This window comes from Bacillus sp. EB600, assembly GCF_024494385.1.
GTDB lineage: Bacteria > Bacillota > Bacilli > Bacillales > Cytobacillaceae > JAEVLT01.
Window position 1 is genome coordinate 115,343 of sequence record NZ_JAEVLT010000010.1, and the last position, 45,365, is coordinate 160,707.

Sequence of the window (45,365 nt, forward strand, 5' to 3'; positions counted from 1 at the left end):
AATCGAGCAACGTTACCAGTTTCTTAGCAAACCCATTATCCAATACAGCTACCACAACGCGGGCCTCTTTCCCAATTGCTTTCCCAAGAAGATAGCGGTCTTCCACAACTTTATATGGAACTTGGTACGAATGACATTTATCCGTAATTTTTTTGGTTGTATTGGCAGATGCATCTGCCGATAATAAAATGAGTTTTGCTTTTCCGCTCCGGATCTCCTTCACGGCCAGCTCCTCACCTGATATAAGTTTCCGCGCTCGATTGGCCAAGCCAAGCAATGACATCCATTGATTTGATTTCATCTGGATTGTCAGCTCTCCTTCTCTATAAGCTCTAGGAGCTCATTATATATCTTGTCATCGATCGTAGCTTCTAAATGGTTAGCTAAGGTGTTTTTTTTCTTGGCTAAGAGAATTGCTTCTCTGTCTCTAGATAAGTACGCACCTCTGCCCGATTTCTTTCCTGTTAGATCAATCGATACGTCGCCTTCCTTAGTGCGAACGATGCGAACGAGTTCTTTTTTCGGCTTCATTTCACCGGTTGCCACACATTTGCGCATAGGAACTTTTTTAGGTTTGTTCACGATCATTCACCCCATTTATTAATCGATTTCTTCTTCTTCTAATTCATGATCAAACACAACATCATCTTCGAAAAGCTTGATCGTTTCCTCACGCGGATAAATACCAAGTTCACGCGCGTCCGTTTCTGACTTAATGTCGATCTTCCAGCCTGTTAATTTGGCAGCTAAACGAGCATTTTGGCCTCTTTTACCAATTGCTAATGACAGCTGGTAGTCCGGAACAATAACAGTTGTGGCCTTGTCATTTTCATTGACAATCACGTCTAAAACCTTTGAAGGGCTCAGAGAATTGGCGACAAAAACAACTGGGTCATCAGACCATTTAACAATATCAATTTTTTCTCCCTTTAATTCGTTCACAACTGCCTGTACCCTTGAACCTTTTGGACCTACACAGGCACCAACCGGATCAACCTCAAGCTTGTCGGAATGAACGGAAATCTTTGAACGGTCGCCTGCTTCACGGGCAACTGATTTTATTTCCACAGTGCCATCATAAATCTCAGGAACTTCAATTTCAAACAATCTCTTTAAAAGTCCAGGATGTGTTCTTGACACAAAAATTTGTGGACCCTTCGTTGTTTTTTCTACCTTTGTAATAAACACTTTAATTCGATCATGAGGTTTATAGCGCTCATTAGGCATTTGCTCATTTACCGGTAAAAGGGCTTCAATTTTCCCAAGGCTGACATAAATAAATTTGGAATCAAGCCTCTGAACAATACCTGTCATAATGTCTTCTTCACGGTCAATGAATTCAGAATAAATAATGCCTCGTTCTGCTTCTCTTACACGCTGGGTGACAACTTGTTTTGCTGTCTGCGCAGCAATCCGTCCGAAATTCTTTGGCGTTACTTCCAGCTCAACAACATCTTCTACCTGGTAATTTGGATTGATCTGCTTTGCATCTTCAATTGAAATCTCCAATCTTGGATCAAAAACTTGATCAACTACTTCTTTTCGAGCAAAAACCCGCATCGAACCTTTATCTAGATTCAAATCAATACGTACATTTTGGGCTTGATTAAAATTACGTCGATAGGCCGAGACAAGGGCTGCTTCCATTGCATCAACTAATACATCTCTGGAAATTCCTTTTTCTCTTTCTAGTACATTTAGAGCATCTAATAATTCGCTGCTCATCTGATCATATCCCCCTTAACTTTTAATATAAAAGCGGTGTGAGCAAAGCCGGGCCTTACTGCATACTAGCCGTAAAATGTTGATATCCCTCAATATTCAATATTGGATAAACCGATACTTTTGAGCACTCCGCCCCTTTTCCTTTATGAAAAACTTACTGCCAGCCGTGCGCTTGCCACTTTTTCATATGGTATTTCAACCATTTTCTTTCGTGTTTTTATTTTCGCTTCGATTGAAACCATGTTGCCATCAAAGCTTGTTAAAATTCCTTCGAAAGTTTTTTCGCCATCAATTGGCTCATATGTTTTGACAAAAACGTTTTTGCCAATAACTTTCTCAAAATCCTTTTCCTTTTTCAACGGTCTTTCGGCACCAGGAGAGGATACTTCAAGAAAATAATTATGGGGAATCGGATCAATTTCATCTAGTTTTTCGCTAAGCTTTTCACTTACAAGCCCACATTCTTCAATATCAACGCCATTGTCCTTGTCGATATAAACACGCAAAAACCAATTTTTTCCTTCTTTTACATATTCAACTTCAACCAGTTCTAACCCAAGCTCGCTGGTGATTGGCGCAGCTAGTTCTTCTACTATTTCTGTGACTTTGCTCATGCTTAACCCCCTTTTTCAAAATTTTTCACCCTTATTTTACGTATTAAACGGGAAGTTCTTTCAATTTACCATGCAGCTTTTTTAAGCAATCGGTTTTAATTTTCCGTTTTTTTCTATACACAAGACAAAAGAGCGGGTTGCCCCACTCTTGATCACACGAGAGTATATCTTAGTATTTCCAATAAAACTATACCATAACCAAATAATAGTTGCAAACCATAAAAGCGGAAACGCCCGTTTTGCGGGCTTAAGTCAGCCCCGTTTTAAAATAGTGACAATTGGTTTTGATCCGGCAAATCAGCAAGGCAGCCTTGGTTATCCAAGTATTCAATTATCGTTTTGGATACTTTTCCACGCTGCTGCAAATCTTCTTTTGATAAGAACTCACCTTTTTCCCTTGCTTTAACAATATTAAGGGCAACGTTTGTCCCAAGACCTGGAATGGCATTAAATGGAGGAATCAACGTATTTCCCTCAATTGTAAAATCAGTGGCAGCTGATTTATATAAATTGATTTTCTGGAAGGAGTAGCCTCTTTCCGTCATTTCAAGTGCAAGTTCTAAAACGGTTAATAAGCTCTTCTCTTTATTAGAAGCATCAAGGCCTTTCGCATTGATTTCGATAATCTTTGCACGGATCGCTTCAGAGCCATTTGCCATTGCTTCAACATCGAAATCCTCCGCACGAACTGTAAAGTAGGCGGTATAGTAAAGCAGCGGATGATGGACTTTAAAGTAGGCTATCCGAATCGCCATTAAAACATAAGCAGCGGCGTGGGCTTTTGGGAACATATACTTGATTTTTTTACAGGAATCAATGTACCATTCCGGTACTTCATTTTTCCGCATTTCCGCTTCCATTTCGTCTGTTAAACCTTTCCCTTTACGGACAGATTCCATAATTTTAAATGCAAACGACGGGTCAAGCCCTTGGTAAATAAGGTAAACCATAATATCGTCACGGCAGCCAATAACCTCGCTCAGAATACAAGTGCCATTTTGAATTAACTCCTGGGCATTGCCGAGCCAAACGTCTGTCCCGTGTGAAAGCCCTGAAATCTGAACTAATTCCGAAAATGTCGTTGGCTTGGTCTCTTCAAGCATCTGCCGAACAAATCTTGTACCAAATTCCGGAATCCCCAGTGTCCCGGTTTTACACATAATTTGTTCCGCTGTTACCCCAAGTGACTCAGGACCGCTGAAAATTTTCATGACATCCGGGTCATCTGTTGGAATTGTTTTTGGATCAATGCCGCTTAAATCCTGCAGCATTCTGATGACGGTTGGATCATCATGTCCCAGAATATCAAGCTTTAATACATTATCATGAATGGAGTGGAAGTCAAAGTGTGTTGTCCGCCATTCGCTTGTCCGATCATCTGCAGGAAATTGTATCGGTGAAAAATCATAAATATCCATATAATCAGGGATAACAATAATACCGCCTGGATGCTGTCCAGTCGTTCTTTTTACACCCGTGCAGCCAGAGGCAAGCCGGTCAATTTCGGCACCTCGGTAATGAAGATTGTTATCCTGCTGGTACGCTTTCACGTAACCAAAAGCCGTTTTGTCAGCAACCGTACCAATGGTTCCAGCGCGGAAAACATTATCTCCGCCAAACAATACTTTGGTATAATCATGGGCAGTCGGCTGATATTCACCTGAGAAGTTCAAGTCAATATCCGGAACTTTATCTCCTTTAAAACCAAGGAAGGTTTCAAAAGGGATATCATGGCCGTCTTTCCGGTATTTTGCCCCGCAGTTTGGACAATTTTTATCAGGTAAGTCAAAACCTGAGCCGACCGAACCATCGGCAATAAATTCGGACGTTTTACAGTTTGGACATACATAGTGCGGCGGCAATGCATTTACTTCAGTGATGTCTGACATGGTTGCCACGAGTGATGAACCAACCGAACCACGTGATCCAACCAGGTAGCCATCATCAAGAGATTTTTTTACAAGTTTATGGGCAATTAAGTAAATAACCGAAAACCCATGGCCGATGATACTGTTTAATTCCTTTTCAAGCCGTGCTTCAACAATTTCCGGCAAAGAATCACCATAAATTTTTCTGGCCCTCGTATAGCTTAGCTCACGCATTTCTTCTTCGGCGCCTTCAATTTTTGGAGTATACAATTCTTCCTTTACCGGTGAAATTGCATCAATCATATCGGCAATTTTATTGGTATTTGTCACAACAATTTCTTTTGCCTTCTCTGCACCTAAAAATGAAAACTCATCCAGCATTTCATTTGTAGTCCGGAAATGGACATCCGGCAGTTTGTGGCGGTTAAGCGGATTTGCACCGCCTTGTGAGTTAATTAAAATTTTTCGGTAAATCTTATCGTTTTCATTTAAATAATGAACATTTCCTGTTGCGACGACCGGAATGCCAAGTTTATCACCAAGTTTGACGATATTTCCGATTATTTCTTCTAACGCCTTCTCATCACGAACAAGTTCCATTTCGATCAATGGTGCATAAACAGGCTTTGGCATGACTTCAAGATAGTCATAAAAACCGGCAAAAGCTTCAACTTCTTCAGGTGACTTTTGCATCATCCCTTCAAACACTTCACCCTTGTCACAGGCTGAACCGACAAGGATCCCTTCTCGATACTTTTGAAGGACCGACCTTGGGATTCTTGGAACCCGGTAAAAATATTCAAGGTGAGCAATCGACACAAGCTTAAACATGTTCTTTAGGCCAACATCATTTTGCGCTAGCAGCGTACAATGATAAGGTCTTGCACGCTGAAATGCGTTTCCTTTTCCCATGTTTTCATTTAACTGATCATGGTATTCAATTCCTTTTTCAAGGGCATCCTTTAACATTTTCAACAGTAAATAACCAGTCGCCTCGGCATCATAGATCGCACGGTGATGCTGGGTTAAATCGATATCGAATTTCTTTGCTAATGTATTTAAACGGTGATTTTTCATTTCAGGGTAGAGAAATCGCCCAAGTTCCAATGTATCGATAACAGGATTCTTTTCCTTTTCAAAGCCGATCTTTTTTAAGCTTGCATTCAAGAAGCCTATATCAAACGAGGCATTGTGCGCGACTAGAGTATCATTTCCTATCCAATCAGAGAACCTTTTGATTACCTCTTCGATATCAGGCGCAGTTTGAACCATGTCATCGGTGATGCTTGTTAAATTGATAGTTGTTGCAGATAAGCGGTGGTGCGGGTTAACAAATGATTCAAAGCGGTCAATCACTTCGCCGCCGCGTATCTTTACCGCCCCGAGTTCAATAATCGTATTATAATAAGCTGAAAGCCCTGTTGTTTCAACGTCAAAAACAACAAACGTTTCTTCAGCTAAGAGGCGATGTGCCTCATTATAGGCAATCGGTACTCCATCGTCGACTAAATTTGCTTCAATTCCAAATAGAGTCTTGATACCATTCTTTTTACCAGCACTATATGCTTCTGGAAACGATTGAGCAACAGCATGGTCTGTCACCGCAATCGCTTTATGTCCCCACTTGGCTGCCTGGGCAACAAGGGCTGCTACCGGAGTAACAGCATCCATTTGACTCATAGGAGTATGAAGATGCAGTTCGACCCGTTTTTCATTTTCCGGTGCCGTATCCTTACGGCCAGGTGCCTTTATCTCGTTAATATCATTACCAATCATAATTAAATCTCGTACAAATGTATCATTTTGAATGCTGCCTCTAACCTTCACCCACATGCCTTTTTTTACACGCTGATAAAGAACAGCATCCTCTTTATCACGTGAAAACATTTTGACAAGGATAGAGCTTGTATAGTCGGTAACTTTAAAGGTTAACAACGTCCGCCCGCTTCGAAGCTCTCTCGTTTCAGCATCAAAAATGTACCCTTCAATTGCAATTCGTCTTTCTTCATCGACAATATCGATCAAGCTGCGGAATTCAGCATCTGCTTTAATCGTAAGTCCGATCGTAAGCGGACCTTCACTCTCACCCGCATTATGATCTTTATCCGCTTCCTTCTTCTGCAATTCGACCATAGCCTGCATGGCTCGTTCTTGGTCTTCTTTTTGCTTTGCGATGAGGAATTGATTGTACTCATTATTTTTTTCTTCTATATTAACAACTGTCTCGAATGTAACAAGTGGAAAACCAAAAGCTTGATAAATAGTTGCGACCATCCCTGCATATTTACGCTTGATTGTCAGTCCCTCTGTCTCATTTCGAACGGATATTGTTACTTTATTTCCCTGAATACTAGGAATCTGTTCGTTGAGCAGCTTGAGTAACGGCGGAGCAATCCCGTCCAACTGCTGAATGGAAGCATTCCAATAATCGGCAAATAGCTCGGGTGAAAAGCTTTGGTCAGAAACTTGAATATGATATGAAATTGCTGCAATATTTGAAAAAGCCCGTTCTAATAGTGAAGTAAAACGATTATATACTCGGAAGGGTAAAATCTTTTCAAATAAAAATTGAAAATGCCATTTTCGTGCTTTTTTTTCTACTACAAGTTTTTCAATTTGTGCATTTTGAAAATGAACGACTTCAGTATCATCCGTCATTTGGATTTGCTGGAGCAAGACATTAAATCGCTCTCTATTGCTTAAAGCATGTTCGCTCATCGCTCTCTCTCCCATCTCTCAAATCTTCTCTCTGTTTAATTGTTATCAAGAAGTAATTATATCATATGACAGGATTCATTCGGGGATTTTCGACAGTTCCATTTTAAGTAAATAAGGAGGATGACCCAGTATGGATCACCCTCCTATCGTGTTATTGTGCTGTTAATAACTCATTAATTTTTTCAAAAAGTTCTGCTTTAGGCACTTCAATCATTTCACCTGTTGTGCGAACCTTCACTTCGACAATACCTTCTGCAGCTTTTTTACCAACGGTAATCCTAATTGGCAAGCCAATAAGATCCGAATCCGCAAATTTCACACCTGGTCTTTCTTGGCGATCGTCAAATAAAACTTCATATTTCTTATTTAACTCTTTATAAAGAGTTTCAGCTAGTTCAGCTTGTGAATCGTCTTTCATGTTAATAGCAATTAAGTGCAATTGATATGGAGCGATGTTTGCCGGCCAAACAAGACCGTTTTCATCATTAAATTGTTCTGCTATCGCGGCAACCGTACGTGAAACCCCGATCCCATAACACCCCATTATAAATGGCTTTGCTTTCCCATTTTCATCAAGGTAGGTCGCATTCATCGCTTCACTGTAGCGTGTTCCCAGTTTAAAGACATGGCCGACTTCGATTCCTTTGGCAAACAAAATTTTTCCTTCTCCGTCTGGTGATGGATCGCCTTCTTGAATAAAGCGTAAATCAGCGTAGGAGTTAACCTCAAAATCACGATCAGGGTTAACATTTAAATAGTGATAGTGTTCTTCGTTTGCACCGCAGACACCATTGACAATTGCTTTAACTGCATGATCAGCAACTATTTCTACATTTTTTACACCAATTGGGCCAAGGGAACCAACTGTACAAGCCAATATTTCTTCCGTTTCTGCCGGTGAAGCTAATTCGACAACGCCAGCCCCTAACAAGTTTTTAAGTTTAATATCATTAACTTCATGGTCGCCTCGAACAAGTACAAGCACATACTTATCGTCTACTTTAAACAGCAGTGATTTGATTATTCTTTCAGCTTTAATTTGCAGGAAGTCAGAGACCTGATCGATCGTTTTTTGGTTTTCTGTTAAAACTTTCTCAATTTCTTTGGCAGTTTCGTCCATTCTTTGGTATTCAATATTGACTGGAGCCATTTCGATGTTTGCTGCATAATTGGATGTATCGGAATAGGCAATCGTATCTTCTCCGATCTCCGATAAGACCATAAACTCATGTGTATCCTTACCACCCATTGCACCGGAATCGGCAATAACAGCCCGGAAATTCAACCCGCAGCGTCTGAACACATTTGAATAGGCATCAAATAAGTCTTGATAGACTTCATCTAAGCTCTCCTGATTGGAGTGGAAGGAATAAGCATCCTTCATCACAAACTCACGGCCGCGCAGCAACCCAAAGCGAGGGCGCTTTTCATCTCGAAATTTCGTCTGAATTTGGTATAAAGTTAGCGGCAATCTTTTGTAGGACTTTACTTCATCACGGACAAGACTCGTGATGACTTCCTCATGTGTTGCACCAAGGGCAAACTCACGCTCATGTCGGTCCTTTAAACGCATTAACTCGGGTCCATATGTATACCAACGGCCAGATTCCTGCCATAACTCTGCAGCTTGAAGCGCTGGCATTAACAATTCTACTGCGCCGGCATTATCCATTTCTTCGCGGACAATGGCCTCAACCTTTTGAAGAACTCTTTTGCCAAGTGGCATATAACTGTATACCCCGCTTGCATTTTGCCGAATAAAACCTGCTTTAAGAAGAAGTTGATGGCTTTTTGTATCCGCATCTGCCGGAATTTGTCTAAGTGTTGGAATAAGCGTTTTTGTTTGTCTCATTTTTTCATTGCACCTCATTTACGTTTACTTCACTTATTATAATGGCAAACCCCCGTTTTACAACAGGGGTTTATTAAAACTGTTTAGCTCAAGCGGCTTGAGTACTTCCGCTTTTTTTATTATTTCAGAAAAAATCTCTGGATGTCATTCCATGTAACTACAAGCATTAATAGCATCAGAAGGGCGAAACCAATAAAATGCACCATACCTTCCTTTTGCTTATCAATCGGTTTTCCCCTTAATCCTTCGATTGCAAAAAACATCAGCCTGCCGCCATCCAATGCTGGAATTGGTAAGAGGTTCATGATGCCAAGGTTAATGCTCAGAACTCCGGCCCATTTCATTAAGTAGTATATTCCTGATTTCGCGACGGCATCAGTAGACGCATAAATTCCAACCGGACCTGAGAGCATATTGATGGAAAATTGACCTGTCACTAATTTTTCAAGTGAAACAAAAATTTGCTTTGTCCAAAAATAAGTCTCTTGAAAGCCTGACTTAACTGCCTGGACAGGTGACTTTTCAACCGGGCTATATACACCTATCAGCCCAATTTTTTCACCTTCAACTTTTTTTTCAATTGGTGTGACCACAATTTCCATATCCTTGCCAGCTCGATTGATTGTAAAATCAAGCTTTTTATTCGGATTTTTACGAATCAATTCAACAACATCTGCCCAACTGGAAATTTCCGATCCATTGATGCTTTGAACAATATCACCTTGTTGCAAACCAGCTGCTTTTGCGGCACCATCTGGGGTAATCTCCCCAAGCTTAGGATCGTTTGTTGGCACGCCCTGCAATAAGGCAATGATAATAAATACTACAAATGCTAAGACAAAGTTCATCAAGGGTCCAGCAAAAATCGTCATTGTCCTTTGCGCCAATGTCTTGTACCCAAATTGACGGTCAACTGGTGCGATTTGGGTTTCAGCACCATTTTCAACAATGACCGCTGTTGGGAGAACTGAAAAGGTCTCCATATTGTCTGGATCATCTTCGGGGAATCCTTTTATGAATAAATCCTTTTCAATATCTGCTTGTTCTACTTCGACAATTCGGCATTTAGGATACTTTTCCTTATTATTTAAGATAAGTTTCGTGACTTTGTTTTCTTTATCAAATAGCAGGCCAATTCGATATCCTGGCTTAATTTCAACCACTTCTGGATCTTCTCCAGCCATTCGGACATAGCCGCCAATCGGCAATAACCGAATATTATACGTCGTTTCACCTTTTTTATGGGAGAATACCTTTGGTCCAAATCCAATTGCAAATTCACGGCATAATATACCTGCTCTCTTTGCAAAAAAGAAATGGCCCCATTCATGAAAGAAAACGAGTGCGCCAAAGATTACAATAAAGGCAATAACTGTACTCAAATATATAACCACCTTTTTTTATAGAAGTGAATGTACATACTGTCTCGTTTCTTTGTCAACTTCCTGTATGAGAGCAAGGCTGGGATTTTCAATTGTCTGATGGCTGATGAGTGCCTTTTCAACAAGGTCTTCAATTTGCAGGAAGCGAATTCTACCTTCCAAAAAGGCCACTGACGCTACCTCGTTGGCAGCATTTAATACAGTTGGCATTGTCCCGCCTTTTTTACCTGCTTCATAAGCAAATTTCAGACAGCGAAACCGCTCAAAATCCATCTCTTTAAAGTGTAACATGCCAACTTCGGCTAGATTTAACCGTTTTGCCGATAAAAGCGGCAAGCGATCGGGATAAGTGAGTGCCAACTGGATTGGCACCCTCATGTCAGGTGAACCTAGTTGAGCAATGATGCTGCTATCATGAAATTCAACCATGGAATGAATAATACTTTCTTTATGAAGCAGTACATCTATTTTTTCATAAGGCATATTAAACAGCCAATGTGCCTCGATTACTTCCAATCCCTTATTCATCATCGTCGCTGAATCGATCGTAATTTTTGCTCCCATCGACCAATTAGGATGATTTAAGGCTTCTTGAACTGTCACATTTTCGAGCTGATCACGGGTACGGTCACGAAAACTCCCGCCTGAGGCAGTAATAATAAGCCGTTCAATATTTTTCATTTTCTCGCCTTGCAACGCTTGAAAAATCGCCGAATGCTCGCTATCGACCGGAAGAAGCGGAACATTATTTCTTTTGGCAGCTTCGATAACAAGATGTCCTGCTGTTACCAATGTTTCTTTGTTGGCAATCGCAATTGTTTTGCCGCATTCAATGGCTTGAAGCGTCGGATTTAGACCAACACTTCCAAGAACAGCATTTACGAGGACCTCTGCTTTTTCATAAACAGCTACCTCAATCAATCCATGATCGCCATAAGTAAAATGTGTACTAGGAAATTCAGTTTTTAGTGTTTCAAACATACTCTTTTCTTGAACAGATACAAGCTCCGGCCGAAAGTCTCCAATGATTTTTCGGGTTAATTTAATGTTTTTCCCTACTGACATCGCCACTAATCTAAACTCTGCGGGATGCTCTTTAATGATATCCAATGTCTGTGTGCCAATTGATCCTGTAGCACCCAATAAACTAATTAACTTCAATATTTGTCAACTCCAATAAGAAAAGCGTAAGCTCCTGGTCAGCGAAGTACACTAGTCGCTAGGCGCTGGCCGACTAAAAGCGTTGCCGTCCTAACGGCAACGTCGGCACTAGCACTTCCTGTGCGTCGAAGCTAGACATTAAGAAAAGTGCACTGTCGTGCTTCATTAAATAATATGAAAAAAATGCAACAAAGGCCAAACAAATAATAAACTATCAAAACGGTCAAGAATCCCGCCGTGGCCAGGCAAGAGCTTACCTGAATCCTTGACATTAAAATGACGTTTCAATGCCGATTCGACCAAGTCACCAAGTTGTCCAAAAGCAGAAAGGAATAGGGTAATTCCTAATAATGACCAAAGTGTTGCATCAATATCCGTTAAGAAAACAAACAGAGCCGCAATGATCATTGCACATACAATTCCACCAATTGAGCCTTCAACCGTTTTATTGGGACTAATTTCTGGCGAAAGCTTTGTTTTCCCCATCGCTTTTCCTATAAAATACGCACCCGAATCGGTTGCCCAGATCATAAATAAAGAATAAAAAATATACACAAGACCTGCTTGGCGGGTTTCCATAAAAAAGTAAAAGCCTATTCCAACATACACTGCAGCTAAAACGGAAAAGGCAACATCATCAAATGTAAAGCGGTTTTTTGTAATGACTGTATAAGTTAACAATAATAAAACCATTGCAATACCGAGTTCCATTTTCGAATAATTTAAATAGGCCAAGACATCCTGATATTGACTTGGGAAAAGAATCACCCAAAGCAATAAATACGAAAGCAATCCTGAAACTGAAAAGAGACTTAACTTACGCATTTTTAAAAGTTCATATAAGCCAATGCTTGCAAGTAAATACGTTAATAAAACGACTGGAAGGCCGCCATAAAAAACAATTGGCAAGAATAGCGCTGCTGCTACAACTGCTGTTACGATTCTTGTCTTCACTATTATTCAACACCTTTTTTAACGTCCTTTGCAAACATCCCTATTAAGGATACATGCAAAAGAACCCAATACTCAACACCTAATCATGTTTTTAAGTTCAGCTATTAACCCCTCCAAAACGTCGCTGCCGTTTTTGGAATGCTTCCACTGCTTCGAGGAAATGCTCTTCACTAAAATCAGGCCATAATACTTCAGTAAACCAAAATTCAGTATAAGCCAACTGCCATAGCATAAAGTTGCTTAACCTGATTTCTCCGCTTGTGCGGATTAAAAGGTCTGGATCAGCTAAATTTGAAGTCATTAAGTATGATGAAAATGTATTTTCGTCTAATACACTCTCATTCATTATACCACTTTTGCAATCTTTTAAGACGTGTTTCACTGCGTCAATAATCTCTGCTCTACTTCCATAATTAAGGGCAAAGTTTAAAATAAGGCCATCATTGTTTTTTGTATCATCAATTGCCTTTTCAATGGCATGAAGTGTATGTAAAGGAAGTTGGTCTTGATAGCCCATCATTTGCACTTGAACATTTTCCGAAATTAGCTCAGGAAGAAAGGTTCCTAAAAATTCTTCAGGTAACTTCATTAAATAATCAACTTCAATTTTCGGTCTTTTCCAATTTTCCGTTGAAAAAGCATACAATGTCAGAGCATTAATCCCTAACACATTTGCCAACTTCGTTATTTTGCGAACAACCTTCATTCCCTCATGATGGCCGGCAATTCGGGGTAAAGCTCTTTTTTTTGCCCATCTGCCATTTCCATCCATAATAATCGCTACATGCTCTGGAATAGTTACCTTTTTAACTTGTTCTATCCTGTCTCGGAGTGGGGAAGAGGTATTTTGTTTCTTCCAAAGCCTTATTTTATTTAACATGACAGCGCTCCTCCAATAATGTTCATTTCTTCCTCCGAAAAAAGAGTATTGCCCAATTATAGATGTAAATGTTTTTTTACATGAGACTATCATACCAAAAAAGAAAAAAGATATCTCTATTAAATATTTTATGTATAACAAAAGGATAAAAGAATTGGGTAAAAAGAGAAAAAACCCCCTAAGAAGAGGGTCTATGCTAGACTTCCATTATTTCTTTTTCTTTATCTTTTGTAATTTGATCAATTTTAGCAATATGTTCGTCTGTTACTTTTTGGATGTCATCAGAATAGCCTCTTAATTCGTCCTCCGTAATTTCACCGTTTTTCTCAAGCTTCTTTACTTCTTCATTTCCATCACGGCGAATGTTACGAATAGCGATCTTTGCTTCTTCTGATTCTTTCTTAATAACTTTAACAAGTTCTTTACGTCGTTCCTCTGTTAGCTGAGGAATGGAAAGTCGAATAATTGAACCGTCATTTGAAGGATTTAAGCCTAAATCAGATTTAAGAATTGCTTTTTCAATGTCACCAAGAATCGTTTTATCGTAAGGCTGAATTACTAGTAAACGAGCCTCAGGTGTACTAATTCCCGCTAGTTGATTAACTGGTGTAGGTGCACCATAGTAATCAACCATTATTCTGTCAAGTAATGAGGCACTTGCCCTGCCGGCACGGATGCTCGCAAGTTCACGAGTATACGCTTGGATCGCTTTTTTCATTTTTTCCTTTGTATTGGCAATCACTTGTTTTGGCATTATTATTTCCCCCTCACAATTGTTCCAATTTTTTCACCCATAACGGCACGCTTGATATTGCCTTTCTCCATTATCGAGAAAACAATTAGTGGAATATCATTATCCATACAGAGTGACGATGCAGTCGAGTCCATTACAGCCAATCCTTCCTTGATTACATCAAGGTATGAAAGCTGGTCATATTTTGTTGCCGTATTATCAAGACGAGGGTCAGCTGAATAAACACCATCGACATTATTTTTGGCCATTAAGATGACGTCTGCTTCAATTTCAGCTGCTCTTAATGCGGCAGTAGTATCCGTTGAAAAATAAGGATTTCCTGTCCCAGCAGCAAAAATGACAACACGCTTTTTCTCAAGATGGCGGATCGCCCTCCGTCTAATATATGGTTCTGCAACTTGGCGCATCTCAATTGAGGTTTGTACTCGTGTTTCAATCCCCAATTGTTCAAGGCTGTCCTGTAGAGCTAACGAGTTCATAACCGTTGCAAGCATTCCCATATAATCTGCAGTAGCACGATCCATGCCCATTTCACTGCCAGTTTTACCACGCCAAATATTCCCGCCACCGACAACAACAGCAATTTCTACACCCAACTCGGCTATTTCTTTCACCTGACCTGCTATCGATTTAATAACAGTTGGATTAATTCCAAAGCTGGATTCTCCGGCAAGTGCTTCTCCGCTCAATTTTAATACAACGCGTTCGTATTTAGGGCCGCTCATAAGAACCTCCATATGTAAATTCGTTTAACAAAAGAATATATATCTTTGAAATTTGAGTATCTAGCTACAGCTCCCAGCGACTAGTGTACTTCGCCCACCTCCCTACGATAAGCCAAGCACGAATGCGCTTCCGCTCTTCGTGTTTCCTTTATCTTAGTCGGTGTGCTCCAGTCCTGTCGTGCGCTAAACGGGCGCTTCCGCTTTAAAAAAGGGGAACACACTGTGTTCCCTTTAGATTTATTGCAATACATTTACTTCGTTTTTTATATTATAATTATTTCTTAATTTGGTTCATAACTTCTTCTGCAAAGTTTTCTTCGCGTTTTTCTAAACCTTCGCCCACTTCATAGCGGATAAATTCACGAATCGTAGCACCCTTAGATTCAACAAATTGGCGAACCTTTTGATCAGGATTTTTCACGAATGCTTGGTCAAGTACGCATACTTCTTCAAAGAATTTTCCTAAACGGCCTTCAACCATTTTTGCAACAATCTTTTCTGGTTTGCCTTCGTTTAATGCCTGTTGAGTCAATACTTCACGTTCATGCTCAACTTCCTCTTGTGATACTTGGTCATGAGAGACGTATTTAGGGTTTAATGCAGCAATATGCATAGATACATCTTTCGCTGCAGCAGCATCAGTTGTGCCTTCAAGGACAGTTAACACACTAATACGGCCGCCTGCATGCAAGTACGCACCAAACGCATCGTTATCAGTTTTTGATACTACAGCAAAACGACGCAGCGAAAGTTTCTCACCAATTTTTGCAATAGCAGCATTAATATGATCCGCAACAGTTGCCCCATTTTCCATTGTTTGAGCTAATGCGTCTTCCACGTTCGCAGGTTTGTTAGCTAATAGATGCTGAGCTAATTCTTTTACAAGTGTTTGGAAGCCTTCATTTTTTGCAACGAAGTCTGTTTCAGCGTTTACTTCAAGAATAACAGCTTCATTTCCTTCAGTTAAGATATTTGTAATACCTTCTGCAGCAATACGATCTGATTTTTTCGCAGCTTTTGCAATTCCTTTTTCACGAAGAAGGTCAATTGCTTTATCCATATCTCCATCAGTTTCTGTAAGTGCCTTTTTGCAATCCATCATACCAGCACCTGTTTTTTCACGTAATTCTTTTACCATTTGGGCAGTAATTGCCATAATTACACATCCTCCTTTAATTTGTCCAGCTTCTGCGCCCAGCGACTAGTGTACTTCGCTAAACGAGCACTTCCGCTTTTCCCATTCCTATGTAGTCTACACCATATCTTTGCCAAATTAAGTAAATCTAAACAATCTTTAAAAAAAGGTGATAAAGGGGCTCCCTCTTATCACCTTTTTTTGTGTTTCCTAGCAGTTTATCCCTTATTGTGCAGCTACTTCTACTAATTCTTCGCCTTGCTTCGCTTCTAAAATAGCATCTGCCATTTTACCTGTTAATAATTTAACAGCACGAATTGCGTCATCGTTTGCAGGAATAACAACATCGATTTCATCTGGATCACAGTTTGTATCAACAATTCCTACGATTGGAATGTTCAATTTATGAGCTTCAGCAACAGCGATCCGCTCTTTGCGAGGATCAACAATGAAAAGAGCATCTGGAAGCTGTTTCATATTCTTAATGCCGCCCAGGAATTTTTCTAGACGTTCTTGTTCTTTACGTAATTGAACAACTTCTTTTTTAGGCAGTACATCAAAAGTACCATCTTCAGCCATTCTTTCGATGTCTTTTAGACGTCCGATACGCTTTTGAATGGTTTCAAAATTTGTTAAAGTTCCGCCTAACCAACGTTGGTTCACATAATACATACCTGAGCGAGTTGCTTCATCTCTAACAGAATCTTGGGCTTGCTTCTTTGTACCAACGAAAAGCATTGTACCACCGTTAGCAGAAAGTTCTTTCACCCAATTGTATGCTTCTTCTACCTTCTTAACAGTTTTTTGAAGGTCGATGATGTAAATGCCGTTACGCTCGGTGAAGATATATTTCTTCATCTTAGGGTTCCAGCGACGCGTTTGGTGTCCAAAGTGCACACCAGCTTCAAGCAATTGTTTCATTGAAATGACTGACATTTTGTTTCCTCCTAGGTTTGTTTTCCTCCGCCCATCTCATTTTTGACAGAAACTGTTCACCAACAGCACCAACTGTTCAAATCCATGAGCGTGTGTTTTTAACACCATCAAATACTATAGCACATAGAGCATTAACAATCAAGATAATGTTTATGACTCTAGCCAAATTTCAATAATAGCTCAATCTCTGTTTTTCCTTTATTAAGCTTTTTGGCAATTTCAGCGGTGGATAGTCCCTGGTTTTGCAATATCTTCACTTGGTTTATAAATAAATCCCGATAGATTTCTTCATTTTCCACTTCTGGTGGACGATTCTTGTTCTCAGTCTGTTTTACAGTTTCTTGCAGCTCAGCAGTCATGCTCTCGTTCCTATTTGCAATTGTCTTTTGATAGACCTTAACAGCTTCCTTTTTAAAAGCTTGACCCGTTGTTTCAACCCACTCCTTTGGTACTGATTCATCCATTTTGGCTGCCATACTGCTTGGAGGTGCAGCAGGTTTCTGTTCTCCGTTTAGCTGGTCAACTGTTAGATTAGCATTTGGATGTTTTGCTTTACTTACCTGTTGTAGTCGTTTTATAAATTCCTCATTTTCTTCCTTCATTTCAAAAAGAAAGGCTGAAATCTCATCTTCCATGCCTTTTTTGAATTGTTCCTGGGTTTTCTCAACCTCTAGTAAGCGGTTTTGTCTAGTGTATAAAATAATAATAAAATAAATAGAAATTCCATTTAACAGGAAGCTGATTGCTAATAGAAATGTAGCCATGGTATCCCTCTATCCGCTTAAGTTCTTCAAGCTCTTTTATTAGTTTGTTAAAAAATGACTTTTTCTAATGAGTGTCGGAGCTTAAAAAGGGCTTTTGAATGGATTTGTGAAATTCGTGATGTAGACAGATTTAAAATTTTACCAATTTCCGTTAACGTTAATTCCTCCTGATAAAAAAGACTAATGATTAGCTGTTCTTTTTCTGATAAACCTTCAATCGTGGCCGCAAGCTCCCCCAGCAATTCCTGCTTCACGATTACTTCCTCGGGTATTTCCGCTTTTTTATCCTTTAAAGTAAAATAATGATTGTCATGATCATCAGTGTCAAACGGCATTTCTTCCATTGATAAAATATTGGAAAAAAACTGTTCATTTATGGTCGTATATACTTCATCTTCGGTCATGCTAAGTTCATGAGCTATGTCAGAAATACTTGCTTTTCCCAACTTTTCCTGTTCCAGCTTTTCAATCGCTGCATCAACTTTTTTCGTTTTATCCCTTGTATTGCGGGGAAGCCAATCTTCTTTTCTTAACCCATCTAAGATTGCCCCTCTAATCCGAAATGACGCATAGGTATCAAATTTCAAATCTCTTGATTGGTCAAATTTCTCCAAGGCATCATAAAGCCCCAGCATTCCAAAGCTGCGTAATTCTTCTCTTGATACACTTTTTGGTAAACTGACTGAAATTCGTTGTACATGGTAGGATACAAGCGGCAAATACTTTCTAACAAGATAATCCCCTGAATCTGAATCACGGGTTTTTATCCATTTTTGCCAGTTTAAATGCTCTTCCAATGTAGCTGTCTGCGCCATAGTTTACCCCCTAACCATCCTGAAAAAATCGTATAAACGTAGCTTTCCTACTTTATAGTTTGTTTAAGACACACTCACTTGAAATGTGCTGGACTAGATTCGTTTCGTTTCTTGATGAATTGTTTTAATTGATAAAAATCCTTTATTAGGGTCAAATTCAATTGTCCTTCCGCTACTTCCACCGACATCTTCACTTACTAAATGAATCCTAAGCCGGTCTAATTCTTTTCTTACAGCTTCAACATTCCGCGGTCCAATCCTCATCATTTCACTGGCTGAAGCAAATTGAAACATTTGTGCTCCGCCGGCCATTTTCGCTTTTAATGCGGATTTTCTTGCTCCATTCGTGATCAACCGTGAAACCAGCACTTCAACTGCAGTATCTGCATATTTTGCAGGATTATAATCAGTTACTTTTGATAACGAAGATTCCGGCAGCATCACATGTGCAAGGCCTGCTATCTTTTTTTCAAGATCATAAATAACTAGTCCTACACAGGATCCTAAACCTGAAGTCCGGATATGATCGGGAGTTTTTACTAACTTCATATCGGCAATGCCAACTTTTTCTACATATGTGTCATTCGGCATTTCCGTTATCTCCCAAAATCTTAAATAGAATTTGAAAAGAATCAGGATCAGGCAGTAAAAAGAAATGGCCGCGCAAACTATTAGAAATACCGATGTCTTCTTCATTTACTGACGTATCAATGACAATCACATGGTCACTTACTTGGGAAGGCTCGATCAGTCCGAAGCTAATGATGGCTCCAACCATATCAATCCCAAGGGCCGGCACGGACGGGTGCAGCGAAAGGTTGGTGAAATCTGCTAGTGCCGTTAAATAGGAACCGCATAAAATATTGCCTAATTCTTGAAGGGCAGAAAGAGCCAGTTCATTATAGGGTGGTTCCGAAAATGTAAAATCAGGATCCCCAATCATTTTACTAATAAAATGGGCTGCATGCGGAAGGGAAAGAACAAAAAACATGCTGCCCGGTGCATCCCCTTCAATCCGTAAAAAAACACTGGCCACGACCTGTTCCGAACCGCCGGCCATTTCAACCATTTCATCAAAACTAACAATTTCTACTTTTGGAACGTTCATCTCGATTTTTTTATTAAAAAGCTGGGAAAGAGCCGTTGCTGCATGTCCTGCTCCAATATTTCCAATTTCTTTTAAAAAATCAAGATGTAAGGATGTAAATTGATCCATAAACGCCATCGTCTTTTACCCTAGTACCCTTCTACAATTTTTTCATTCAGAACTTTTTCAAGATCTAATAAAATTAACAATCGTTTTCCTAATTTAACAACACCGTTAATATACTCAACTTCCGTTCCGCTGACAATTTCTGGCGGGGGCTCAATTGAATCCTTTGAAATATCAATGACATCATTTGCTGCATCGACAATTAGGCCTACATCCAGCCCGTCGAGAACTGCAATAATGATCCTGGTATGGTCTAGATAATCGCCTTCATTTAGTCCAAAGCGATCTCTAAGATCAACAATCGGAGTCACGACACCGCGGAGATTAATCACACCTTTTATATAGGAAGCTGTACCCGGAACTCTTGTAATATGCTGAATTTTTTCAATTGAGCGTACCTGTTCAACCGGTATCGCATACTCTTTTTCTTTTAGTTGGAAGACAATGATTTTAAGCTCTGAATTCAAGGTTTCCCCCACACCGTTCACTCCTCCATACTTCTTTTCTAATCTGGATTTGAATTTTTTCTATTGTCCAGCTCCGACGCACAGGACGTGCTAGTGCCGACGTTGCCGCCAGGAAGGCGTCGCTTTTAGTCGGCCAGCACCCATCGACTAGTGTACTTCGCTAAACGGGCGATTCGCTTTTCTTATTTAATTAACGCATTACAATCAATGATTAAGGCAACTTGTCCATCTCCGAGAATGGTCGCTCCGGAAATTGCAAATACATTCGTTAAATAGTTTCCGAGTGATTTCAGCACAATTTCCTGCTGACCAATAAAGGAATCAACCACAAGTCCTGCTAGCCTGTCCCCTTTTCGAACCATGACTACCGAATAGAAACTAGCAGAATCATCGATTACAGGAACTTCGAATATATCCTTTAAGAAAAGAAGCGGGACCACTTTGCCACGGTAATCAATCACCTTTTGACTATGAGCATTTAAAATATCAACTTTTTTTACTATTGCCGTTTCTATTATAGAAGACAGTGGAATCGCGAATTTTTCTGCCTGAATTCCCACAAGCATTGCGGAAATAATCGACAATGTTAATGGCAGTTGGATGGAGAATATCGAACCCTTTCCCAAAATAGAATCAATGGTTACTGTTCCTCCAAGTGATTCAATCGTATTTTTAACGACATCCAGTCCGACTCCACGTCCAGAAATATCTGAGATTTTTTCTGCGGTGGAAAAACCTGAGGCAAAAAGCAATTCATAAACCTGCTTATCCGTTAGTCCTGCAGCAGCCTGGGCTGAAATAATTTTATTACTTATGGCTTTGGCTGCAATCTTTTCTCTATTAATACCGGCTCCATCATCTTCGATTTCAATAAAGACATGATTACCGCTATGATAGGCTTTCAGACGAACGTTCCCTTCTTCAGGTTTTCCGCATGCCTTGCGAACCTCTGGTGTTTCAATCCCATGGTCAAGAGCATTGCGAATTAAATGAACGAGTGGATCGCCAATTTCATCGATAACCGTCCGGTCCAATTCCGTTTCAGCACCAATAATCTCAATGTTAATTTTTTTATTAAGGTCTCTTGCCAATTGACGAACCATGCGTGGAAACCGATTAAATACTGTCTCCACCGGAACCATGCGCATATTTAAAATGATCGTTTGCAGGTCACCTGATATTCTTGACATTCGCTCGACTGTCTCTTGAAGCTCTTGATTGTTTAAATCTCGGGAAATTTGCTCGAGTCTTCCTCGGTCAATGACAAGCTCCTCAAATAAATTCATTAAAATATCAAGCCTCTCAATATTGACACGGATCGTTTTACTGCCGACATTTGCTTTTCCAGCAACTGGCTTCTTATCAACTTCATGTTCATCAGGCTTTTCTGCTTTTCCGCCTGTCTCTTCCACAAACTGCCCACTTTGGGATGGTTCATCCAAGACTACTTCTTCTTGATTGGGGAAAAACCGGTGAATTCTCTCAGTTAAAAGCGGTAGAGCTTCTACCCGTTCTACCTCAGATACATTCAGGATCGATTGGACAATCTTCGTTTCTTCTTCCATTGAAACCAACGTTACCATAAATTGCTGGTCAAACTTTTCTTCTTCGAGCTGTTCAACAGGCGGGGTGCTTTTAATCACTTCACCAAGTGACTCCAGCACTTCAAATACCATGTACACCCTGGCTCCCTTTAATAAACAGTCTTCTCTTAACGTAATCGTAATTTCATATGTATGAAAACCTTGCTCCATTGCTTGCAGCAGAATGGTATATTCATATTCATCATAAGTATTTATCACTGGTTGATTAACAACTTCTACAGCAGCTGCACTTTCAGCCTTATCTGCTAAAACATCGGGGCTCTCCCCTTTTTCAATCAGCTTAAACTTTTGAATCACATCAGAAACATCGCATTTCCCGTCACCGCCTTCGGAAATGGAGACGATCATTTCTTCCAAGTGTTCGGTTGCCAAAAAAACAATGTCCAACAATTCAGTTGTTACCATTAGCTTCTTTTGGCGGATGGCATCGAGAACATTTTCCATCTGGTGTGTCAAGCTGGCAAGATCCTCGTAGCCCATCGTGGCAGACATGCCTTTTAACGTATGCGCTGAACGGAAAATTTCGTTTACAATGGTAAGATCATCAGGACTTTTTTCCAGTTCCAACAAATGTTCATTGCATGCTTGCAAATGCTCTTTACTTTCTTCAATGAAAACTTCTAAATATTGACTCATATCCATGCCCAATCACCCCTCGACATTAAACATATTTCAGAATCGTTCCTGCGATGTCATCAACATTCTGTACCTCGTCAATAAAATTTGTTGAAATTGCTGCTTTTGGCATTCCGAATACGATCGATGTTTCTTCTGATTCAGCAATGGCTTTGAGTTTACCCATTTGATGCAATTGGATTAGTCCCTTCTTCCCATCTGCGCCCATTCCCGTCATAATCACGGCTATTTTTGCATAGCCAGTTATTTCGCTGACCGATTCAAACATAAGGTCAACTGAAGGACGCAGGCCATTTCTCAATTCAGATTGATCAAGCTCGACCGCTAATCGGTCTCCCATTTTTTTTATCTTTAAATGATATCCTCCAGGAGCAATATAAGCAGTTCCGTTTTCCAGCAATTCTCCGTTCTCTGCTTCTTTAACTGTAAGCTTAGATAAAGAGTTTAGCCTAATTGCAAGTGATCTTGTAAATCCCTCCGGCATGTGCTGAACAATCAAAATCGGTGCCTTAATTGTCGCTGGCAGCTTGCTTAATACAGTTTGTAATGCCCTAGGCCCACCTGTTGAAGTACCAATACAAATTAGCTTTTTTGCTGACTGTTCCCACTCAGTTGCTGATTGGGTTAAAATGTTTGAAGAATCTAGTTCTATTTTACTACTATTTTTGAAATGGGTTGGAAAAAGATTTTTCCTAGGTTGAATCATCGAGAGTCCTTTCAGATTTGCTTTACTAGCAGCAAGTACTTTTTCAATAATTTCATCACTTATTTTTTCCAAATCCAATGAAATCGTACCTGAAGGCTTAGCAATAAAATCGAAGGCACCATTTTGCATCGCTAAAAAGGTATTTTCCGCTCCCTCCCTCGTTGTGCTCGAAAGCATTACAACTGGAACTGGCGATTCCTTCATAATAATTTTCAAGGCATCGATTCCGTTTATGACCGGCATTTCAATATCCATTGTCACAACATCAGGCTTAAGCTTTTTTATTTTTTGAATTGCGTCTAACCCGTTTCTAGCAGTCCCAGAGATTTCAATTCTGTTGGAAGTTAATAGAATCTCCTGGATCAGCTTGCGCATAAATGCCGAGTCATCAGCGATAAGTACTTTTATTTTCTCCATTCTAGTCACTTACCTTTCAAACAGGAATTTCTTTAACCTTGAAACAAATGAAACAGATTGATTTGCTGGAATTTGCCCTACTCCTTCGATATAACGGCTCACAAGTTCCTCCAAAGCAAGTGAGGCTTTCGATTTAGGATTAAAGGTCATAAACGGGATTTGCCTGTTAACGGCTTGTTGGACAGAACGATCATCCGGCAAGACTCCGAGCCAAACAGGCTCCATATCCAAAAACCTTTTGACTACCTTGGTTAGCCTGTTTAGCGTTGCAGATCCTTCTTGAACTGAATTTGTTCGATTAGCGACAAGCTGAAAAGGGAGTTTTGCATCCGCTAAATGCAAATATTTAATAATTGCATAGGCATCCATCAATGCTGTTGGTTCTGGTGTTGTAATCACGATAATTTCATGAACAGATAATAGAAACTTTAAGGATTCTTGACTGATCCCGGCACCCATATCAAAAATGAGGTAATCATATTCTTCGAGAAAAGTATCCAGATCATCAGAAAGTGTCCCTAAACGGTCCTGATTCACTAACTGCCCTAACCCAGTTCCGCCGCCAATAAATTTAACTCCTTCTGGGCCCTCCATAATAATGTCTGTAATCCTAGAAGTACCTGTTAAATAATCGACAATCGTCCTTTCGGAGGATCTGCCCATTAATATATCTAAATTGCCCATCCCTATATCCATATCAAACAATAAAACGTTTAATCCCCGTTTTGAGAGAGAAATCGAAAAGTTCAAGGAAAAGTTAGACTTACCTACCCCGCCTTTTCCGCTAACAACAGCAATCGCCTTTGTTTTTGGTTTCAATCCATGCCTTCTCTGTAATCTCAACCTTAAGCTCTCCGCCTGGTCTTTCATGTTATTTTGCCCCTATTAATAAATTTGTTATTGTGTTGGGACTTGCAATCATAACGTCATCCGGAACATTTTGTCCGGTGGTAATATAGGCAACACCTATTTCATACTTTTCAATCATGTTCATCATTGACCCAAAGACCGCCGTTTCATCTGCCTTTGTAAAAATGAATTTATCAATCTTTATCGAGGAAAACTGCTGAAAAATAGCTTCCATATCTTTCTGCTTTCCGGTAAGTGCCAGCACAAGGTAAGTTTGTATATCAATCGTAAAATCGATGACCCTACTTAGTTCATTCACGTATTGTTTGTTTCGAAAATTTCGCCCTGCCGTATCAATAAGAACAACATCATAGGGTGCGAATTTTTTAACTGCTCCCTGAAAATCCTCGAGTGTATAGCATACTTCAAGTGGTATATTTAATATTTGAGCATACGTTTTTAATTGTTCAATCGCTGCAATCCGATAGGTATCCGTTGTGATGAAAGCAACCTTTTTATGATGATTCAAGATACATTCCGCGGCAATTTTAGCCAGCGTGGTCGTTTTTCCAACGCCGGTCGGACCAATCACATTTACAAATTTTTTCGTAAATGTGATTCCGCCAAAGGGTTTATCATTCAGATACTTTAAGATTTCTTCTTTTAAAAATCCCCGTAATTCCTCAGCTGAACAATTCATTCCAGCTGCAAACCATTTTTCCATTAAACCGGCTGTATATTTTTCCATTAAGGAAGCGGAGAATTCCTGTTCATTCATCCAATCCAAGAGCTTTTGAACAGGCTCAGGGTATATGCCTTGAATTTGTGCAGATTGAAAGGATTGGGATTGAATTAACTCCTTTATATTGGATATTTCCTTTAAAATGTCAGCTGACTGATTAGATTGTAAAGGAGATTCTTTGATTATGTCCCGTTGATTGTCTAGTTGTGTCTGCGTTTGCTTATTTGGTATCGGTACGAAACTTGGTTGCTTTTCTTTAAGTATTGGTTTTGATTCATGTTTCGCTACCTGATCAACAGCAGCAATGATTTCAATATTTTTTTTGCGAAAAAATCCTAAAAATCCACTAGTATAAACAATTCGGGAATTTAAAATAACAGCCTCGTTTCCCAATTCATTTCGGACGCTCTTCATTGCATCCGGCATTGACTTAGCTGTGAATTTTTTTACTTTCAATCGACATTCACCACCCCAACACTTTGTACTTCGACATTTGCTTCCAACTCATTATAGGATAGAATCGGCACCTTCGGAAAATAACGCTCGGTCAGCTGCCTTACGTACATGCGTACTGCGGGGGAGCAAAGCACAATTGGTGTTTGTTCCAACATTGAAAATTGCTCGATGTTTGCAGCAATGGATTCTAAAATTCTTTGGGAAATAGACGGATCGAGTGCTAAATAATTGCCATGCTCAGTCTGTTGAATGGCATCAGCCACTGATTTTTCAGCCTTTCCTGAAAGCGTAGCAACCTTTAATGTCTCACCTTGTCCCACAAATTGATTAGTAATTTGTCTTGCCAGAGCTTGCCTTACGTATTCTGCTAAAATATCCGTATCACTTGTTACTTTGCCAAAGTCAGCCAGCGTTTCAAAGATAACCGGCAGATTTCTAATTGAAACATTTTCTTTTAGTAGCTTTGTCAGTACTTTCTGAACTTCACCAACTGAAAGGGGATTTGGCGATACCTCTTCAATCAGAATTGGATAGCTTTCTTTCACATGATCGATTAGCTGTTTCGTCTCCTGCCGACCTAACAGTTCGTGAGCATTTGCCTTTATCACTTCTGTCACGTGTGTCGATACAACGGACGGAGGGTCGACAACGGTATAACCAAAAATCTCAGCCCGCTCTTTCATTTCTTCTGTAATCCATTTCGCTGGAAGACCAAATGATGGTTCAATCGTGTCAATTCCTTCAATTGAATCATCCTCGATCCCAGGGCTCATTGCTAAATAATGGTCAAGAAGAAGCTCCCCTCTTGCCATTTCATTCCCCTTAATTTTCAGCCGATATTCATTGGGCTGAAGCTGAATATTATCGCGAATTCTCACAACCGGGATGATTAAACCTAGCTCTATTGCCAGCTGGCGGCGAATCATCACGATTCGATCCAATAAATCTCCACCTTGGTTTGTGTCTGCTAATGGAATGAGACCATATCCAAATTCAAATTCAATCGGATCCACATTTATCAGACTAATGACACTCTCAGGGCTTTTCATTTCATCTGTTTGCATTGATTCTTCCATCTGCTCCAATTGCAATTTGTCTGGTTCCGGGACCTTCGAGAACATATAGCCACCAAAAACAAGCATCCCCGCAACTGGGATGGTTAATGTATCATTGATCGGTGTAAATAATCCTAATAGAAAAATGGTTCCTCCCGCTACATAAAGCAGTTTAGGATAGGCTAAAAGCTGTGAAGTAATCTCCTGACCGAGATTTCCTTCTGAGGCTGCTCTTGTTACGACAATCCCCGTCGCTGTCGAAATAAGCAATGCCGGAACTTGGCTGACAATCCCATCACCAACTGATAACAAGGAAAAGTGCTTAGCTGCATCTGCTAATCCCATTCCCTGCTGGAGCATGCCAATAATAATCCCAGCAGTTAAGTTAATAAAGACAATGATGATACTTGCGATAGCATCACCCTTTACAAACTTGCTGGCACCATCCATTGCTCCATAAAAATCTGCTTCTCTGCTAACTTTCTGACGTCGTTCCCTTGCCTGTTGTTCCGAAATCATTCCAGCATTTAAATCAGCATCGATACTCATTTGCTTACCTGGCATGGCATCTAGTGTAAAGCGTGCTGCTACTTCCGAAACACGTTCAGACCCCTTTGTAATGACAATAAATTGGATGATAATCAAAATTAAAAACAAGATAAGCCCGACAACAATATTGCCTCCAACAACAAATGTCCCAAATGTTTCAACGACACCGCCAGCGTCTCCATGAGTTAGGATTGCCCTTGTTGTCGATACATTTAAACCAAGCCGAAATAATGTCAGCAATAATAAGAGAGAAGGAAATACTGAAAATTGGAGAGGCTCTGTCATATTCATCGAAACAAGAATAACCAACAATGCTAACGTGATATTTAAAATAATTAAGATACTAAGAAGCCAAGTAGGAAATGGGATGATTAACATGGCAATGATTAAGATGACACTTATTAATACGGACAGGTCTCTTGCTGACATTCTTCTCTCTCCTTTCATACGGCTTCCTAATTTCATTCTATTCTCTATGTTACATTTTCTTTTTTGCACGATAAACAAACGCAAGAATTTCGGCAACAGCCTTAAAAAACTCTTCCGGGATGATGTCACCAATTTCAGTCTGGCTATACAAAGCCCTTGCTAACGGGCGATTTTCCACCATCAGCACTTCATTTTCTTTTGCAATACTCTTTATTTTTTGGGCTGTAAAATCGACCCCTTTGGCGACCACGAAGGGAGCATCCCGTTTTGATTCATCATACTTGATGGCGACTGCATAATGCGTCGGATTTGTGATTACCACATCGGCCTTTGGCACTTCCTGCATCATTCTTTGCATCGCCATTTCCCGCTGTCTTTGCTTAATCCGCGATTTGATGAGCGGGTCCCCTTCCATATTTTTATATTCATCCTTAATGTCCTGTTTTGACATGCGTATACTTTTTTCAAAATCATATTTTTGATAGAGATAATCTAGGAGCGCCAAAAAAAGGAGCGCTCCCGAGGCATATAACCCCATCTGAACAGTTAAACTGCCTAACGTAACCAGGGCTGTGCCGACTGATTTTTGTGAAAGGACCAGAATTTCCGGCATCCTCTTCCACAACACTGCAAATGTTACAATCCCAACAAAACTAATTTTCAGGAGCGATTTTATTAGCTCAACAATGGATCTCATTGAAAAGATTCTTTTAAAGCCGCTGATCGGGTTAATTTTTTCAAGTTTCGGCATAATCGCCTCACTTGTAAACATGAAGCCAACCTGAGCAATGTTTGCCACTACTCCTGCTGCTAATGCAACTAGTAAAATCGGTCCAAGATACAGGGCTAGTTCTTTCAAGATCGTTAAAAAAATAACACGAAGGTTTCCTGGTGTAGCTTCCATCAACATATATTCTTGGAACGAATTTTTAAACAAGGATAAGATTCCTGTTAATAAATAATTTCCGGCCATCATCAAAAACAGAAAAACTGCAAGTAACACAACCGCAGTATTAATATCCTGACTCTTGGCAGTTTGACCCTTTTTTTTTGCATCCTGACGCTTTTTAGGTGTTGCTCTCTCTGATTTTTCACCGGCAAACAATTGCAAATCAAGCGACAAAAGCATTTAATTAGAACCTCCAAGCAGCTGCATCATATCGCGCATTGTCACTAGCATTGTTTCTGTCAAATGGGAGACAAGCGTCAGCATGACACCCATAACTGCCACAATGACAAGAAAACTGACAATGATCTTGACCGGCATCCCAACCACAAATATGTTTAGCTGCGGAACCGTTCTGGCAACAATTCCGAGGGCGACATCTACAAGAAAAAGACTTCCTACGATAGGAGCGGACATTTGGAATGCGACCATAAACATTGAGCTAAACGAGCGGACAAAATAGGCTACAACATTGCTGTTTCCAAGCGGCAGCCAAGGCTGAGTGATGGGAATAAACCGATAGCTGTTGTAGATCCCATCAATTAATAAGTAATGTCCATTAAAAGTAAGTAAGAATAATAGTCCAAATGTATATAAATATTGACCCATTAACGGGCTTTGTGCACCTGTCTGAGGATCGATTACATTCGCAATCGAAAATCCCATTTGAAAATCAATTAAGCCGCCAGCAATTTGGATGGCAGATAAAATCATATAAGCGGTAAATCCAATCAGTAATCCAACTAATGCCTCTTTCATAATAAGTAAAAAATAGACTCCGTTTATTTCGAGCACCGGTGGCTGAATCGCATAAAAAATCAGCCATGATAGGAAAAATCCTAAGCCAACTTTAAGTGCGGACGGTATTGTTCTATAGGAAAACAATGGCATCATTACAAAAAACGACGTCACTCTTACTAGGATTAAAAGGAAAGCTGGAAACTTCGGCAGCAATTCATTCATTTCATCAGCCTACAAATCTAGTTAAATTTGAAAATATTTCAGTTGCATATGAAAGCATATGACTTAGCATCCACGGACCAAAAACGACAAGACCGATCAACACTGCAACAATTTTTGGCACAAAGGCAAGCGTCTGCTCCTGAATTTGTGTAGTAGCTTGAAAAATACTTATAATAAGTCCGACAACCAATGCCAGTAGAATTATCGGACCGCTGACCATTAAAACAGTATATATTCCTCTTTCTGCGATCCTAATAATCATATCTGGATTCAATGAAACTCACCTCTGTTTAAAAGCTTTCCAGAAGCGATTTTACTACCAAATACCAGCCGTCTACCATGACAAATAATAGAATTTTGAACGGCAGTGAAATCATCACTGGCGGCAGCATCATCATTCCCATTGACATTAAAACGCTCGCGACGACCATGTCGATGACAAGAAATGGGATAAAAATCATAAAACCTATCTGAAAAGCAGTTTTCAATTCACTAATAGCATAAGCGGGAACGAGTGCTGTTAATGGGATATCTTGAATCGTTTTTGGCTTTTCCACCTTAGCGTAATCTAAAAATAGCTGGAGGTCCTTTTGTCTTGTATGAGCACTCATAAAATCTTTAAATGGACCTGCAGCTTTGTCATATGCCTGTTCAAGGGTAATCTTTTCATTAAACAGCGGCGTAAGAGCTTTTTGGTTAACTTCCTGAAAGGTTGGTGCCATAATAAAAAATGTTAAAAATAACGATAATCCAACGATAACTTGGTTCGGTGGCATTTGCTGAGTAGCAAGCGCTGTTCTGACAAAAGAAAGCACAACGACAATTCTTGTAAAACAGGTCATTAAGATTAAGATGCTGGGAGCTAACGAAAGTACAGTTAACAGCAAAAGCAATTTGACAGATGTTGATACATTTTCAGGTGAATTACTGTTGAAAAACTCCATAAACTGACTCATTCTTTGTTTGACCCTTTCTGCTCCATCTCTTCAAATAGCTTTTTTCTTCCTTTTGAAAGCTCGTCCAGCTGTGCCTTAAAAAAGGATGTAAATTCTGCATTTTCCTTTTTAGGTGTTTGCCACTTCTTTGTTTTCTCAATTACCTTTGTGACAATATCGCTTGGTTGAACAAGCTGTTCCAGCTTATTGTTATAGTCTGAGAGAATCTGCTCACGTTCATTTGGATCGTCAATTTCCTCCAATAGCTGGACATTCTCTCCTACACCAATGATGAAAAGCCTGTTTGCTATTTTGACAATTTGCACGGAACGATTTGCTCCAAGTACTGTTCCCCCTAGATTTTCAACAAGCTGGGTGGATTTAAAGTTCCTGCTTTTTTTATTAATAAACTTCAGCAGAAAGTAGAGAAGCGCCACTACAAAAATTGTGGCTAAAATCATTCGGACAAAATCCCAAATTGTGATTCCAACTTGACCTGCCGTGTCTTTTTGACTGACACTTTGTTTAGCTGCAGAATTATTTGAATCCTGACATTTTTCTGGATGCTGCAGGCAGTCTTTCACACTATTATTCAATTGCTCTGCAAAAGCAATCTGCTGTGTACTGATTAGTGCAAAAAAAACTATGAGTGCTGCCGTTAACCATTTTTGAATATTTACCAAGGCACTGCACCTCTAATTATAATTTCCTTATCCTAACGTTTTCGAAATAGCCTCAAGGACACGATCAGCTTGGAATGGCTTCACGATAAAGTCTTTTGCACCGGCTTGAATAGCATCAATAACCATTGCTTGCTGCCCCATTGCTGAACACATGATCACTTTAACATTTGGATTAACCTTTTTAATTTCTTTTAAGGCACTGATTCCGTCCATTTCTGGCATGGTTATATCCATTGTGATCAGGTCAGGGACGGTTTCTTTATATTTTTCAATTGCTTGAATCCCATCAGCCGCTTCCCCTACCACTTGATAGCCGTTTTTTGTCAAAATGTCTTTAATCATCATTCTCATAAATGCTGCGTCATCCACAATTAAAATCCGATGTGCCATAGCTCGATTGCCCCCATTTTTACCTTAATTTTTTAAGTCGATCACTTTGACTAATTATATCTGTCACCCTAACACCAAAATTCTCATCGATTACGACTACTTCACCTTGAGCAACTAATCGATTGTTAACAAGAATGTCAACAGGCTCCCCCGCCAGCTTGTCTAATTCAATAATTGAACCTGATGAAAGCTCTAAAATTTCTTTAACAGATCTTTTCGTACTCCCTAGCTCAACCGTTACCTGCAATGGAATATCCATGAGCATAGCTAAGTTTTTCGGTTCTGTACCTTGCTGAGATTGTGGTTCAAAATTTGAAAAGACTGCTGGTTGGATGTTTGGCTGTTCGCCTCCTGGAAAACTTGTACCCATGTGCTGGTACCCTTGCTGCTGTTTCTCGGTAGCAGGCTTTTCGAGCGTTGCTGCTTGTGCCTGACCAGGATAACTTGATTGAGCAGTAGCTGCCTGCTGCTGATAACCGGTAACAGCTTGATTGGGTAATTGGCCTGAACTAGTTCCCAGCCCATTCTCGTAATAAGAAGGAATTGTTAATGGCTGATCAGGTACCTTTGAAAGTGAATCATTCTGATTGCTTTTACCAGGGTTCATTAATTCTTCAACTAGCTTAATCGAAAAATCAAGCGGCAATAACTGCATAAGCGATGAATCGATTAAGCTGCCTACCTTTAACCGAAAAGAAACCTTTACAAGTAACTCATCATCAGGAATTTTTTCTGTTCCTTGACCATGTGGGATATCAATTAAATCAATTGACGGTGGTGAAATATCAACCCGTTTATTAAAGACTGTTGACATTGATGTAGCTGCGGACCCCATCATTTGATTCATTGCTTCCTGAACGGCACTTAACTGAATCTCATCCAACACCTCTGGAGGATTGGAGCCATCCCCACCTAACATTAAATCAACGATAATCGCTGCATCACTCTGCTTTATAATTAATATATTGCCCCCGGTAAATCCTTGGGTGTAATTGACCTGAATTCCGATATAGGGAATTGGAAATTCATCGCTGATATTCGCTTTTTTGATTACAGTAACAGTAGGTGTTGTTATTTCCACCTTTTGGTTCAACAAAGTGGACAATGCTGTTGATGCACTGCCAAAAGAAATATTGCCAATTTCGCCTAACGCATCCTTTTCAATTGGGGACAAATAATTTTCTTCTTCTAGGTCAATTTGGTTAAGACTGTCATCATCTGTTCCTCGTAATAAGGCATCTATTTCATCTTGAGAGAGCATTTCATCACTCATCATCTTCTTCTCCCTCCTGCAAAGTATCCAATACCTGGATGGCTAGTTTTTTGTTAACTTTTCCCGGTTGACCAATAAATTTAGGTATTCCGCTAACTTTTATGGTTAGTGGCTGGTTGATTAGTTGATTTAATTCGATCACATCCCCGATATCAAGCGTCAGAAATTCCTGAATTGAAATGTCAGAGGTTCCTAACTCAACCGTTATTGGCAGTTCCGCTTTTTGAATACTTTTTTCAATGACTGCTATTTCTTTTGGCTGTTTTTCCTTTTGTTCTGCTTGAATCCAATAATGGACTGAGAGCTTAGGCATAATTGGTTCCAGCACAATGTGTGGAATACAAATATTTATCATCCCGCTTGTCTCGCCAATGACCGTATTTAAGGAAATGACCACTACTGTTTCATTCGGCGAAACCATTTGCAAAAACTGCGGATTCACTTCAAAGGCTGTTAAGATTGGATCAATTTCTTCCAAATCCAGCCATGCCTCACGTAAATTTTCAATTGCTCGCTCAAACGTATTTGACATGATCTTTGTTTCAATTTCCGTTAGGTTATGAATTTTGTTCACACTCATTCCCCTGCCGCCCAATAATCGATCTAACATGGTATAGGCGATATTAGGATTGACCTCCATTAAAATTCTTCCTTCTAACGGCGGTACCTCATATACATTTAGAATCGTCATATTGGGGATGGAACGAATAAATTCCTCATATGGAATTTGGTCGGCAGAAGCGACCGTAATTTGCACATATGTTCGTAGCTGTGCTGAGAAAAAAGTTGTTAACAGTCTTGCAAAATTTTCATGGATTCTTGTTAAACTTCTAATCTGGTCTTTTGAAAAACGAAGTGCTCTTTTAAAATCGTAAACTCTTACTTTCTTCTCTGTATGTTCTTTTTTAAGCTCGTCTGCATCCATCTCTCCTGTTGAAAGGGCAGACAAGAGAGCATCTATTTCACTTTGCGACAATACTTCTCCAGCCAAACCTTCCCACCTCCATTTTTAATCAAACTTCATTTAATTAGGCTATTACTGGAGGAGAGAATCGGTTATATACACTTGCACTACTTTTCCATCCTGCATAATTTGATTGATTTTATTTTTTAGTGTTTCTTCTAGCTTTACTTTCCCAGTTTTTCCTTGTATGTCCTCTTCTTTTGTATCTGAAAGCTCCTCAATCATAATATTACGAACTTGAAACTCCCGTTTGGTCAGTTCATCTTTGGCCGCTTTACTATCTGTCTGAATTTTAAAGGATATTTTGATATAATTGCTTGTTGCTAGATTCGTAGTCAAGTCGGAAATATCAACAGAGGTTTTGACCACGTCATCAATGCTAGGCTCCTTACTCTCACTTCCGTTTTTTTGTAGAAAGTAATAAACGGCACCTGCACCAGCAAGAACGATGACGACAATCATGATCAACATCGTTCTTAATAGCTTTTTACTCATCATCTTCCTCCCCTAACGGATGAGTTCCGATCAAGGTAATGGAATGGTAAAATTCCTTTACCATTCTTACTGCTTGCTCCTCCGTCTCCTTGATAACATATTTCCGGCCATTTGTTAGCGTAATCGTGGTGTCTGGAAAAGACTCAATCGTTTCAATGTAAATGGCATTTAATATAAAAGGTTTCCCATTTAGTCGCGTTAGTTTAATCACAAGTTTATTCCAGGGTCAATGGTCCAGCCCTTGCCCCTGTCTCCTTCCTGGACTATCGTTTTAAGTTCACTAATTCCTGTAAAATCTCATCAGAAGTGGTTATTATCTTTGTATTGGCCTGAAAGCCGCGTTGCGCTGTAATCATATCAGTAAATTCCTCAGACAGGTCCACATTGGACATTTCAAGTGAACCGGCTGCAATCGTGCCCCGGCCACTTCCAGGTACATTGATGTCAGGGGTACCGGAGTTGATTGTTTCTTGGAACATGTTGCTGCCTGCCCTTGTCAATCCGGAGGCATTACTAAATTTAGCTAAGGCAATCTGACCGAGGACTTTGATTAGCCCGTTTGAATACACGCCATTGATTTCACCTGTTGACCCAACGCTGAAGCTTTCAAGCTTCCCTTCTGCATTTCCGTCCGGAATTACCTGTGCTGTTGATGGATTTGTTACTTGCGTAAGCTTGGAAAAATCAAGATCTACTAATAACTTGCTCTCGTCTATAGCTGTTGTGGTGTCATTGACTTCGCCTGATGGAATGAAAATTCTCTCATTTGTTTTTTTAGCGTCCGTTGAGAGGATTTTTCCATTTGTATCAAAGTGTAAAGTATAATCTTCTGCAGTTGGTGCTGTTACTTTAATACTCCATGTACCAGTTGGTATAGCGGAGCTCGCGGCTGAAAAAAGCGATGGATCCGGTAATTGTATCTCTAAACCATCCTTGGTAAATTTATTGTTTATGATATTTGCTTTTAGGATTGGCCGAGGGCCTCCGCTGCCAGTATCAAACATAAATTGGGAATTTGGATCTACCTGCGTACCGTCGTAAGTGATCGTCCATGTTTGGTTCGATGCCCCAGTATATTTGTCAGGATTGGTTACTGAAACATCACCTGTAATATTTGTACTCGGATCCCGCTTCGTTTCAACCTCTGATGGATTTGGCTGGTTATTAATAAATACACCCCATTCGCCCGAACCAAGCTTTTTAAAATAGATTGTTGAAGCTTGCGGGTTGCCATTTTCATCAATTGTTTTTATTTGTTGAGAATAAACGGTTCCATCGTTTGCATTGGAAGCTAAATTACCTGAAAACTGAATATTCTTCGTCGTAATCGGAGGAAGGACCGCATTAACATTCACATTGATGTCCCCGTAATTATTCATTAAGCTTCCATTTGAATATTGGTAAGCCTGCACCTTTAATCCGTCTGCATTTACCAATGTCCCATTATTATCTAAATAAAAGTTCCCAGCACGAGTGTAAAATTGCTGGTTCCCCTGCTTAACGATAAAATAGCCATCGCCTGAAACAGCAAGATCAAGGGCACGTCCGGTAGTTTGTAAACTAGCCTGTGTATCAACGGTATCAATCGAAGCAACCGCTGATCCTAACCCAACCTGCATTGGATTGGTTCCGCCCCGGCCATTTTGCGCTGCACTTGCACCGGCAATCATTTGATTCATGGTGTCTTTAAATGTGACACGACCCTTTTTAAAACCGAAAGTATTGACGTTCGCAATATTATTTCCAATTACATCTAATTTAGTTTGGAAATTTTTCATTCCGCTAATACCTGAGTACATTGAACGAAGCATTCGATTTTCTCCCTTCTTTTTTAGCCGCTTCTGTCGGTCCGCAGCTAATGGCCTCCATTGAACAGTCCAGCCATTTGTTTATTCTAAAACAATCGTTCCATTAATGTTTGTGAAAATTTGTGAAGCTGCTTCTTCCCTTCCTAATGCTGTAATGACAGTTTGATTTTTTGCACTGACAATTAATGCTGCCTCAGGCAATAACACTAAAGAGTCCGTTATCCCCAGCCTTTTTGCTTCGGATACTTTTTCTTCAATTTTTGTCCAATTCTCACTCGTTATGTGAATATTTCTTTGCTTTAAGCGTTCTTGGGCATGCTTTGAGACCATTAATTTAGGTTTCGATTGAATCGCTGACTGCAATTGTGCTGAAAAAGATCCATTATTCGCTTGCTTTGCCTTCGGTTCTTTGTATGGATTATCTGGTACGAAAGCTGTTCCGATTAGACGAAATTGGGTATGATCCATTTCATCACTTCCACTTCATTATTCGATTTTTGTTATTTGCCCTGAGGTAATCGTTGTTCTTTGGGCGTCATCCAATTGAAAGCTTGTGCTTCCATCCTTAAATAACACAGATTTTACGACTGCTGTATTCTCGTTATTTTGGTCATCCGAGTACGTCACTGTTTTACCAATCATAGACGAAGCTTGCATAAATTGATTTTGCTCCACCGATTTAATAAATTTATCCATTGAACTGTTTAAATTTGTCATCTGCTCCAAGGATGAAAAAGTTGCCATTTGTGCAACAAAATCTTTATCCTGCATCGGATTAAGCGGATCCTGATTCTGCAGCTGGGTCATTAAAATTTTTAAAAAGTCATCTTTCCCCAGTGTACTATTACCTGTCTGTTTAGCTTGATTTTGATAGTTACTTAATAAATAAGTTGAGTCAACAGTATTTGTCATTGATATCACCTATACTTCCTGATTAAGAAGAGCTGCTTCAAGTGTGAGGGTAAAGCTGTCAGAAGAATCCTCATCCCCACTCGTTTCTTGCCTTTGATGCTGTGGATGTTCCTGCTGGTCCCTTTCGCCACGATTGAAGAAGTCCTCTTGCTGTGATTGCTGCCCGATTTGTACGTTATCAACCTTTATGTTTTGGGCCTCAAACGCATGCTTTAAATTATGTAAATGTGATTCGAGGGCTTCCTTTGCCGCTTCAGTTGTCGCTAGAATCCTTGCTGTAATCATTTGATCTTTTTGGATAAGTTCAATTCTGATCGAACCTAGACTTTCTGGATTTAGTTTAATAAACAATTTTTGAATGCCGCCATTTTTCGAAAATTGGCTTTTAGATAAAATTGATTCAAATTGCTGAATCAGGTCGTTAACCGATACCGATTTTTGCGTCCCGTTCATCATTACCGCCAGCTGTTCAGGCTTTGACATTTGCTGAAAAAATGGACTATTGCCATTCCAATCCGTTAATCTGTTGACCGCCTTCAATCGATTTTCCTCAGTAGAACCCATTGTTTTGGCATTTATATCGCTTACAAGCTGTGAAAATGTGTTCTGAAGATACATTAGCTTCGACTGACTTTGGCTAGTTTGGTCAATTTCTTGTAAATGATTGGAGCTTGAATCAAGCAATCCGGCTAAATACTGCTGCTGACTATTTTGATTGGAAAGCAAGCTGTATAGCTTAGCAGCCTTTAAAAATAGAGTCATGTTATCATTTAAACCAGAAAGTCCTACGTTGATTGGATCATTCTCAGCAAGCTTGTCCTTTGGATTTCCTTTTATTTCCCCCATGATTTCTGACCATTTTTTATCACTGATACCGAGGAGGCTTTTGACAATTTGTAATAAATCAGTTTGTGGCATTGACTGCTGATCACCAATCACTTGGATTCCCTTACCTTGTATTGCATCCGTTACTTGCTTAAGGTCATTATTTTTCAGGAATGAAAGTAATCCTTCTGAATCCTTAGTTTCGCTTTTATCCTTGGCAGATGGATTCATTCCTTGAGGATTTTTTTTATTAACAGCCTTATTTAACACTTGCTCAAAACTGGAATGCGATTTACTGGATGCCATTTTTTCCTTATTTACAGGTATAGGGTTGTTCCTAATCCCAGTTATCTCCATTTATTTACCTCCCTTCACGTGTAGGTTTTACGGTGTACTTTGTTGGCTTATTCCATCAGTATTTGTCATTAACTCGGTGAACCTCGCAGCTTGAGTTGGATCCATATTTTCCATAATCCCCGCGAGAACCTCTGGTTTGACGCTTGTTAATATTTTCAATGCTTCTGAATCAGTCATTTTCGCAATTATCGGTGCTGCTTTTTTAGGAGACATGGTTTCATATGTACTTACGATATCCTTTAAGGCCCGTTTGGCTTCTTTCTGGCTTGCTATTAGATCTGTGTTGTTCTGCTGTAAGCTGCTGTTTTCCAATTTTGCCTTTTGCAGTTCCTTGTCGCTATTATCGAGTTTTTCCTGTAGCTGGGAAATCTCTGCATCGCGATCCTTAAGTTGGGACTGCAATTCATTTACATTCTTTTCAATTATTTTTACACTTTGGGCATTTTCTTTTTGAAAAAAGCTTCCTGCAATCGGAATTTTTTGACTTATGACCTTTGCTTGATCAAAGACATTTACACCTGCTGCAGTAGCGACAATCAATCCTGCTGTTATCAAAAATAAAAGGGGAATGAATACAATTAGTAAAAATTTCTGTAAAGGCTTTGCTTTCTTACCTTGCATTTCTTCGTTCTCATTTTCCATTTGCTGTCCCACAGTTAATTCCCCCGATTCATATATTGCTGAATCGAGACATCATCCATTTGTTTTGCCTCTTGAAACTTTATTCCGTCAAGATAATGAAGTAAATCTTTTTCCTTCATTTTTGCGTACTTTTGGACTTCTACATTCGTTTCAATCAGTCTTTCCTGTTCGTGGTTCATTCGATTACGGGCATTTATGACCATTTTTTGATAGTATTCAATGCTGTTCTGTAAATTTGAAATAAATTGCTGATGGTGACGGACTTCTTGTATGGCCAGCCCTCCTGAAAGCCGCGAAGACTGATAACCTTCTACATCCTCTTTTTTCTTGAGAAGCTCATAAAGTTTTTCCCCAGCCTCCTCAAACTTCTGGACAGCAGTATGATAAGTTGCTAAAGCATCGCCTTTTTCCTTTTCTTTAACATGAAGGATTTTTTCGAATTTATATTGATAACCCACAGTTTACTCACCTTTTCCTATTAACTGAAATAACCGATTGGCCCCTTCCTCCATTGAAACCTTTTCCTCCGTACCTTGCTTTAGAAAAGAGATGATTTGTGGATACATCTGGATGGACTCATCTATTTCCTTAGAAGACCCTTTTTTATAGGCTCCGATATTGATTAAATCCTCCGAAGTCATATAGGTGCTGAGCAAACCCCTTAGTCTTTCAGCTGCTCGAGCGTGTTCTTTTGGAACAATATTATTCATGACCCGGCTAATACTTTTCAGTACATCAATAGCTGGATATTGTCCTTTATTCGCTAGTTCACGAGATAAAATAAAATGCCCGTCAAGAATTCCCCTTACCGTATCTGCAATTGGTTCATTCATGTCATCACCATCTACCAATACAGTATAAAAAGCTGTAATCGAACCATACTTGTTTGTTCCTGTACGCTCAAGCAGCTTTGGAAGGATCGCAAAAACCGATGGCGTATACCCTTTTGTAGTTGGCGGTTCTCCGATCGCTAAGCCTACCTCTCGTTGGGCCATGGCAACACGTGTAACGGAATCCATCATCATCATGACGTTTAGGCCTTTATCACGGAAATATTCGGCTATTGCAGTTGCTGTAAATGCACCTTTAATTCTCATTAACGCTGGTTGATCGGAAGTAGCAACAATAACGATTGAGCGTTTTAAGCCTTCCTCTCCAAGATCCCGGTCAATGAATTCCCGAACCTCCCGTCCCCGTTCACCAATCAAAGCAATTACGTTTAAATCTGCTGTTGTATTGCGGGCAATCATCCCAAGCAAAGTACTTTTTCCAACACCACTTCCTGCGAAAATACCAACCCGCTGACCATTACCAACTGTCAGCAGACTGTCAATTACTCTTACACCCACTTCAATTGCTTCTTTAATTGGCGGACGCTGCATCGGATTAGGAGGTGATTGTTCAGTTGGTACACTTGTTAACCCCTTCGGTAAAAGCGAGCCATCTAAGGGCTGACCGAGTGAATCAATGACATTACCGATCAAACCCGTACCAACCTTAATTTCGAGTGGCTTCAACGTCGCCTCTACTAAACTGCCTGGAGAAATATCCTGGATTGATGTGTATGGCATTAAGATGACGTCTTCATCCTTAAAACCAACAACCTCTGCCTGGATTTTCCGTTTTTTCGTTGTCCCGACGTGGATAAAACATACATCACCGATCGAACTTTCCGGTCCCTGTGATTCAATCATTAAGCCAACAACTCGTTTTACCCGGCCATAGCGCTTAAAGGTATCAATTTCATCTAAGTGTTCAAGAAGGTTCGCTAAGCTCATCAGCTTTCACTCTCTATCAGGTCAAGAAGTTTCCGTTTCAGTTCCTTCAGCTGACTATCAATACTCGCATCAATTCGGCCATTTGCTGACTCGATTAGACAGCTTGTTTCAGCTAGTTCATCATTTGGATAAATATAGATGTCGGTTTCTTTAGGAAATATAACTGTTAATTCGTCTTTTCTTGATAAAAGAAACTCATAGTGGCAAGGATGCACATGGAGCTGCACATCTCGAGATTCCCGCGCTTCCTTCAGGGCTCTTTTTGCAATGGCTAAGAATCCATCTTCGCTTTCGTTCAGCTTTTCTCCGAGAATTTTTTCGGCTGCACTTATTCCAATTTTAAGAATTACCTTTTCTGCTGAGGCTACTTGGTGTTGATAATCTTTTTTTGCTGTATTGACGACCTCTTGAGCAAAAAGAATAGCATTATGGTATTCCTGATAGCCCTGTGCTTTTCCATCAGCTACCCCTTTAGAAAACCCTTCCTCCCTGGCTGCTTCAGCCAAGGAAGCTTTTTCCTGCTCCCAGGCCATTTTTTCCCGTGAAATTTGCTCCCGAATGGACTGTACCTGTGATTGCGCCTCTTTCACAATCATTTCCGCCTTGGAAGAAGCTTGTTTTAACAGGTACTCTTGCTCAGCAGCATACAAGTTCATGTCAGGTAAAGAATCAGCATTTTTCAAAGATTCCAGCATTTTTATAGAAATGATTTTTTCGTCGTAGATGGATTGTGCCCACCCTGACTTGATTACTTTAGACAATAATATCATCTCCTCCACCACGGGCTATGACGATCTCACCAGCATCCTCTAAACGGCGGATGACTGCGACAATTCGTAATTGAGCCTCCTCAACATCACGTAATCTTACTGGTCCCATGTATTCTATTTCATCTTTAAATGTCTCTACCATCCGCTGTGACATATTCTTGAAAAGAATTTCCTTGACTTCTTCACTAGATACTTTAAGTGCAAGTAAAAGATCTTCATTTTCACAATCGCGGATAACCCGCTGAATAGCACGATTATCAAGGGTAACAATATCTTCAAACACAAACATTCTTTTCTTGATTTCTTCGGCCAATTCCGGATCTTGAATCTCTAGAGCATCCAAAATCGTTCTTTCAGTAGAACGATCTACCCCATTTAAAACTTCTACCACCGTTTCAATCCCACCTGTGTGGGTGTAATCCTGTGTAACTGTAGCAGAAAGCTTTCTTTCAAGAATTTGTTCCACTTCATTAATTATCTCAGGTGAAGTACTGTCCATAACTGCAATCCTTCTGGCTATATCAGCCTGAATTTCCTGGGGCAGTTCTGATAAAATTTGTCCGGCTTGAGCGGCATCGAGATAAGAAAGGATCAACGCGATGGTTTGTGGATGCTCATTTTGAATAAAATTTAAAATTTGGGCTGGGTCTGCTTTTCTTGCAAAATCAAACGGGCGGACTTGCAGAGAGGATGTTAAGCGATTTATGATATTCAATGCTTGTTCAGCACCTAGTGCCTTCTCAAGAATCGTTTTTGCATACCCGATCCCTCCTTGGGAAATGTAGTCCTGAGCAAGGGCAATATTATGAAACTCTTCTACTATTTCCTCTTTGGTCAATGAATCTACTTTTTTCACTCCTGAAATTTCCAATGTTAACTTTTCTATCTCTTCTTCATTTAAATGCTTATAAACATTCGCTGATACATCTGGCCCAAGTGAAATGAGGAGGACGGCTGCTTTTTGTTTGCCGGATAGCTCTTTTTGGTCTCTTCTTGCCATATTGTCTCTTCCTCCTCTTGTCTAGTCTTCAGCAATCCATGTACGCAGCAACTTTGCAAATTCATCTGGATGTTCTTTAGCCATTTTCTCTAACTGTTTGCGCCGTACCGTTCCTTCATTCTCTTTTTCCTCATTTACATCAGGAACATATAGGGCCTCAGCTTGAGAGACATCCTCGCTGTCTTCATTAATAGTTGGTTTACGTAAACGCAAAAATAATAATAGTAAAACCAGTACTGCTGCTACGAGGACACCTCCAACTACAAATATCCACCATGGCAGTGATGCTTGTGTAACTTTTGCAGTGCTTATCTTACCGTTAAACGGTTGAACAGAGACCACAATTTTATTTTGAACATCTTGATTGGTTAATGGCTTTCCAGTGCTGCTTTTATCGATTGTTGTTCGAACAATCGTCCCTAGTATATTGGATATATCCTTTACCGTAGATTTGGAAAGTGATTTTGGATCGTTTGGTTTCGGAGGTTCGACCATCACCTGAATGCCTAAATCTCTTATTTTATATGGACTTTCAACGATCTGTTTTCGAACACGATTTACTTCGTAATTTACTTTGTCATCTGTTTTTTCATAATCGCCATTAGATCCGCTTCCAGATAGGTAACTTGAGCCTAGCGAATCGGTAGAAGTTCCCGATTGGGGAGTACCGCCGGCTTGACTCCCATTCCCCGTAAAAGCTTCTTTAATATTTTCAGCACTTATTGCAATGCCCTTCATATTATCCTTGTCTACTGGGGTAACAAGATTTTCCGTACTCTTTTCCTGGGTAAAATCAATGTCAGCAGAAACAGATACTACAACCTTGTCTTGTCCTATCATTGTCGCAAGCATGGTTTGAACTTGACGCTGAATATCCCGTTCCACCTGCTTTTTAATCTCATTATTTGTTGTAAAGTTTGAACCAGCTAAAGAATTTTTGTCATTATTTAAGTCAAAGTACTCAAAAAATTGATTCATGATGACGATATTATCTGTAGGAAGGTTCGGGACACTTTTTGAAACAAGCTGATACAGCCCTTTTATTTGGACATCGCTGAACTGATAGCCTGGTTTCGTATTCACGACGATAGAGGCTGAAGCAGCTTCTCCTTTATCAGTTACAAATATCCCCTTTTCCGGCAGGTTAATCATGACCTTAGCGTCCTGAACGCCCTCGATCCCTTTAATTAAGTTGGCTAGTTCTGTTTGCATTGCATCAAGTTTAATCATATTAAATTCGTTGTCAGTTGTTCCAAGACCAGCATTTTGGCTAAAAAAAGAATAGTCGATACTGCCTGTTTTCGGGAGACCCTCAGCGGCAAGCTGAACCTTTAGATTATCAACGACATCATCCGGAACCTTAATTGTGGTACCACCATCTGCTAGTTCTGATTTCACACCTTTTGTATCAAGGCTTTGTTTGACAGTACCTGCCTCAGATGGAGAAAGATTACTGTATAAAGGAACAAACGTTGTCCGATTGATAAAAAAAGAAGAAATCCCAATTCCAGCAATCAGAAACAGCAGTGAACCTAGATAAATTCCTTTTTGTTTTTTCGTCCGGCTTTGCCAGAAACTTTTTATACTATTTGCGTATTTCTTCATCATTTCGTTCATGCTATTCCCCCGGTTATTCTGTCTTGTCCTCGACAGCGATAACCTTTTCTATTTATGTAAACTTTCTTAGCCTAAACTTGCATTCTCATCATTTCTTGATAGGCTTCAATCACTTTGTTGCGAACCTCTAATGTGGCCTGAAGCGTAATATTTGCTTTTTGCTGAGCAATCATCACCTGGTGAAGGTCCACATTCTCACCGTTAACCAATTTAGTTGTCATGTTATCTGCTTCATTCTGAGAATTATTGACTTGATCAATTGAATCCTTTAATACGGACGCAAAACTTTTTTTTGGTTCGAATGATGTAGTAGAGTTCGATACACTGTTATTATTTGTCGTAAAGATCTGTTGTACAGACGGAAATGATACATTAGCCATTTAGTATTCTCCTTTATTTGCCGATTTCCAGTGCCTTCATCATCATTCCTTTTGAAGCATTTAAAACCGTTACATTTGCTTCGTAGGAACGGGTTGCACTAATAAGATCAGTCATTTCCCGAAGGGGGTCTACATTCGGAAGTTCTACATATCCATCCTGATTGGCATCAGGGTTTCCAGGATCATAGACTGTTTTAAATGGTGTAGCCGTATCATCCTTTATTTGGGAGACGACGACACCATTCCCTGCTGAATTTGCTCCATCGCGATTGATCGCAGATTGCAGATATGACGAGAATGACCCTTCTTTTGGCTGTAGAACGACTGTTTTCCGTGTATATGGCACCCATTTCCCATTAACAAGCTTTCCATGGGCTGTATCAACGTTTGCCATATTAGAGGAGATAACGTCCATTCTAAGCCGCTGTGCTGTTAACGCAGATGCCGTTGTATTCATACTTTGAAAAATTGACATGTTTATTTACCTCCGCGAATAACATTTTGAAGGGTAGCAAACTTACTATTCTCTTGTTCGATGAGGGCATCATAGTAAATTTGGTTTGTTGCTAAATCTGACATTTCCTGATCAAGATCCACACTGTTCCCATTATTGTTGTATTGAACATTTGGCCGGGTAACAATTGAGGGCTGTGTTAGTGGATTATCAGAGAAGTCAATATGGCGATTATCCGTACGGTTTGTCGTAAAGTTTTGAGACAGCTCATTTTGAAGGATTGCTTTAAAACTGACATCCTTTGCTTTATAGTTCGGCGTATCGGCATTCGCAATATTTTGCGAAATCACCTTCTGCTTTGAGGATGAATAGTTTAGTGCTTGTTCCAGCGAAGTGAAAGTATTCGAAAATAGTTTCAAGAAATACACCTCTTTCGACAAAATCAAAAAATATGGAGGATTATGCTGAATTTACTCGGAAAACAACAATCTCTTATTTATTGTAATGAATCTGCAATAATATGTCTATGAAGGTTCAAGTAAATTTTTATGCATATTTTATCCAGAAGACCTTTCTTATTACCCTATAAGCATAGTGGAAATATGTCGAATCTTAGCTAATTTAAATGTCACTGTTTTCATAGTATTATATTTTACGAAAATAAAATTGGGCATATATACCCAAAATTGTTTACAAAAATAAAAAAATCCCTAATTGGAAATTCTTCCAATTAGGGATTTTTAATGTAACTGAATTTTCTAAAGGAT

Annotated in this window: 47 protein-coding genes (1 of these 47 cut by a window edge); all 47 read right to left on the reverse strand. The window is 39.7% G+C overall.

From position 1 onward, the window contains the following. Positions 1–301: the 5' portion of a YlxQ family RNA-binding protein gene (locus JN080_RS13040; protein WP_256236444.1), read on the reverse strand. Its footprint begins 2 nt before the window's first position; the window shows 301 of its 303 coding nt (coding positions 1–301); the start codon lies at positions 299–301; only part of the stop codon is in view: it crosses the left edge, with 1 base visible at position 1. Between the two features lie 8 nt (positions 302–309). Then, entirely contained in the window at positions 310–582 is a 273-nt protein-coding gene (rnpM, locus tag JN080_RS13045; RefSeq protein WP_256236445.1) for an RNase P modulator RnpM, read from the reverse strand. 18 nt (positions 583–600) lie between these two features. Further along, entirely contained in the window at positions 601–1,725 is a 1,125-nt protein-coding gene (gene nusA / locus JN080_RS13050; protein WP_256236446.1) for a transcription termination factor NusA, read from the reverse strand. 143 nt (positions 1,726–1,868) lie between these two features. After that, a complete protein-coding gene (gene rimP / locus JN080_RS13055) occupies positions 1,869–2,339 on the reverse strand; it encodes a ribosome maturation factor RimP (protein WP_256236447.1) in 471 nt (156 codons plus the stop codon). Between the two features lie 263 nt (positions 2,340–2,602). Next, complete coding sequence (locus JN080_RS13060) at positions 2,603–6,925, reverse strand: PolC-type DNA polymerase III (protein ID WP_256236448.1); 4,323 nt, start codon at positions 6,923–6,925, stop codon at positions 2,603–2,605. A 151-nt stretch (positions 6,926–7,076) separates the two neighbouring features. Next, on the reverse strand, positions 7,077–8,777 hold the full coding sequence (locus tag JN080_RS13065; protein WP_256236449.1) for a proline--tRNA ligase: 1,701 nt from the start codon (positions 8,775–8,777) through the stop codon (positions 7,077–7,079). A gap of 119 nt (positions 8,778–8,896) precedes the next feature. Then, complete coding sequence (gene rseP, locus JN080_RS13070; protein WP_256236450.1) at positions 8,897–10,159, reverse strand: RIP metalloprotease RseP; 1,263 nt, start codon at positions 10,157–10,159, stop codon at positions 8,897–8,899. A gap of 18 nt (positions 10,160–10,177) precedes the next feature. Beyond that, entirely contained in the window at positions 10,178–11,320 is a 1,143-nt protein-coding gene (dxr, locus tag JN080_RS13075; protein WP_256236451.1) for a 1-deoxy-D-xylulose-5-phosphate reductoisomerase, read from the reverse strand. A gap of 165 nt (positions 11,321–11,485) precedes the next feature. Next, positions 11,486–12,274 (reverse strand): phosphatidate cytidylyltransferase, encoded by a 789-nt coding sequence (locus tag JN080_RS13080; RefSeq protein ID WP_256236452.1) that lies wholly within the window; start codon positions 12,272–12,274, stop codon positions 11,486–11,488. A 97-nt stretch (positions 12,275–12,371) separates the two neighbouring features. Continuing rightward, complete coding sequence (locus JN080_RS13085; protein ID WP_256236453.1) at positions 12,372–13,154, reverse strand: undecaprenyl pyrophosphate synthase; 783 nt, start codon at positions 13,152–13,154, stop codon at positions 12,372–12,374. Positions 13,155–13,350: 196 nt separating this feature from the next. Then, complete coding sequence (gene frr, locus JN080_RS13090) at positions 13,351–13,908, reverse strand: ribosome recycling factor (protein ID WP_256236454.1); 558 nt, start codon at positions 13,906–13,908, stop codon at positions 13,351–13,353. A 2-nt stretch (positions 13,909–13,910) separates the two neighbouring features. Beyond that, positions 13,911–14,633: a UMP kinase gene (pyrH, locus tag JN080_RS13095; RefSeq protein WP_256236455.1), complete on the reverse strand. Its 723-nt coding sequence runs from the start codon at positions 14,631–14,633 to the stop codon at positions 13,911–13,913. A gap of 274 nt (positions 14,634–14,907) precedes the next feature. After that, a complete protein-coding gene (gene tsf / locus JN080_RS13100; protein WP_256236456.1) occupies positions 14,908–15,789 on the reverse strand; it encodes a translation elongation factor Ts in 882 nt (293 codons plus the stop codon). 204 nt (positions 15,790–15,993) lie between these two features. Beyond that, positions 15,994–16,704, reverse strand: coding sequence for a 30S ribosomal protein S2 (gene rpsB, locus JN080_RS13105; protein WP_256236457.1), 711 nt, complete (start codon positions 16,702–16,704; stop codon positions 15,994–15,996). A 158-nt stretch (positions 16,705–16,862) separates the two neighbouring features. Next, positions 16,863–17,468, reverse strand: coding sequence for a hypothetical protein (locus JN080_RS13110; RefSeq protein ID WP_256236458.1), 606 nt, complete (start codon positions 17,466–17,468; stop codon positions 16,863–16,865). A 47-nt stretch (positions 17,469–17,515) separates the two neighbouring features. Then, the gene (locus JN080_RS13115) at positions 17,516–18,283 is read right to left on the reverse strand and encodes a FliA/WhiG family RNA polymerase sigma factor (RefSeq protein ID WP_256236459.1); all 768 of its coding nucleotides are present in this window, start codon (positions 18,281–18,283) and stop codon (positions 17,516–17,518) included. Positions 18,284–18,376: 93 nt separating this feature from the next. Then, on the reverse strand, positions 18,377–18,883 hold the full coding sequence (locus JN080_RS13120; protein WP_375141652.1) for a chemotaxis protein CheD: 507 nt from the start codon (positions 18,881–18,883) through the stop codon (positions 18,377–18,379). Next, complete coding sequence (locus tag JN080_RS13125) at positions 18,864–19,508, reverse strand: chemotaxis protein CheC (RefSeq protein WP_256236461.1); 645 nt, start codon at positions 19,506–19,508, stop codon at positions 18,864–18,866. The genes JN080_RS13120 and JN080_RS13125 overlap by 20 nt, the downstream gene beginning before the upstream one ends. 11 nt (positions 19,509–19,519) lie before the next feature. Next, a complete protein-coding gene (locus JN080_RS13130) occupies positions 19,520–19,975 on the reverse strand; it encodes a chemotaxis protein CheW (RefSeq protein WP_256236462.1) in 456 nt (151 codons plus the stop codon). A gap of 170 nt (positions 19,976–20,145) precedes the next feature. Next, positions 20,146–22,209 carry a chemotaxis protein CheA gene (locus JN080_RS13135; RefSeq protein ID WP_256236463.1) on the reverse strand — a complete coding sequence of 688 codons (2,064 nt, stop codon included), beginning with the start codon at positions 22,207–22,209 and terminating at the stop codon, positions 20,146–20,148. 19 nt (positions 22,210–22,228) lie between these two features. Continuing rightward, complete coding sequence (locus JN080_RS13140; RefSeq protein WP_256236464.1) at positions 22,229–23,326, reverse strand: protein-glutamate methylesterase/protein-glutamine glutaminase; 1,098 nt, start codon at positions 23,324–23,326, stop codon at positions 22,229–22,231. Between the two features lie 9 nt (positions 23,327–23,335). Then, positions 23,336–24,145 (reverse strand): MinD/ParA family protein, encoded by an 810-nt coding sequence (locus JN080_RS13145; RefSeq protein ID WP_309144675.1) that lies wholly within the window; start codon positions 24,143–24,145, stop codon positions 23,336–23,338. A gap of 52 nt (positions 24,146–24,197) precedes the next feature. Beyond that, on the reverse strand, positions 24,198–25,373 hold the full coding sequence (gene flhF / locus JN080_RS13150) for a flagellar biosynthesis GTPase FlhF (RefSeq protein ID WP_256236466.1): 1,176 nt from the start codon (positions 25,371–25,373) through the stop codon (positions 24,198–24,200). Continuing rightward, positions 25,370–27,406 carry a flagellar biosynthesis protein FlhA gene (flhA, locus tag JN080_RS13155; protein WP_256236467.1) on the reverse strand — a complete coding sequence of 679 codons (2,037 nt, stop codon included), beginning with the start codon at positions 27,404–27,406 and terminating at the stop codon, positions 25,370–25,372. Before flhA ends, flhF begins: the two co-directional genes overlap by 4 nt. A 49-nt stretch (positions 27,407–27,455) precedes the next feature. After that, positions 27,456–28,535 (reverse strand): flagellar biosynthesis protein FlhB, encoded by a 1,080-nt coding sequence (gene flhB / locus JN080_RS13160; protein WP_256236468.1) that lies wholly within the window; start codon positions 28,533–28,535, stop codon positions 27,456–27,458. Next, positions 28,536–29,315: a flagellar biosynthetic protein FliR gene (fliR, locus tag JN080_RS13165; protein ID WP_256236469.1), complete on the reverse strand. Its 780-nt coding sequence runs from the start codon at positions 29,313–29,315 to the stop codon at positions 28,536–28,538. A 4-nt stretch (positions 29,316–29,319) separates the two neighbouring features. Then, complete coding sequence (fliQ, locus tag JN080_RS13170) at positions 29,320–29,577, reverse strand: flagellar biosynthesis protein FliQ (RefSeq protein ID WP_375141653.1); 258 nt, start codon at positions 29,575–29,577, stop codon at positions 29,320–29,322. Between the two features lie 28 nt (positions 29,578–29,605). Beyond that, a complete protein-coding gene (gene fliP, locus JN080_RS13175; protein WP_256236471.1) occupies positions 29,606–30,271 on the reverse strand; it encodes a flagellar type III secretion system pore protein FliP in 666 nt (221 codons plus the stop codon). Beyond that, positions 30,268–30,933 carry a flagellar biosynthetic protein FliO gene (locus tag JN080_RS13180; protein ID WP_256236472.1) on the reverse strand — a complete coding sequence of 222 codons (666 nt, stop codon included), beginning with the start codon at positions 30,931–30,933 and terminating at the stop codon, positions 30,268–30,270. The genes fliP and JN080_RS13180 overlap by 4 nt, the downstream gene beginning before the upstream one ends. 27 nt (positions 30,934–30,960) lie before the next feature. After that, positions 30,961–31,323: a response regulator gene (locus tag JN080_RS13185; protein WP_256236473.1), complete on the reverse strand. Its 363-nt coding sequence runs from the start codon at positions 31,321–31,323 to the stop codon at positions 30,961–30,963. Positions 31,324–31,342: 19 nt separating this feature from the next. Next, on the reverse strand, positions 31,343–32,599 hold the full coding sequence (fliY, locus tag JN080_RS13190; protein ID WP_256236474.1) for a flagellar motor switch phosphatase FliY: 1,257 nt from the start codon (positions 32,597–32,599) through the stop codon (positions 31,343–31,345). Continuing rightward, the gene (gene fliM, locus JN080_RS13195) at positions 32,589–33,587 is read right to left on the reverse strand and encodes a flagellar motor switch protein FliM (protein ID WP_256236475.1); all 999 of its coding nucleotides are present in this window, start codon (positions 33,585–33,587) and stop codon (positions 32,589–32,591) included. Before fliM ends, fliY begins: the two co-directional genes overlap by 11 nt. Positions 33,588–33,632: 45 nt before the next feature. After that, positions 33,633–34,058 carry a flagellar basal body-associated protein FliL gene (gene fliL, locus JN080_RS13200; protein ID WP_256236476.1) on the reverse strand — a complete coding sequence of 142 codons (426 nt, stop codon included), beginning with the start codon at positions 34,056–34,058 and terminating at the stop codon, positions 33,633–33,635. Continuing rightward, positions 34,048–34,266, reverse strand: coding sequence for a flagellar FlbD family protein (locus tag JN080_RS13205; RefSeq protein WP_256236477.1), 219 nt, complete (start codon positions 34,264–34,266; stop codon positions 34,048–34,050). The genes fliL and JN080_RS13205 overlap by 11 nt, the downstream gene beginning before the upstream one ends. 52 nt (positions 34,267–34,318) lie before the next feature. Next, the gene (locus tag JN080_RS13210) at positions 34,319–35,866 is read right to left on the reverse strand and encodes a flagellar hook protein FlgE (RefSeq protein ID WP_309144676.1); all 1,548 of its coding nucleotides are present in this window, start codon (positions 35,864–35,866) and stop codon (positions 34,319–34,321) included. 78 nt (positions 35,867–35,944) lie between these two features. Continuing rightward, on the reverse strand, positions 35,945–36,331 hold the full coding sequence (locus JN080_RS13215) for a TIGR02530 family flagellar biosynthesis protein (protein ID WP_256236478.1): 387 nt from the start codon (positions 36,329–36,331) through the stop codon (positions 35,945–35,947). Between the two features lie 18 nt (positions 36,332–36,349). Beyond that, positions 36,350–36,775 (reverse strand): flagellar hook assembly protein FlgD, encoded by a 426-nt coding sequence (gene flgD / locus JN080_RS13220; protein ID WP_256236479.1) that lies wholly within the window; start codon positions 36,773–36,775, stop codon positions 36,350–36,352. 9 nt (positions 36,776–36,784) lie between these two features. Beyond that, entirely contained in the window at positions 36,785–37,957 is a 1,173-nt protein-coding gene (locus JN080_RS13225; RefSeq protein WP_256236480.1) for a flagellar hook-length control protein FliK, read from the reverse strand. Positions 37,958–37,984: 27 nt separating this feature from the next. Further along, positions 37,985–38,611 (reverse strand): MotE family protein, encoded by a 627-nt coding sequence (locus JN080_RS13230; RefSeq protein ID WP_256236481.1) that lies wholly within the window; start codon positions 38,609–38,611, stop codon positions 37,985–37,987. Between the two features lie 2 nt (positions 38,612–38,613). Beyond that, positions 38,614–39,057, reverse strand: a complete 444-nt coding sequence (gene fliJ / locus JN080_RS13235) for a flagellar export protein FliJ (protein WP_256236482.1) — start codon at positions 39,055–39,057, stop codon at positions 38,614–38,616. A 3-nt stretch (positions 39,058–39,060) separates the two neighbouring features. Next, positions 39,061–40,377 carry a flagellar protein export ATPase FliI gene (fliI, locus tag JN080_RS13240; RefSeq protein ID WP_256236483.1) on the reverse strand — a complete coding sequence of 439 codons (1,317 nt, stop codon included), beginning with the start codon at positions 40,375–40,377 and terminating at the stop codon, positions 39,061–39,063. Beyond that, a complete protein-coding gene (fliH, locus tag JN080_RS13245) occupies positions 40,377–41,147 on the reverse strand; it encodes a flagellar assembly protein FliH (protein WP_256236484.1) in 771 nt (256 codons plus the stop codon). The genes fliI and fliH overlap by 1 nt, the downstream gene beginning before the upstream one ends. After that, positions 41,131–42,147 (reverse strand): flagellar motor switch protein FliG, encoded by a 1,017-nt coding sequence (fliG, locus tag JN080_RS13250; RefSeq protein ID WP_256236485.1) that lies wholly within the window; start codon positions 42,145–42,147, stop codon positions 41,131–41,133. The genes fliH and fliG overlap by 17 nt, the downstream gene beginning before the upstream one ends. A 21-nt stretch (positions 42,148–42,168) precedes the next feature. Beyond that, positions 42,169–43,764, reverse strand: coding sequence for a flagellar basal-body MS-ring/collar protein FliF (gene fliF, locus JN080_RS13255; protein WP_256236486.1), 1,596 nt, complete (start codon positions 43,762–43,764; stop codon positions 42,169–42,171). Positions 43,765–43,835: 71 nt separating this feature from the next. Beyond that, the gene (fliE, locus tag JN080_RS13260) at positions 43,836–44,144 is read right to left on the reverse strand and encodes a flagellar hook-basal body complex protein FliE (RefSeq protein ID WP_256236487.1); all 309 of its coding nucleotides are present in this window, start codon (positions 44,142–44,144) and stop codon (positions 43,836–43,838) included. A gap of 13 nt (positions 44,145–44,157) precedes the next feature. Beyond that, entirely contained in the window at positions 44,158–44,619 is a 462-nt protein-coding gene (gene flgC / locus JN080_RS13265; protein WP_256236488.1) for a flagellar basal body rod protein FlgC, read from the reverse strand. 2 nt (positions 44,620–44,621) lie between these two features. Continuing rightward, positions 44,622–45,017, reverse strand: a complete 396-nt coding sequence (flgB, locus tag JN080_RS13270; RefSeq protein ID WP_256236489.1) for a flagellar basal body rod protein FlgB — start codon at positions 45,015–45,017, stop codon at positions 44,622–44,624. Positions 45,018–45,365 lie beyond the last annotated feature (348 nt).

Coding starts and splice junctions, on each gene's coding strand:
- JN080_RS13210 (WP_309144676.1), bottom strand. CDS start 35,866: ATGCTTCGTTCAATGTACTCAGGTATTAGCGGAATGAAAAATTTCCAA.
- frr (WP_256236454.1), bottom strand. CDS start 13,908: ATGCCAAAACAAGTGATTGCCAATACAAAGGAAAAAATGAAAAAAGCG.
- fliP (WP_256236471.1), bottom strand. CDS start 30,271: ATGAGTCAGTTTATGGAGTTTTTCAACAGTAATTCACCTGAAAATGTA.
- JN080_RS13135 (WP_256236463.1), bottom strand. CDS start 22,209: ATGGATATGAGTCAATATTTAGAAGTTTTCATTGAAGAAAGTAAAGAG.
- fliQ (WP_375141653.1), bottom strand. CDS start 29,577: ATGATTATTAGGATCGCAGAAAGAGGAATATATACTGTTTTAATGGTC.
- fliH (WP_256236484.1), bottom strand. CDS start 41,147: ATGATATTATTGTCTAAAGTAATCAAGTCAGGGTGGGCACAATCCATC.
- nusA (WP_256236446.1), bottom strand. CDS start 1,725: ATGAGCAGCGAATTATTAGATGCTCTAAATGTACTAGAAAGAGAAAAA.
- fliL (WP_256236476.1), bottom strand. CDS start 34,058: ATGATGAGTAAAAAGCTATTAAGAACGATGTTGATCATGATTGTCGTC.
- flgC (WP_256236488.1), bottom strand. CDS start 44,619: ATGTCAATTTTTCAAAGTATGAATACAACGGCATCTGCGTTAACAGCA.
- fliR (WP_256236469.1), bottom strand. CDS start 29,315: ATGAATGAATTGCTGCCGAAGTTTCCAGCTTTCCTTTTAATCCTAGTA.
- flhB (WP_256236468.1), bottom strand. CDS start 28,535: ATGCTTTTGTCGCTTGATTTGCAATTGTTTGCCGGTGAAAAATCAGAG.
- JN080_RS13215 (WP_256236478.1), bottom strand. CDS start 36,331: ATGGATCATACCCAATTTCGTCTAATCGGAACAGCTTTCGTACCAGAT.
- JN080_RS13110 (WP_256236458.1), bottom strand. CDS start 17,468: ATGGCTACATTTCTATTAGCAATCAGCTTCCTGTTAAATGGAATTTCT.
- flhA (WP_256236467.1), bottom strand. CDS start 27,406: ATGTCAGCAAGAGACCTGTCCGTATTAATAAGTGTCATCTTAATCATT.
- JN080_RS13085 (WP_256236453.1), bottom strand. CDS start 13,154: ATGTTAAATAAAATAAGGCTTTGGAAGAAACAAAATACCTCTTCCCCA.
- JN080_RS13065 (WP_256236449.1), bottom strand. CDS start 8,777: ATGAGACAAACAAAAACGCTTATTCCAACACTTAGACAAATTCCGGCA.
- fliI (WP_256236483.1), bottom strand. CDS start 40,377: ATGAGCTTAGCGAACCTTCTTGAACACTTAGATGAAATTGATACCTTT.
- rimP (WP_256236447.1), bottom strand. CDS start 2,339: ATGAGCAAAGTCACAGAAATAGTAGAAGAACTAGCTGCGCCAATCACC.
- tsf (WP_256236456.1), bottom strand. CDS start 15,789: ATGGCAATTACTGCCCAAATGGTAAAAGAATTACGTGAAAAAACAGGT.
- fliE (WP_256236487.1), bottom strand. CDS start 44,144: ATGGCTAATGTATCATTTCCGTCTGTACAACAGATCTTTACGACAAAT.
- flgD (WP_256236479.1), bottom strand. CDS start 36,775: ATGACAAATACTGTTGACTCAACTTATTTATTAAGTAACTATCAAAAT.
- fliY (WP_256236474.1), bottom strand. CDS start 32,599: ATGATGAGTGATGAAATGCTCTCTCAAGATGAAATAGATGCCTTATTA.
- rpsB (WP_256236457.1), bottom strand. CDS start 16,704: ATGTCAGTCATTTCAATGAAACAATTGCTTGAAGCTGGTGTGCACTTT.
- pyrH (WP_256236455.1), bottom strand. CDS start 14,633: ATGAGCGGCCCTAAATACGAACGCGTTGTATTAAAATTGAGCGGAGAA.
- fliF (WP_256236486.1), bottom strand. CDS start 43,764: ATGAACGAAATGATGAAGAAATACGCAAATAGTATAAAAAGTTTCTGG.
- JN080_RS13225 (WP_256236480.1), bottom strand. CDS start 37,957: ATGGAGATAACTGGGATTAGGAACAACCCTATACCTGTAAATAAGGAA.
- fliG (WP_256236485.1), bottom strand. CDS start 42,147: ATGGCAAGAAGAGACCAAAAAGAGCTATCCGGCAAACAAAAAGCAGCC.
- JN080_RS13115 (WP_256236459.1), bottom strand. CDS start 18,283: ATGGCGCAGACAGCTACATTGGAAGAGCATTTAAACTGGCAAAAATGG.
- JN080_RS13140 (WP_256236464.1), bottom strand. CDS start 23,326: ATGGAGAAAATAAAAGTACTTATCGCTGATGACTCGGCATTTATGCGC.
- JN080_RS13185 (WP_256236473.1), bottom strand. CDS start 31,323: ATGGCACATCGGATTTTAATTGTGGATGACGCAGCATTTATGAGAATG.
- JN080_RS13060 (WP_256236448.1), bottom strand. CDS start 6,925: ATGAGCGAACATGCTTTAAGCAATAGAGAGCGATTTAATGTCTTGCTC.
- JN080_RS13125 (WP_256236461.1), bottom strand. CDS start 19,508: ATGGCGTTTATGGATCAATTTACATCCTTACATCTTGATTTTTTAAAA.